Origin of the sequence: Pseudomonas corrugata, assembly GCF_001269905.1 — a bacterium.
Classification (GTDB): domain Bacteria; phylum Pseudomonadota; class Gammaproteobacteria; order Pseudomonadales; family Pseudomonadaceae; genus Aquipseudomonas; species Aquipseudomonas corrugata.
Map to the genome: position 1 here is coordinate 511,521 of NZ_LHVK01000009.1, position 55,608 is coordinate 567,128.

The following is a 55,608-nucleotide window of genomic DNA, read 5'->3' on the forward strand; positions in this document are numbered from 1 at the left end:
GCCTGGCGCCGGGGGAGCGGGCGCACCTGAGTCTGCAGGCGCGGGTGGGGGCATAGTCCAAAGCGTTGGGTGCGGCAACTGGCCCTATCGTCGGATCGCTGCCCGGAGCAGGCTCGCTCCCACACTGGATCTGCTTCGAACACAATTATTGTGTCCAGTGAAGATCCATTGTGGGAGCGAGCCTGCTCGCGATGACGATCTGTCAGGCAATAAAGCACTGGAGCCCTATCAGTTGAACTCATCCCCCACCGGATACCGGCTGGCATTCAGGCTTTCCTTGATCTTGCGCAGGTGAGGCTGGAAATCCACGCCCCGACGCAGGGTCATCCCGGTGGCGAGCACATCCAGCACTGTGAGCTGGATGATCCGCGAGGTCATCGGCATGTAGATGTCGGTGTCTTCGGGGAGCGGAATATTCAGGCTCAGGGTGCTGGCCTTGGCCAGGGGGGAGTTTTCAGCGGTGAGGCCCAGTACCGAAGCGCCGTTTTCCCGGGCAATACGGGCCACCTCAACCAGTTCGCGGGTGCGGCCGGTGTAGGAAATGATCACGAACAGCTCACCGGTGTGGGCTACCGACGCGATCATGCGCTGCATCAGCACGTCTGCATGGGCGGTCACTGCCAGGTTGAAGCGGAAAAACTTGTGCTGGGCATCCAGCGCCACCGGGGCCGAGGCGCCAAGGCCGAAGAAGTGGATCTGTCGGGCCTGGATCAGCAGGTCCACGGCGCGACTGATCAAATTTGGATCAAGTGCCTGGCAGGCGCTGTCCAACGAAGCAATGGCACTGCCAAAGATTTTCTGGGTGTAGGCTTCGGGGTTGTCGTCGGCCTCTACCGCGCGGCTGACATAAGCGGCGCCGCTGGCCAGGCTCTGGGCCAGTTGCAGCTTGAGCTCCGGGTAGCCGCTGACGCCGAACGACCGGCAGAAGCGGTTGACCGTAGGTTCGCTGACCGACGCAGCCTGGGCGAGGGCGGCGATGCTGAAGCGGGTGGCCTGTTGTGGGTTGAGCAGGATCACCTCGGCCACCTTGCGTTCTGCCTTGTTCAGGTCTTCAAGGCGACTCTGGATCTGCTCCAGTAAATTTCGCACGCGGTCCATAGAGAATTCCTAGAAAGACGGGTCTTTGATACGACCCTTTGCGGTGACCTATCCTACTGATGGCTCCGACGGACCACCACTCGGAATCGGTATTTTTGGAAAATGTTGTGGTTATTACTACATTTTTCCTTGAGTGATGCCTTAAAAAAAGGTATTTGTAGCCTAACTTGATAAAAGAACAAACATCATGCCTTCGATAACGGTTGAACCGTGCACCTTTGCCTTGTTCGGCGCGCTGGGCGATCTGGCCCTGCGCAAGCTGTTTCCTGCCCTTTATCAACTTGACGGCGCCGGCCTGCTGCATGAGGACACGCGAATCATCGCGCTGGCCCGGGAGCCCGGCAGCGAGCAGCAGCACCTGGCGTTCATCGCCACGGAACTGCGCCGCTACGTAGGCGACAAGGACCTGAACGAAACCGTCGTCGAGCGCTTCATGGCGCGGCTGACTTACCTGCATGTGGACTTCCTCAAGGCCGACGACTATGTCGCCCTGGCCGAACAGATTGGTGCTGCCCAGCAGGTCATTGCCTATTTTGCCACGCCAGCGGCGGTGTACGGATCGATCTGCGAGAACCTGGCGAAGGTCGGCCTGAGCGAAAATACCCGTGTGGTGCTGGAGAAACCCATCGGCTCGGACCTGGAATCCTCGCGCAAGGTCAACGACGCCGTGGCGCAGTTCTTCCCGGAGAACCGCACTTATCGTATCGACCACTACCTGGGCAAAGAGACGGTTCAGAACCTGATCGCACTGCGGTTCGCCAACAGCCTGTTCGAAACCCAGTGGAACCAGCATTACATTTCCCACGTGGAAATCACCGTGGCCGAGAAGGTCGGCATCGAAGGCCGCTGGGGCTATTTCGACAAGGCCGGACAGCTGCGGGACATGATCCAGAACCACCTGTTGCAGCTGCTCTGCCTGATCGCCATGGACCCACCGGCGGAACTGTCCGCCGACAGCATCCGTGACGAGAAGGTCAAGGTGCTCAAGGCATTGGCTCCGATCAGTCCGGAAGGCCTGACCACCCAAGTGGTGCGCGGCCAGTACATCGCCGGCCACAGCGAGGGCAAGGCGGTTCCGGGTTACCTGGAAGAGCCCAATTCCAACACCCAGAGCGATACCGAGACCTTTGTCGCCCTGCGCGCCGACATTCGCAACTGGCGCTGGGCCGGGGTTCCGTTCTACCTGCGTACCGGCAAGCGCATGCCGCAGAAGCTGTCGCAGATCGTCATTCACTTCAAGGAACCGTCCCACTACATCTTCGCCCCCGAGCAGCGCCTGCAGATCAGCAACAAACTGATCATCCGCCTGCAACCGGACGAAGGGATTTCCCTGCGGGTGATGACCAAGGAGCAAGGTCTGGACAAGGGCATGCAGTTGCGTAGCGGTCCTTTGCAACTCAACTTTTCCGACACCTGGCGTAGCGCGCGGATTCCCGATGCCTACGAGCGGTTGTTGCTGGAAGTCATGAACGGCAATCAGAACCTGTTTGTCCGTAAAGATGAAATCGAAGCCGCGTGGACGTGGTGTGACCAGTTGATCGCCGGATGGAAAAAGTCCGGTGATGCGCCCAAGCCGTACGCGGCCGGGTCCTGGGGGCCGATGAGCTCCATCGCACTGATCACGCGGGACGGGAGGTCATGGTATGGCGATATCTGAAATGAAACTGCCCGAGGGCGTCAGCGCCCTGGCGTTCAAGAACCCGGTGCTGTTGGCTGAAGGCCTGGCATTGAAAGTGGCCGAGCAACTGCGTGAGGCGATCGACGCGCGTGGCACGGCGGTCCTGGTGGTGTCCGGCGGTCGCAGTCCGGTGGCATTTTTCCAGAGCCTGGCCAAGCAGGCGCTGGATTGGTCGAAGGTGGTGGTGAGCCTGGCGGACGAACGCTGGGTACCGGTTGAACATGCCGACAGCAATGCCGGTCTGCTCAAGCGTTATCTCTTGCAAGGCGCGGCAGCCAAGGCCCAGTTCCTCAGCCTCTACAGCGCCAGCGCCAACCTGGAGGCTGCCGCCGAGCAAGCGGATCGCCTGCTGGCCGAGCTGCCGCCCATCGATGTGCTGATATTGGGCATGGGCGATGACGGGCACACCGCCTCGCTGTTCCCCGACAGCCCGAACCTGGCCGCAGCCTTGGACATCCAGGGGGCTCGTCGGTGCTGGCCAATGCTGGCGCCGACCGTGCCGCACCAGCGCTTGACCATGAGCCGTGCCTTGCTGGCCTCGGCGAAGCACAAAGTGCTGTCGATTTCCGGTCAATCGAAATTGACCACCCTGAACGCTGCGGTGGCCGGTGACAACGTCGCCGAAATGCCGATCCGCGCGTTTCTGCAACCTACGTTAGAGATTTACTGGTGCCCATGAACCAAGGATCAGCCGCTATGACAACTCTACCCCCGACCGTTTCCATGGCGGACAAAGTTACCCTGATCGATGACCTGTGCGCCAAGGCGCGGATCCTGCCGGTCATCACCATCGCTCGTGAACAGGACATCCTGCCGCTGGCTGATGCCCTGGCGGCCGGTGGCCTGACGGCGCTGGAAGTGACCTTGCGTTCCCAGTTCGGCCTCAAGGCCATTCAGGTGTTGCGCGAGCAACGTCCAGAGCTGGTGACCGGTGCCGGTACGGTACTCGACCGCCAGATGCTGGCGGCTGCCGAGGCGGCCGGTTCGCAATTCATCGTGACCCCAGGCATCACCCGTGACCTGCTCGAAGCCAGTGTCGACAGCCCGATCCCGTTGCTACCGGGCATCAGCAACGCGTCCGGCATCATGGAAGGCTACGGCCTGGGCTATCGCCGCTTCAAATTGTTCCCGGCGGAAGTCAGTGGCGGTGTCGCCGCCATCAAGGCCCTGGGCGGCCCGTTCGGCGAAGTGAAATTCTGCCCGACCGGCGGCGTCGGCCCGGCCAATATCAAGAGCTACATGGCGTTGAAAAACGTGATGTGCGTGGGCGGTAGCTGGATGCTCGATCCGGAGTGGATCAAGAACGGCGACTGGGCCCGCATCCAGGAATGCACCGCCGAGGCACTGGCGCTGCTGGACTGATTGTTTTTCCGAACTTCGTTGGGTGTTCTACGGCTTTACGGTGCGCTTGGTCGGCGCGCCGTTTTTTTTTGCCTGGTTTTTGGCCGAACACTGATTGGTGTTGGGAGCACTCTGTGGCGAGGGGATTCATCCCCGTTGGGTCGCGCAGCGGCCCCATTTTTTTCGGGGGGCTGTTGCACAGCCCTGCGGGGCGGTGCGACGTTTCGCTAAATCCCCTCGCCACAGGGGGCTGTGCAGGCTATGTGCAGCTCAGCTCGATCAAGGCCCGGGTAAGCCGCTCGATATCACTCGCCAGAGTGATCAGTCCCGGCGTGATACGGATACAGGGCCCTGCACTGGTGTCGCGCACCACGGTGAAAATCCCATAGTCGTTGAGCAATCGATCCGCCATCGCCTGCTGATCCGCCTGGGTGGTAAAGCGCATAGAGGTAATGCCGCAGTAGAGTCGCCGATCATCCGGGGTCATGACTTCGATACCCGGTAGATCGCGCACCGCGCTGACCCACAGGTCGCGCAAGTAGCAGAGACGCGCCCCTTTGGCGAGGGCGCCGCCCAGGGCGCGGTGTTCTTCGAACACCAGGGGCAGGGTCAGCAGGGCCGGAATATTCGGCGTGCTGTGGGGCGTGCGCGAGCGGATGTCGTTCGCCGGGTAATGGCTGTCGTCCATGTCCGGATCGATATCGGCCAGGCGTTCTGGGGCGATGTACAGGAAGCCCAGGGCCAGGGGGCCGCCGATCCATTTCTGCAGATTGAATCCGGCGAACGGGATACCCATTTTTGCCAGGTCGAAATCGATCTGGCCCAGGGCGTGGGCGCCGTCGAGGATGATGTCGACATCGAACTCCCGAGCCGCTTCGGCAATGGCCTGTACCGGCATCACCAGCCCGGTGAGGTGGTTGACGTAGGTCAGCGCCATCAGTTTCAAGCGCGGGTAGCGAATGAACGCTTCCCGGTAGGTCCCCAACAGACTCTCGAAACTGGCCGGGTGCTGGTGAACCAGTTCGATCAGTTCCACGCCACGCTGGCGGGCCAGCCAGCGCATTGCGTTCTTGACCGACTGATATTCCAGGTCACAGATCAACACCTGGTCGCCAGGCTTCAGGCCGTTGTAATTGCGAATCAACGATTGCAGGGCGTCCACGGCACTTCGGGTCAACACCACGGTTTGCGCGGGCGCCTTGATCAACTCCGCCACTTGGCGGCGAATCGCCTCGCCCTGTTCTCGGTCGAAATGCTGGCGCACATACACCGAGTTGCTGCGGTTGATGAAATCGATGTTGCGCTGGTACTCCTCGACCACGGTCCGCGACATGCGCCCGAAGTAGCCATTCTCCAGGTTCAGAGGTCCATCAGGGGGGGCGTCGTAGCGGTCGACAAAGGTCTGCCAGAAAGCTTCATCGTGGGCGCGCAGGGTATTCTCGGGCATGGGAGGGCTCAATCAGGGGCGGGGCTTGGGTTTACCGTGCTTGACGCGCAGGGGGTCGAGCAGGTCTGACAGACCGTTGTGGTCGATTTCCTGCATCAATGCCAGCAAACCGCCCAACTCGCCGTGGGGAAAACCTTCGCGGGCGAACCAGTTCAGGTATTGACCCGGGAGATCGGCCAGGATTCTGCCTTTGTATTTACCGAAGGGCATCTGGCGCGTGACCAGCAGTTCGAGGGTTTCCGGGTTCATGGCAAATGTCTTGAATCAAACAGGTTTGAAAATACAGGCATTCTGCATGCAGGCCAAATGACAGATCATGCAAATAACGCGGATACAGATTTTGCCATTATGGTTAACTTATTGATTTTTAAAGTTAATCTTAATCGGTTGGTGCTGGCATGGCCGATGCAATAGTCCTTGCAGGTTTTTTATTCACCAGCAAAGGAATTGAAAAATGACTGATATGAACAAAGAAGCCATCGCCGTTCTGAACGACCTGATCCAGACCAGCAAGGACGGTCAGGAAGGGTTCAAGACCTGCGCCGAAGACATCAAGCATCCACAACTCAAATCCCTGTTCGTGCAACGTTCCGCCGATTGTGCCACGGCTGCGTCCGAGCTGCAGGCAGCCGTTCGCTCGTTGGGTGGTGATCCGGAAACCTCCACCAGTGTCTCCGGTGACCTGCATCGCCGCTGGGTGGATGTGAAGTCGATGTTCACTGGCAAGGATGAGGAAGCGGTGCTCAATGAAGCCGAGCGCGGCGAAGATCACGCCAAGAAGGCTTACCAGGAAGCCATGGAGAAAATCACCAAGCACAATCTGGTCGGCATCCGTGACCTGGTTGAACGCCAGTACCATGGCGTGCAACGCAACCATGATCAGGTCAAGGCGCTGCGTAACCAGGCACGCGCCAGCTGATACACGCGCTTGATCGAAAAACGCCAGCCTTGTCTGGCGTTTTTTTGTGCGATTTATCGGCAAGCACATTTGTGGCAAGGGGATTGATCGGTGCTGACTGATACCCGGGCCAACTATGCGGTTTCAGCGACTTTCGGAAAAAGTGTCTTGTCAGATCCACGGGTAATCAGCTCTGGACTCAAATAGGTAGCTAGCTAATAATTGCGCCTGCCCCGTCACCCATCATTGCAACTATCGTTACTGCAACCCCTGAAAGAGTTTCTTGCGTGCCCATTACTTTCCAGGCCTTGTTCGCCCCCGACCGCCTCGCTGTGCAGTTCGCCATCAAGACCGTACTCGGTGGCGGACTGGCACTATGGCTGGCGTTGCGTTGGGGGCTGGAGCAGCCGTCGTGGGCGTTGATGACCGCGTTCATCGTGGCGCAGCCGCTGTCCGGGATGGTCGTGCAAAAAGGGCTGGCGAGGTTGCTTGGTACGTTGGTCGGTACCGTCATGTCGGTGGTCTTCATGAGCCTGTTCGCTCAGACGCCGTGGTTGTTCCTGTTGGCGCTGGCGTTGTGGCTGGGTCTGTGCACGGCTTGTTCGACGTTGCTGCGAAGTGCCTGGTCCTATTCGTTCGTGTTGGCCGGCTACACAGTGGCGATCATCGCCTTGCCGGCCATTACCCATCCACTGGCGGTGTTCGATCAGGCGGTGGCACGCTGCACCGAGATCAGCCTGGGCATTGTCTGCGCCACGGCCGCGAGTGCCTTGCTCTGGCCGTTGCGGGTCGAGCGACAGTTGGCGGGCCAGGCCCATGCCGCCTGGCAGAGCGGCATGCAGGCGGCCCGTGCCACCTTGGCCGGTGACGCCCAGGCGCGCAAGGGCTTGCTGGAGATCCTCGGCCGGATCGTCGTGGTGGATGCCCAGCGCGAACATGCCTGGTTCGAAGGCAGTCTGGGTCGACAGCGCGCCCGGGCCATCAGCGGCTTGAGCCAGAAATTACTCATGCTGCTGCGCATTGCCCGCTCGGTGCGCCGGCAATGGAAGCAACTCGAACCTGCGGAATCCGAGGCCCTCGCCCCCTGGATGAACGAGGTTCAACGAGCCCTCGATGCTGACAGTGCAACGCTGCAAGCCTTGCGACCACGAGTACTGGACGCCTCTCACGATCCCTTGATCAGCTCGGCGCAAAGTTACTGCCTGGCGCGGTTCGCCTTGTTGCTCGACACCGCCCTGGCCGCCTGCGCGGCGCTGGCGGCAGTGCGGGAGGGTAGGGAGAGTGCGGATCCGCCACGCACCTTGACGCCCCATCGCGACTTGTCCCTGGCCATGGTATTCGGTGCCCGTAGCGCCTTGGCATTCCTGGCGGTTTCCTGCTTCTGGCTGGCAACGGCCTGGCCCGCCGCCGGCGGCGCGTTGGTGTTGACGTGTGTCGTGTGCAGCCTGTTTGCCAGTCGCGAAAACGGTGCGCAGATCGGCATGAGTTTCCTGCGGGGCATTCTCTTGGCCGTGCCGACGGCGTTCGTGGTCGGCGAGATCCTGCTGCCGCAGTGGAGCAGCTTCGCCATGCTGTGCATGGCCATGGGCGTGCCGTTGTTCTTCGGTGCGCTAGGCATGGCCAAGCCGCCGATCTTTGCCACGGCCACGTCGTTCTGCTTGCATTTTGTGGTGCTGATATCACCGCTCAACGCCATGAAGTACGACGTGGCGGCATTCTTCAACAACGCTCAGGCGATGATGATCGGCGTGGGGGCGGCGGTATTGGCATTCAATCTGCTGATTCTGCGCGATCCGGCCTGGCACGGCCGTCGCCTGCTGGCTGCGACCCTGGATGACCTGGTGCGCCTGACCCGGCGCAACCTCAGTGGCGCCGAGAGCTGGTTCGGCGGACGCATGGCCGATCGGCTGTTACAACTGGCGCGGCATTACCCCGAGCTGCCGGTCCCGTCGCGCAGCCGTTGGGATGATGGATTGCTCGGCCTGGATATCGGCGATGAACTGTTGCACCTGCGTCTGAGTCTGGCCGTCGCCCGGGTGTCCGAAAGCCGGGCGCAACGCCGCTATTTCGAAGCGCTGGAGCAGGTTCTCGAACGCGGCCCGTCCGGTGAGCAGGCCGATGCTTTGGCCCCGGCCAGCGCCGAGTTCCTGAAGGTGTTATCGACAGAGCCCCCCGGTGATGCGCTGAAGTTGGCCCAGGGCGCGGTGGTGCAATTGCAGAACAGCTGGCGCGCCTGGTGCCGCCAGCACGAACCTGAACGACGGGAGCACAGCCATGGGCTTGCGTGAGTGGTCGATTGGCGGGGTGTTGCTCAGCCCGTTCCTGATTTATGTGGTACTGGCCTTGCTGGTGACCGGTGCATTGCGCCTGTTGCTCAGCCTGGTGCCGGCCGGGCGTTGGATCTGGCATGAAGCCTTGTTCGACTGTGCCCTGTATGTCTGTGTCCTGACAGTGATTACCCTGGTCCTCGGGCCGTTATAAGGAGTTGAACATGCGTACCTCCGTACGTGTCGCCATTACGCTGGCCGTGGTGGTATTGGCGATTTTCGCCGGGTTTCACCTGTGGCAGTACTACATGCTCACGCCCTGGACCCGTGATGCGCGGATTCGTGCCGATGTGGTGGTGATCGCTCCCGACGTGTCGGGCTGGGTGCGCGAGCTCAAGGCAGTGGATAACCAGCAGGTCAAGGCCGGCGATCTATTGCTGAGCATTGACCGCGAGCGCTTCGAAGCCGCGGTGGAGAAGGCCAGGGCGGTGGTCCAGACCCGCCAGCAGCAACTGAGCCTGCGCGAGCACGAAGCCAGTCGCCGCGCCGCGCTGGGGCCCCAGGCCATCAGTGCCGAGCTGCGGGAGAATGCCCAGATCAACGCCGGCATCGCCCGGGGCGAACTGCGTGAGGCCCAGGCCGAGGCCAAGGTTGCCGAACTCAACCTCGCCCGCAGTCAAGTCCTGGCACCTCGTAGTGGTCACATCACCAACCTGCGGCTGGCCGAAGGCAATTATGTCAACGCCGGGCAGCCGGTCATGGCGCTGATCGACGATTCGACATTCTATGTACAGGCCTATTTCGAAGAAACCAAGCTGCCGAGAATCCGCGTGGGCGATCGGGTCAAGGTCTGGCTGATGAGCGCCGGTCATGCCCTGGAAGGCCACGTCGAAAGCGTCAGCCGCGGCATTACCGACCGCAACACCAACCCGGACGCCCAGTTGCTGGCGGAGGTGGAGCCGACCTTCAACTGGGTGCGCCTGGCCCAGCGGATTCCGGTGCGGATCAAGCTGGACAAGGTGCCGGAAGGGGTGAATCTGAGTGCGGGGATGACGGCGAGTGTGCAGGTGCAGGAGCACGATCAATAACTTGTCGCAGGACCTGTGGGGGCAAGGCTTGCCCGCGATGAAGTGAATGCGGTCTACCTTGAAATCGAGGTGCCCTGATCGCGGGCAAGCCTTGCTCCCACAGAAGGGATGAATTCCCTTGCGATAATCAGCCGATGCTGATCGCCGGCAGCGTCGGCAAGGTCACTGTCTGCTGTTTGCGCGGCGCGAGGATCTCGGCCTCGCCATCCACCACCAGTTCATCGCGCTGGTTGAACACGCGAGTGGCGATGCGTACGCGAAACTTCGGCAGTTTTTCCAGGATCTCCAGGCGTACGGTCAGGGTGTCGCCGATTTTGACCGGTTTCTGGAAGCTCATCTGCTGGCCGATATAGATGGTGCCAGGCCCTGGCAACTCGCACGCCACCGCCGCGCTGATCAGCGCGCCACTGAACATGCCATGGGCGATGCGCTCCTTGAACATGCTCGCTGCGGCGAATTCCGGGTCCAGGTGCACGGGGTTGTGATCGCCCGACATGGCGGCGAACAGCTGGATGTCACGCTCTTCGACGGCTTTGCTGTAGCTGGCGGTCTGGCCGACTTCGAGGGCTTCGTAAGGGGTGTTGGTAACCTGGGTCATCTGTTTCGGATCCTGTGGCGGGTAATGGAAAAAATGCTGTAAAACTATTCGCTGCGTGGCGGGCGCTTGTGGTTCAGGGCCTGGGCAATCCAGGCCAGCACGTCGGCCGTCACTTCATCGCGGTTGGTTTCGTTGAACAATTCGTGCCGAGCCTGGGGGTAAATCGTCAACTGCAGGTGCTGGCTGCCGGCATCGCGCAGGGCGTCGGCCAGATTCCTCAGACGCTTGTTTTCGCTCACCGGATCACATTCGCCGCCGATGACCAGCAGCGGCAGGTCCGGATCGATCTGGGCGAGATTGGACGCTTTGCTGATTTGCTGCAAGCCGCCGAGCAGGTCGACCCATAGCTGATTACTGCAACGAAAGCCGCACAGTGGATCGTGGATGTACTTGTCCACTTCGGCCGGGTCGCGACTGAGCCAGTCGAAAGGTGTGCGTGTCGGCTTGAACTTCTGATTGAAACTGCCGAACGACAGCCATTCGATCAAGGCACTACGCCCGGTGGCGCCTTGGCGCCAGCGTTCGAAGCGTGCGATCAGGCGTGCGGCGCGATACAACGCCACCGGCTGGAAGTTGGAGCCGCTGAGAATCGCCCCATGCAGGCTCGCGCTGTGATGCAGCAAATACGCTTGGGCGATGTAGCTGCCCATGCTGTGGCCCAGCAGTACGATTGGCGTGTCGGGATGTTGCTGGCCGATGTGCTGGTTGAGGCTGGCCAGGTCGCCGACCACCTTGGCCCAGCCACCCTTGTCGGCATAGTGGCCGAGGATTGCCCCTTCACCGGTCTTGCCATGGCCGCGCAGGTCCAGCGCGTAGACACCGTAGCCCTCATCGCACAGGGCCTGGGCCAGGCGTCCATAGCGACCGCTGTGTTCGGCCATGCCGTGGGCCAGCATGATCACCGCCCTGGGCGCGGTGTCGGGCAACCACCGGTTGACGAACAGACGACTGTGATCGGTTGCGGTCAGCCAGAACGTTTGGTGAATCATGACGATCCTTTACATGTGAGCATGCGCACTGTTGATGCATTGTATAGCGCATCCGTTGCGTCTCGCCTGATCAGGCCACACGTAGGCGGCAAGATTCACACAATCTATGACACAAATTGGCATATTTGCCTGATTGACCAGAGCTGCTAGTGTCCCAAGAGCTCCGCTTCCGCGAGCAATCGGAAGCGGCCCCGGGATAGGTTCAGGTAAAGAGGACAAAAACAATGCAGCCTGATTTCTGGAATGACAAACGCCCGGCCGGCGTGCCCTCGGACATCGACCTGGGGGCCTACAAATCGGTCATCGAGGTGTTCGAGCGTTCCTGCAAGAAATTCGCCGACCGTCCGGCGTTCAGCAACATGGGCGTGACCCTCACCTATGCCGAACTCGAGCGCTGCAGCGCGGCGTTCGCCGGTTACCTGCAAACCCATACCGATCTGGTTCCCGGTGACCGTATCGCGGTGCAGATGCCCAATGTCCTGCAATACCCGATTGCCGTGTTCGGTGCCCTGCGCGCCGGGCTGATCGTGGTCAACACCAATCCGCTGTACACCCCGCGGGAAATGCGCCACCAGTTCAAGGATTCCGGCGCCCGGGCGCTGGTGTACATGAATCTGTTCGGAAGCAAGGTCCAGGAGGTGATGCCCGACACGGACCTGCAATACCTGATCGAAGCGAAGATGGGCGACCTGATGCCCACCGCCAGGGGCTGGCTGGTCAACACCGTGGTCAACAAGGTCAAGAAGATGGTTCCGGCTTATTTGCTGCCCCAGGCCATTTCGTTCAAGAGCGCCTTGCGCCTGGGGCGTGGCCAGGCCATCAAGCCACTGAACGTCTGTCTCGACGACATCGCCGTGCTGCAATACACCGGCGGCACCACCGGGCTGGCGAAGGGCGCGATGCTGACCCATGGCAACCTGGTGGCGAACATGCAACAGGCCAGGGCATGCCTTGGGCAGTTCGGCGACGACGGCCAGCCCCTGCTGCGCGAGGGCCAGGAAGTGATGATCGCGCCGTTGCCGCTTTATCACATCTACGCATTCACGGCGAACTGCATGTGCATGATGGTCACCGGCAACCACAACGTGCTGATCACCAACCCCAGGGACATCGGCGGCTTCATCAAGGAACTGAAGAACTGGCGTTTTTCGGCCCTGTTGGGACTCAACACATTGTTTGTGGCGCTGATGGACCATCCGGATTTCAAGACCCTGGATTTCTCCAGCCTCAAGCTCACCAACTCCGGCGGCACCGCGCTGGTCAAGGCCACGGCCGACCGTTGGGAGCAGCTCACGGGTTGCCGTATCACCGAAGGCTATGGCCTGACCGAAACCTCCCCCGTGGCCTGCACCAACCCTTACGGCAAGAGGTCGCGACTAGGCACGGTGGGGCTGCCGGTGCCAGGCACGCTCATGAAGGTGATCAGCGACGACGGCATCGAACAGGCCTTGGGCGAGCGAGGCGAACTGTGCATCAAGGGACCACAGATCATGAAAGGCTACTGGAATAAACCTGAAGCCACTACCGAGGTTCTGGACAGCGAGGGTTGGTTCAAGTCCGGTGACATCGCGGTGATCGACCCGGACGGTTTCGTGCGGATCGTCGACCGCAAGAAAGACATGATCATCGTCTCGGGTTTCAACGTGTACCCCAATGAAATCGAAGACGTGGTGATGGCCCATCCGAAGGTCGCCAATTGCGCGGTGATCGGCGTGCCGGACGAACGTTCAGGGGAGGCGGTGAAACTGTTCGTGGTGCCGCGGGAGACGGGCGTCAGCCTCGAAGAACTCAAGGCCTACTGCAAGGAGAACTTCACCGGCTACAAGATACCCAAGCACATCGTATTGCGAGAGTCGCTGCCGATGACACCGGTGGGCAAGATCCTGCGCCGGGAGCTGCGTGATATCGCTTGATGTAGACCTAGCGCAAACCCTTGTGGGAGCGAGCCTGCTCGCGAAAGCGGTGGATCGGTCATGGGAATATTGGCTGACACACCGCTATCGCGAGCGGGCTCGCTCCCACATGGGCTTCAGGGGTTTAAACAAAAAAGAAAGCCGAATTCAGAACGTTCCTACAAGTTCGTAGAATTTTTACTCTAAAAATGACCATTGAATATTCTTGAGTCTTGCGAGTGACCATGTCGGCCACTTTTGGCTCTAGTCGACCCTTGGCAAAGCTGCTACTCTCGGCGCGCTTTTGTGACTTCTCGGCCTTCATCCAAGCCAGATTCACCAACAAACACACCAATAATAATCGCATCAAATGCGGTGAGAATTCGCGTTGCTGAGGAGTGGGCTTCCATGTTCGAAGACTTTTGGAAGGATAAGTACCCAGCTGGGATTGCTGCCGACATCAATCCAGACGAGTATCCGAATATTCAGGCGGTGTTGAAGCAGTCCTGCCAACGCTTCGCCGACAAGCCGGCATTCAGCAATCTTGGCAAGACGATCACCTACGGTGAGCTGTACGAATTGTCCGGGGCCTTTGCCGCGTATCTGCAACAGCATACCGATTTGCAGCCGGGCGATCGAATCGCCGTGCAATTGCCTAACGTCCTGCAATACCCGGTGGCGGTGTTCGGAGCGATTCGCGCCGGCCTCATCGTGGTTAATACCAACCCGCTGTATACCGCGCGGGAGATGGAGCACCAGTTCAACGACTCCGGCGCCAAGGCGCTGGTGTGCCTGGCAAACATGGCACACCTGGCCGAGACCGTAGTGCCGAAGACCGGCGTCAAGCACGTCATCGTCACCGAGGTTGCCGACCTGTTGCCGCCGCTCAAGCGACTGCTGATCAACAGCGTTATCAAGTACGTGAAGAAGATGGTCCCGGCGTATCACCTGCCCAAGGCTGTCAAGTTCAACGACGTGCTGAGCAAGGGCCATGGCCGGCCAGTCACCGAAGCCAACCCGGGCAGCGACGAGGTGGCCGTGTTGCAGTACACCGGTGGCACCACCGGCGTGGCCAAGGGCGCGATGCTGAGTCACCGCAACCTGGTGGCGAACATGCTGCAGTGCAAGGCGCTGATGGGCTCCAACCTCAATGAAGGTTGCGAAGTGCTGATCACGCCGCTACCGCTGTACCACATCTATGCCTTCACCTTCCATTGCATGGCGATGATGCTGATCGGCAACCACAACATCCTGATCAGCAACCCGCGCGACCTTCCGGCGATGGTCAAGGAACTGTCCAAGTGGAAGTTCAGCGGTTTCGTCGGCCTCAATACCCTGTTCGTGGCGCTGTGCAACAATGAAGGCTTCCGCAAGCTGGATTTCTCCGCGCTGAAAGTTACCTTGTCCGGGGGCATGGCCCTGCAACTGGCCGCTGCCGAGCGCTGGAAAGCGGTCACCGGCTGCCCGATCTGCGAAGGTTATGGCATGACCGAAACCAGTCCGGTGGCCACGGTCAATCCAATCCAGAACATCCAGATCGGCACCATCGGCATTCCGGTGCCGTCGACGCTGTGCAAGGTCATCAATGATGCGGGCGTCGAACTGCCTCTGGGCGAAGTCGGCGAGTTGTGTGTGAAAGGTCCGCAGGTGATGAAGGGCTACTGGCAGCGGCAGGAAGCCACCGACGAAATCCTCGACAGCGAGGGCTGGCTCAGGACCGGTGACATCGCAGTGATCCAGCCGGATGGCTACATGCGCATCGTCGATCGCAAGAAAGACATGATCCTGATCTCCGGTTTCAACGTGTACCCCAACGAGCTGGAAGATGTGCTGGCGACCTTGCCGGGCGTACTGCAATGCGCCGCCATCGGTGTACCGGACGAGAAATCCGGCGAGGCGATCAAGATTTTCATCGTCGTCCGGCCAGGCGCCACGTTGACCAAGGAGCAGGTGATGGAGCATATGCGTGCCAACGTTACCGGCTACAAGGTGCCCAAGGCCGTCGAGTTCCGCGATGCGTTGCCGACCACCAATGTGGGCAAGATCCTGCGACGTGAGCTGCGGGATGAAGAGCTCAGGAAGTTGGGTGTGAAGAAGTGAATTGCGTGTAAACAAAAAGCCCCGCCGAAGCGGGGCTTTTTGTTAGGGCGACTACTTGAAGCAAGGCCGTGTGGGAGTGAGCTGTGGGAGCAAGGCTTGCCTGCGATGAAGTTGATTCGGTCTGCTTAGCGTCGTGGTGCCTTCATCGCGGGCAAGCCTTGCTCCCACATAATCCCCCAGCTACATACGTCGGCGGCCGGTGTCACAACCTGAACTGCGCAAAATCCAGGTTGGTGCCCCCCGGTCGCAGGTCTTGCAGGTACGAATCCCTGTCGGCGCTCAGTTCCAGGCTCAGGGCTGCCTTGCGCTTGCCCTGGTTGCGCACTTCCAGGCCTTCCATTTTTTCCCGCAGGAATACGGTCGGCACTTTCAGGTGCAGCAATTCGTCGCTGGCCGGGGTGTGCAGGAGCAGATGAATCCATTCGTACTGGCCGACCGCCAGGCGGGTCACCGGGATGTTGAACCAGAAGATGTTGCGGTTGCGGTTCAATTCGCTGAAGTGGCAGTTGTTGACACCCAGGACGGCACCGCCCAGTTCCTGGTTCCTGCGGGCGATGGCCTGCTTCTTATCGAGTTTCATAACGTTCCTACGGGATTAAAGCTTCGGGCCGCAGCCTGAATACGTGGAGCATTCTCGACGGTTGCCGGACAAACATAAAGCCCCGCCGGTGCGAAGAATGAAACTTGCGTTATGCGGCATGGGTCAATTCTGCGTCGGGATGAGATTGTCCCAAAGTCGCCAAACAGGCTACTTTGAGGTAAAAAACGCCCCTTGAGTCGCCATGCGACCCCTTTTTTGCGGCGAAAGGAGACGCTCATGATATTTCCGGACATGAAAGGCTTGCCTCTGCATCGTGTGATGATGCGTACGGTGACCGAGTTTCTCGACGACGAGATGTCTACCTATGCCTCGGCACTGGCCTACCAGATGCTGTTTTCCCTGTTTCCCTTCATTCTCTTCCTGATAGCGCTGATCGGTTTCCTGCATCTGCCGGATTTCTTCTCGTGGCTGCGCCTGCAGTCTGAACTGGTGTTGCCGCCCCAGGCGCTGGAGCAGGTCAACCCGGTGATCGACCAGCTCCAGCAATCCAAGGGCGGGTTGCTGTCGGTGGGTATCGTGGTCGCCTTGTGGACGGCCTCGGCGGGGGTGCGGCTGATGATGAGCGCCATGAATGCCGCCTACGATGTGGTCGAGGGACGCCCCGCCTGGAAGCGCTTTCCGCTGTCGATTTTCTACACGGTCGGTATCGCTGGCATGCTGCTCGTCGCGGCGGCGCTGATGGTCCTCGGGCCACAGGTGATGGAGTGGATTGCGGCCCAGGTCGGGCTGGAGGAATTCATTGTCACGCTCTGGACGATCGTGCGCTGGCCGGTGATCGTGATCCTGTTGATGGTAGCCGTAGCATTGATCTATTACGTGATGCCTGACGTCAAGCAGGAGTTTCGCTTCATCACCCCAGGCTCTGTGCTGGCGGTGGTGGTCTGGATCATTGCCTCCCTGGGCTTCGCTTTTTACGTCAAGACCTTTGCCAACTACAACGCCATGTATGGCAGTATCGGCGCGATCATCGTGTTGTTGCTGTATTTCTATATCTCGGCGGCGGTGTTGCTGTTGGGGGCGGAGATGAACGCGGTGATCGAACACATGTCCGCCGAAGGCAAGGACCCCGGTGAGAAGGTTCCAGACGAGCACTGGAAGCACCATGTATCAGGGCTGGGGCGCGACCACTCCATCAAACCGGACACTGATCCGAACGCAGGTGAAGCCCGACCATGATTCGAGAAATCCTCAAGATGGGCGATGCGCGCTTGCTGCGTATTGCTCCGCCGGTTCCGCCGCAGATGTTCGACACCCCAGAGCTGTGGCAATTGATCGACGACATGTTCCAGACGATGGAAAGCGTCGGAGGTGTCGGTCTGGCGGCGCCGCAGATCGGTGTGGACCTGCAATTGGTGATTTTCGGCTTCGAACACAGCGAGCGTTACCCCGATGCGGAGGCCGTGCCCCAGACCATCCTGATCAACCCGCTGATCACGCCGCTGAGCCCGCTGATGGAAGAAGGCTTCGAAGGCTGCCTGTCGGTACCCGGCCTGCGAGGAGCGGTCGATCGCTATCAGCATATCCGCTACGAAGGCTTCGATCCCAAGGGCGAGCCGATCGTGCGGACAGCCTTGGGCTTTCATGCGCGGGTGGTACAGCATGAGTGCGACCACCTGATCGGGCGCTTGTACCCGTCGCGTATCACCGACTTCAGCAAGTTCGGGTTTACCGAGGTCATGTTTCCGGATCTGGATCCGACAGCCGACGACTGAACCTTCACCTCAATCACCTGTGGGAGCGAGCCCGCTCGCGATAGCGGTGGGTCAGCTGCATCGTTGTGGAATGTCCCGCCGCCTTCGCGAGCAGGCTCGCTCCCACAGAGATTGGGGGGCATCAGGACCGGCTTCCCGGCTCCAGCCCCATCGCAATCATCGGCTTGCTGCGAGCATACCGGCTCAGGCGCTCGGCCATCGCATAGGGCAGGGCGGGATCGAAAGTGAAGCCGTGCCGCTCATAGAACCCACGCAGCTCCGGGTGGCAGAACAGCCACACCGGTGCCTCCACGGCTTTCACCGCTTCGCTGATCAACCCCGCCGCGATACCTTTGCCGCGGTATGCCTGGTCGACGAACAGCCCCGTCAACCAGTGTCCACCCGACACCGATCGCAGGCACAGGGCGGCGACGATGTCATCCTGCCTCGCCACCCATAGCTGCGCGTCACGCACGGCTTTCATCGAGGACTGATGGGCGCGGTAGAACTTGTTCATCAGCGGCCACAGCGGTTCATCGAGCAGCGCAAAGCGGATTTCGGACATGGCAACGTCGTGGAGGGGAAGGAGGGCAGATTATAAAGGAACACGTTTCGATAAACCTGTGGGAGCAAAGCTTGCTCGCGATTGCGGTAAGTCAATCACCAGCAATGCTGACGGGTCTGTCGCTATCGCGAGCAAGCTTTGCTCCCACAGGTTTTGCGTCGTTTGATCCTTAACTGACTGGTATTAGGGCTAACCCCGGCGCCTCATCTGCTGGCCGCCGGCAGGCTCAGAGGGACGTGAGGAGCATCGCCGCGGCCGGATCCTTATCGCCCGTGTCGCGGCGTTCCTGGGCCTTTTCCACCTGCGCCATTGCGGACTTGTCCTGCATGCGCTGGGCAATTTCCTGGCCGACCGCCAGTTGCTTCTCGGGTGGCATCGCCTCGTATTCTTCTTCGCTGATGCCCATCTCCGCGAGCACGGCCTCACGCAGGCGCTCTTCGGGCGTTTTGCTCATGTAGTCCTTGAAGTCCTTCAGCGCCGAACTGTCGGTCGCGCGCGCCGTGGCATCCTGGGACGCCACGGTCTGCAACTGCACGCGGGTCTTGGCGAACGCCTCATCGACGTTGTCGCTGATGGCGGTGGTTGCATTGACCTGTTGCGTGGCCTGCTGGATGACGGACTCCCGGACCTGGGCATCACCCTGGCTGGCCTGGGCCTGGACGTTATCGCGCAACGCTTGCAATGCGGCGCTTTGCAGGCCGCTGGCTGCGTCGGCGGTCGGGTCCTCGCCCGGACGTTTGAGCGGCAGAATCATTGCTTGCTGTTTGGCACTGACCAACATGATGGACACCTGCAGGTAATGGCTGATCGATGGGCAGGAGCAATTCCCATGCCGACACCGGGCACCTCAGGTTTCAAGGGCAGCGGGGATACGGGGCGAGACGAAGCGGCCAGGCCTTGCCGTTGACCGGCAGGGATCGACCGCATCAAGGACTCAGGTGCTCTCGCGAATCTTGAGCTCGAAGCCCATGTCCACCACGGGTTGGGCGATGCGATTGCCGGCCATCAACGTCAGCATCTGTTCGGCGGCACGACGGCCGATGGCCTCCCGTGGTGTGCTGATGCTGCTCAGGCGCGGCACCATGTGGGCCGAGGCGGGCAGGTCATTGAAACCGAGAACCGAGATCTGTTCGGGAATCCTGATGCCACAGCGCAAGGCTTCGAACAGGGCGCCATGGGCGAGGTCGTCGTTGCCAAAGAAGATCGCATCGACATCCGGGTGGCTGGCCAGCAGTTGCAGGAACAGTTCGCCACCCAGGCCCACCGATGACGGGCGCGGTGTCAGTAGTTCCAGATCCGGGTCGTACAGCCCGGCCTGCTGCAGGGCCCGGCGGAAGCCTTCGCCACGCAATAAAGTGCGCTGGTCCAGTTGTGCGCCGATGTAGGCCAGGCGCCTGCGACCACGGGAGATCAGGTGCTCGGCGGCCGTCTCGCCGGCTTTGAGCTGGGAAAAGCCGACGCAGTTGAGCCCCGCCCCAGAGTCCAGTTCCATCATGTAGACACACGGAATGTTGCTGGCCTCGATCATGCGACGGGCGCTCTCGGTGCGATCGAAACCGGTCAGCAGCAGGCCTCGGGGCTGATAGGCCATGTAGTTGCGCAGCAGGTCTTCTTCTTCGTCCCGGGAGTAGTGATAGTTGCCGATCACCACTTCGAAGCCCTTGGGCCTCAAGACACGATGAATGGCTTCCAGGGTGTCGATGAACAGCAGGTTGGACAGCGACGGCACCAACACCACCACCGAATGGCTCTGGGCCGAAGCCAGGGCGCGGGCGGCGGGGTTGACGACATAGTTGAGTTCCTGGGCCGCCTGTCGGACTTTTTCCACCAGGTCAATGGCCACGGTACTGACGCCGCGCAGGGCTCGGGAGGCGGTGATAGGGCTGACACCGGCCAGGCGTGCGACTTCGTTGAGCGTAGGGCGACCGGTGGTGCGGGTATTCTTATCGTTCTTGTGGACGGTCATCAGGTGGCTTGCCAAACAAAAATCAAGGCACTAAGGTAGCGCTGTCTCGACGCGGCTGCAAATGCGCGAGTGGGGTTTGCCTGAATCCCATCCGTTGGTGTCGCGGACGAAAAATGCTGCAACCACAAAAATGACAAGAAGGCGTCGGCAACTTCTGCTTTTGCTGCGGTGTCATAACTGGCAAAGGTAGCGCTGTCTGCGCGCTGAGGTGTTACATGAACAATCCCATCACCGCCCTGGTCATCATGGGCGTTGCCGGTTGCGGCAAGACTTGCGTCAGCCAGGCCCTGTGCCAACTGAGCGGCGCCACCGCCATCGAAGGCGACACGTTCCACCCCGCGGCCAACATCCAGAAGATGAGCGCCGGTATTCCCCTGAACGACGACGACCGTGCCGGCTGGCTCGACAGCCTGTGCGACGAGTTGCGCCGTGTCGACGCCAAGGGCGAGCGCCCGGTGTTGACTTGTTCGGCCCTCAAGCACAGTTATCGCGAACGTCTGCGCAGCGCCTTGCCTGGCCTGGGCTTCGTCTTCCTGGAGCTGACACCCGAGGTGGCGGCTGACCGGGTTTCCCACCGCCCCGGCCATTTCATGCCCTCGACCCTGATCGACAGTCAGTTCGCCACCCTTGAATCTCCCGTCGGCGAGCCGTTGACCCTGGCCCTGGATGCGTCCAGCCATGACGTCGATGAGCTGGCTCGCCAGGCTTACACCTGGTGGGTGGAACATGGTCTGAAGCTGGCCAGTTGAATACCAAGCATTTTGCGTCAGAAAGATAGCGCTGTCCCGGCGGCGTACAAATAACTGCTTCAATAACAACAACAAATCAGGAGACACCTCCCATGTTTGGCATGTCCCACGAGACGTTCCTACTGCTCGATGCAGTAGTCACGGTGATTGGACTCATCCTCCTCATCACCCAGTTCAAATTCCACCCCTTCATTGCCCTGACCATCGCTGCCGCGTTTCTCGGCCTGACGTCGGGCATGCCAATCGGCACCATCATCAAGGCCTTCCAGGACGGTTTTGGCGGCGTGCTGGGCTTCGTCGGAATTATCCTGGCCCTGGGCACCATGCTTGGCAAGATGATGGCCGAATCGGGCGGGGCCGATCAGATCGCCCAGACTCTGATCCGTGCCTTCGGCAAGGACAAGGTGCAGTGGGCCATGATGTTCGCCGCGTTCCTGGTGGGTATCCCGCTGTTCTTCGAAATCGGTTTCGTGCTGCTGATCCCGCTGGTGTTCATCGTGGCTCGTCGTACCGGTGTGTCGATCATCAAGATCGGCATCCCGCTGCTCGCCGGCCTGTCCGCAGTGCACGGCCTGGTGCCGCCGCATCCAGGACCGCTGCTGGCCATCGGCGTGTTCGGTGCCGACATCGGCAAGACCATTCTCTATGGTCTGATCGTCGCGTTGCCGACCGCCATCATTGCCGGTCCGATTTTCGGTACGTTCATCGCCAAGCACATCCCCGGCCACGCCAATCAGGAACTGCTCGATCAATTGGCCCGTGAGCCCGAGGCCAAGGAGCTTCCGAGCTTCGGCATTACCCTGGTCACCGTGCTGCTGCCGGTGTTCCTGATGCTGCTCAAGACCTTTGCCGATGTGGTGCTGCCGGACGGCAACATCTTCCGCACCTTCATGGACCTGATCGGCCACCCGATCTCGGCACTGTTGCTGGCCTTGCTGCTGTCGCTGTACACCTTCGGCCATCGCCAGGGCATCGGTTCCAACCAGATTCTGAAGTTGCTCGACGCGAGCCTGGCGCCGACTGCCGCGATCATCCTGATCATCGGTGCCGGTGGTGGTTTCAAGCAGATGCTGGTGACCAGTGGCGTGGGTGACGTGATCGGCCATATGGCCGTGAGCGCGCAGATTTCACCGATCCTGCTGGCCTGGCTGGTCGCGGCGGTGATTCGTATCGCCACCGGCTCGGCCACCGTCGCAACCATTACCGGTGCGGGCATCGTGGTACCCGTGGTAGGGATGATTCCGGGCGTAAACCGTGAACTGCTGGTGCTGGCGACCGGTGCCGGTTCGTTGATTCTGTCTCATGTCAACGACGCGGGCTTCTGGCTGGTCAAGCAGTACTTCAACATGACCGTGGCCGAAACCTTCAAGACCTGGACGGCAATGGAAACCATCCTGTCGGTGGTGGGGTTGGTCTTTATCCTGTTGCTGTCGCTGGTAGTCTAAAGGTCCGGCATAAACGACTGTGGGAGCGAGCCTGCTCGCGATGACGGTATGTCAGTCAGCATCAATGCAACTGACCCACCGCTATCGCGAGCAGGCTCGCTCCCACATTGGGTTTTGTATCAGGCGTTGGTCTTGCCGACCAACCCATCCGCCCGGAACATCGCCCGGATCCCACGTACAGCCTGGCGGATCCGGTCCTGGTTCTCGATCAGCGCAAAGCGCACATGATCATCCCCGTACTCCCCGAACCCTACTCCCGGCGAGACGCAGACCTTGGCTTCGGCCAACAGCTTCTTGGCAAACTCCAGTGAGCCCAGGTGGGCATAGGCCTCGGGAATCTTCGCCCAGGCGTACATCGACGCCTTGGGGTTTTCCACCATCCAGCCCAGTTCATGCAGGCCCTTGACCAGCACATTGCGACGCTGGCGGTACTGCTCGGCGATGTCGCGCACGCATTGCTGATCGCCTTCCAATGCGGCGATAGCGGCCACCTGCAATGGGGTGAAAGTGCCATAGTCGTGGTAGCTTTTGATCCGCGCCAGGGCGCTGACCAATTCCGGGTTACCGACCATGAAACCGATGCGCCAGCCAGCCATGTTGTAGCTCTTGGACAGGGTGAAGAACTCCACCGCAATGTCTTTCGCGCCGGGTACCTGCATGATCGATGGTGCTTTCCAGCCGTCATAGACGATGTCGGCATAGGCCAGGTCGTGGATCACCAGCACGTCGTACTGCTTGGCCAGGGCAATGACCCGCTCGAAGAAGTCCAGCTCCACGCACTGGGCGGTGGGGTTGGACGGGAAGCCCAGGATCATCATCTTCGGCTTGGGAATCGAACCGCGAATGGCTCGCTCCAGCTCGTCGAAGAAATCCACCCCCGGTATCAGCGGCACCGAGCGCACCTGGGCGCCGGCGATCACTGCGCCGTAGATGTGGATCGGGTAGCTGGGGTTGGGCACCAATACTGTGTCGCCCTGGTCCAGGGTCGCCAGCATCAGGTGTGCCAGGCCTTCCTTGGAGCCGATGGTGACAATGGCTTCGCTTTCAGGATCGATGTCCACCTCGTAGCGGTCCTTGTACCAGCGCGAAATGGCGCGGCGCAGGCGCGGGATGCCTTTGGAGGTGGAGTATCCATGGGTGTCTTCACGCTGGGCGACGGTGACCAGTTTTTCCACGATGTGTGGGGGCGTGGCGCCGTCGGGGTTACCCATGCTCAAGTCGATGATGTCTTCGCCGCGCCGACGCGCAGCCATCTTCAGCTCGGCAGTGATATTGAATACGTAAGGGGGGAGTCGATCGATGCGCGCAAAGCGGCGCGGCGAACCTTGTTCGGCCATTGTTGCCTCGAGATACGTGAGCGCCCGGAACCGTCCGAGCGACGTTGGCCACTGCGGTGGCCTGCGGCGCAAGATAATGGCCGCCATGGCCGCTTGTCCAGTGGCGGCCCACAACTATTTTCGACGACACTGTCGACCCGTCCGTGGAATGCGTGCGGACTGCTCAATTCGCCATACCCAACCCGAACGGAATGATGATGGAATTTTCCAGCGGTTTTTTGCTGAGTCTCTCCCTGTGCCTGGACATCGGCATCGCCAATATTGCGATGATCACGCTCGCCATGCAGCGTGGCTATTTCCAGGGTTTCGCCTTGGGGCTGGGGACCTGTGTGGGGGACCTGGTCTACGCAGTGCTGGCCTTGGCCGGCATGACGGTGTTGCTGCAATACGAAACGGTGCGCTGGGTGCTGTGGATTGGCGGTTCCGTCCTGTTGCTGTACTTCGCGGCGAAAATGGTTCATTCAGCGATTTACCACGGCGCAGTGCTGGAGCAGACGGGCGAGGTACAGGGCAACTCCTCTGGCCAGGAATTCCTGCGCGGGATCTTCCTGGCCATGTCATCCCCCAGCGCCATCCTCTGGTTCGCGGCCGTGGGCGGTACGCTTATCGCCCGCTCCGGGGGTGGCACCGTGCTCAGCTCGGTACTTTTCCTCGGTGGTTTCCTCAGCGCCGGACTGTTGTGGAGTGCCGGCCTGTGCCTGGCGGCGACCCAGGGTGGAAAATTATTGGGGGATAAATTGCTGCGTTATTCCTATTGGGCATCCGCTGCGATCTTCTGTTATTTCGCTGTTTACGTGATCGTTTCTGGCTATAACGAGTTTGTAGGGGCTTCTGGAGCGACGCTGGTTCCTGGGGCCTGATAAGTGAAACGGCCCTGGCAATCATGGTTTGGCTTCTATACTGCCAGACCCGACCTCATGATTTGCGGAGTGTTGACGCATGGAAAAGCCCCAACGCGATTACACAGCCGAGCCACGCTTCGAACACGGAAACTTTCACCTTATCGCCGGTTTTGGCGGTCGTTTCACTCAGGTGACCGCCCAGGAGATTCCCCTGCTCTGGGAAAAGTTCCTGCCCTGGCTCGGCAACGTGCCAGGGCAGAAAAGCGAAGTCACCTACGGTGTGTGTTGCAACCCGGACGGCCAGGGCGGGTTCGAATACATCGCCGGGGTGGAGATCAGTCGACTCGATGATCTGCCGGAACAATACCGCTGGATCGAAATCCAGCCCGCTCACTATGCGGTGTTCGAACACCGTGGGCCATTGAAAACCCTGCCGGACACCTTTCACTACATCTGGAATGTCTGGTTGCCTCAATCGGGTCACGAGGCCGCGGACGCTCCTGAGTTCGAACGCTACAGCGAAGATTTCAACCCCAGGACCAGCGAGGGCACGCTGGAGATCTGGATACCGCTCAAACGTCGGTAGAGCCCGGGAGCATCAAGCCCATCCGCCGCTCATAACCGATGCGGCCCTTATAGGCCTCGCCACAGTCAACCCAGCCCATTTGGGTATACAGGCCGATGGCCGATTCGTTACCGGCATCGACCGAGAGCTCCAACCCCCTGATTTCCGGCCAGGCCGCACGTGCCACGGCGGGCAGTGCCTGCAGGCAGGCCCTGCCGTGGCCCTTGCCCTGGGCCCGGTGATCGACCTGCAGGGCATGCAGGGTCGCGCTGTGTTCATCGGCCCAGGCGGGTAGCACGGGCGGACGTTTGAGCAACAGGAACGCCACCGGCGCGCCTTCGACCAGCAACGCAAAACCCTTGACTCCCGGGCAGGGCCGGGACAGCAGCATGTGCAGTGCACCATGGATATCTCCGGCGAACCGTACCTGTTCGGGAAGGATCTCGATGGCCTCCACCTGTTGGCGCTGGACAGCGTTCAGATGTTCGTAGGCGACAAGTTGAGCAGTCAAAGTAACGTCCGTTGTCCGCCGGCAGGATGAGGGCTGGATTCTAGCGAACTTTCTTTCTTGAATTATTTTTATCCGGGATGTCGATTCGTTGTTCCCCGGGACGACAAAGGGGGTCTTCAACAAGAAACTGTGGAGAATCACCATGAATACCCAAGCCACCGAAACCGAAATCCAGGCCCTGATCGACACCTATCGCCAGGCCGTAATGGCCAAGGACGTTGAGAAAGTCATGGCGCTCTATGCCGACGACATCGTCTCGTTCGATGCCATCCAGGCCTTGCAATTCAAAGGCAAGGTTGCCTATCGCGCCCATTGGCAGGCCTGTATGGAAATGTGCCCCGGCCCGCACAAGTTCGACTTCCATCAGGTCAAAATCAACGTGGCGGACAGCATTGCCTTCGCTCATTGGCTAGCCTATTGCGGCGGCACCAACGACAAGGGCGAAGAACAGGCGTGCTGGATGCGCGTGACGGCCTGCTATCAACGTGTGGCGGGACAGTGGAAGATCGTCCATGAACACTGGTCGGCACCGTTCGATCCGATGGCGGGCACGGCGATCTTCGATCTTCAGCCCTGATCGTCGTTTTTCGCCACCTCGTCCTTCTGCCGTCATAGTTGACGCGTTCGATCCCGGAGTTTTCCATGAAGTACTTATGCCTGGTGTATAGCAACGAACAAACGCTGCACAACTCGCCCGACAGTCCGGAGGACGCCGAGTGCATGGCCTACGCTGAGTCGATCCAGGGCAGCGGGCGAATGATCGCCGCCGAGGCCCTGGAGTCGGTGCAGACCGCGACCACCGTGCGCATGCGCGGCGGCAAGCTGTCGATCACCGACGGGCCGTTCGCCGAAACCAAGGAGCAACTGGCGGGCTTCTACCTGATCGACGCCAAGGACTTGAACGAGGCCATTCAGGTCGCCGGCAACATTCCGGCGGCCCGGGTCGGTTGTGTCGAAGTCCGACCAGTGCGCCAATTGAACCCCTGAACAACAATCACAAACAGGATTCGATTCATGAACTTCACACCTGCTGCTTTCGAGTTGTCCATCAGCCGGCTGATCGATGCCCCGCGCCAGAAGATCTTCCGTGCCTGGACCGAGCCGGCCCTGCTGGTCCAGTGGTGGGGCCCCCATGGCATGACCACGCCGGAATGCGAAATGGACCTGTGGGTCGGCGGTCAGTTTCGCACTCTGATGCGTGCGCCTGACGGCAGTGAGTACCCGACCATGGGGGTGTTCCTGGAAATTGTCGCCCCCCGGCGGCTGGTATTCACCGACGCGTTCATGCCCGGCTGGGTGCCCTCCGGCAAGGCCTTCATGACCGCTGAAGTGGTGCTTGAAGAGGAGGGCGGCAAAACCCGCTACACCGCTCGTGCCCTGCACTGGAACGAAGAGGATCGGCAGGCCCACGAGGCCATGGGTTTTCATGACGGCTGGGGGCAGAGCCTGGATCGGCTCGAAGCGCTGGTCACCCAAGGCATGCCTGACTGATGTCGGCCGATGCGGTCAAGGCGCGGGTCGAGCAGGTCTATCGGCAAGACTCGCGACGGATCCTGGCGACGCTGATTCGCTTGCTGGGGGATTTCGACCTGGCGGAAGAAGCCCTGCACGAAGCCTTTTTCATTGCGGTTGAGCGTTGGCAGCGTGACGGCGTACCGGACAACCCGAGGGCCTGGCTGGTGTCCGCCGGACGCTTCAAGGCAATTGACAGTTTGCGCAGGCGAGCGCGCTTCGCGGCGTCCCAGCCAATGCTGATCGCCCAACTCGAGGCCCTTGAGCAGGCTGACTGGAGCGACGAAGACGTGGAAGACGATCGTCTGCGGTTGATTTTCACCTGTTGCCACCCGGCCCTGGCGGCGGATGCCCAGGTGCCGCTGACGCTGCGGGAAGTCTGCGACCTGACCACCGAGGAAATCGCCCGTGCCTTCCTCGCTGCACCCGCGGCCATCGCCCAACGTATCGTGCGGGCCAAGGCGAAGATTCGCGACGCGAAAATTCCCTACCAGGTCCCGTCCCGTGGGGAACTGCCCGAGCGGTTGGACAGTGTGCTGCGAGTAATCTACCTGGTGTTCAACGAGGGTTACTCGGCTTCGATGGGCGCCGCGTTGACCCGAGAAGACCTGACCCGTGAAGCCATCCGCCTTGCACGCCTGTTGATGGAGTTGTTGCCTGAAGCCGAGGTCATGGGGTTGTTGGCGCTGATGCTGCTGCACGAATCCCGGCGGACGGCGCGCACGTCGGATACCGGTGAGTTGGTGTTGCTGGAAGAACAGGACCGTTCCTTGTGGGATGCACAACTGATTGCCGAAGGTTGTGCGTTGGTGGAAGCCGCGTTGAATACTCGCCGGTTCGGGCCTTATTGCCTGCAAGCGGCGATTGCCGCCGTGCACGCCGAAGCGCCCACCGCGCAGGAGACCGACTGGCCGCAAATCGTCGGGCTTTATGATGTGTTGCTGCGGGTGATGCCGTCACCGGTGATCGAACTCAATCGCGCCGTCGCCCTGGCCAAGCGCGACGGACCGCGGGCAGGGCTGCAATTGATCGAGGCGCTCCTGGGGCGTGGCGAGTTGCTCGATTATCATCTGGCCCACTCGGCACGGGCAGAATTCTGCCGGCAGTTGGGGCGAGTGGAAGAGGCGAGATCGGCTTATCGACGTGCGCTTGAATTGACACAGCAACTGCCGGAGCGACGGTTTCTCGAGGGGCGATTGGCGGCGTTGGCGTGATGTGATCTCAAAGACCCGCGGCGAGGTAATCTATCTGTGGCGAGGGGATTTATCCCCGTTGGATTGCGAAGCAATCCCACGCTTTGTGCAGCAGGCGCAGTCTGTTGACGAGCGCTTCGCACTCGAACGGGGATAAATCCCCTCGCCACAAGACAGTGTTCGGCTTTCGGTGGCGGCCATGAAAAAGGCGACCCGGAGGTCGCCTTTTTCATTCAGCCAGCGTTGATCAGAACTCGTGATCAGCGTTGTCCGGGTTCAGGTCGCTGATGCCCAGTTTGCCGGCAGCCTGTTCGATCGAACCGGTCTGCTTGACCAGGGCGGCGATGGCGTCGCGGACGATCTGGTTGCCGGCGGTGTTGCCGGCAGCGATCAACTGGTCGTAGTGCTCACCCTTGTTGGCGTGATCGACCATGACCTGGATCTTGGCTTCGGTATCGGCCAGGTCGGCCTTGAGCGCGGTATCCGCGGCCGGGTCGGCCTTGGCCACCAGGGACGACAGGCTGGCGCCGGTCATCTTGGTGCCGTCGACGCGGGTGTATTCGCCCAGGTACACGTTACGCACGCCCTTGGCATCGTAGAAGTGCGAGTTGTGGGTGTTGTCGCTGAAGCAGTCCTGCTCGTCTTCTGGCGAGTTGGCTTCCAGGGATACCTTCATGCGCTCGCCCGCCAGTTCACCAAGGGACAGGCTGCCCATGCCAAACAGCATCTTGCGCAGGCCGCTTTCGGCAGGTTCTGCTTCCAGGGTGGCGCGGTAGTTGTCGGCCACATTCGGTTTCCAATTACCGACCATTTCTTCCAGGTCGCTGACCAGCAACTGGGTCACGGATTTGAGGTAGGCACGACGACGGTCGTTGTGGCCGCCAGTGGCACCGGCGCCTTCCAGGTAATCGGAAGCCGGGCGGTTGCCGGCACCTGGGCCGGTACCGTTGAGGTCCTGGCCCCACAGCAGGAATTCGATAGCGTGGTAGCCGCTGGCGACGTTGGCCTCGGAACCACCCAGCTCATTCAGGCTGGCGAGTTTTTCCGGGGTGATGTCTTTCACATCGACCTTGTCTTCACCCACCTGGACTTCGGTGTTGGCGATGATGTTGGCGGTGGCGCCGGGGTTACCCAGCGCGTGCTCGTAGGATTTATCGACGTAGTCGATCAGGCCTTCGTCCAGGGGCCAGGCGTTCACTTGGCCTTCCCAGTCGTCGATGATGGTGTTGCCGAAGCGGAACACTTCACTCTGCAGGTAAGGCACGCGTGCGGCAACCCAGGCAGCCCGGGCGGCTTTCAGTGTGTCGGCGTTCGGCTTGGCGAGGAACGCGTCGACGGCGGTCTGCAGGGTTTTTGCGGTGGATTCGGCATCGCTGTAGACGGCATAGACCATCTCGGCGTAGTGCGCGACGACGGCCTTGGCGGCGGCTTCGTCAAGTTTGCCGGCGGCAGCGGGGGCGGCCGGTGCCGCGGTGCTGGCGGCAGGCGTTGGCGCTTGCGGCGCGGCAGCCTTGTCCTTGCCTTCGCCGCAGCCGGCGAGGGAAATGGCGATGGCCAGCAGACTGGCGGTAGCCAGGGGCATACGAATCATGGCAAACATCCTGCTTCGAAAATGGATGGGACTGGCGCGAGGGCGCAAAAGCTGCAACATAATGCGAAAGATTTGCATTATGTGTAAAGGGTTGCACCTGTAAATATTTCTTATTTAATGCACGCGGACGGGTAGGAGCTGCCGAGCGAAGCGAGGCTGCGATCTTTTCCCAGGCACTTGAATCCCAAGCGGAATCAAAAGATCGTCCGAACGCGGCCCGACCCTTCGCCAGCTTCTGCGGCCAAGCCTGCGATCTTGAAAGCGTCAGAGAATGGAGGCCTTGCTGCGCTGCGCCTGTTTCAGATAAGCGCCCAGCTCCCGTGCTGGCAGGGGTTTGCTGTAGTAGTAACCCTGCCCTTCATGGCAGCCCTCGGCGATGATGTAGGCTTCCTGCTCGACCGTCTCGACGCCTTCGGCGATCACCTGCATGCCGAGGCTTTTACCCAGCTGGATGATGGCGCGCACGATGGTCGCATCGTCTTCGTCATCGAGCAGGTCCTGAACGAAGCTCTTGTCGATCTTGATCTTGTCCAGCGGCAGGCTCTTGAGGTAACTCAGGGATGAATAGCCCGTCCCGAAGTCATCGATGGCAATCAACGCGCCGGAGCGGCGCAGGCTCAGCAAGTGCTGGGCAGCGGTGGTGATGTCTTCCATCAGGCCGGTTTCGGTGACTTCGAGCTCCAGGCTGCGAGGCGGCAACCGGTACATCTGCAGGAGGTTGTTCACCACCCTGGGCAGTTCGGCATGGTGCAGCTGCACCGTGGACAGGTTGACCGCCATGCGCAGATCGACGAACCCCTGGTCGTGCCATTCGCGCAACTGCTTGCAGGCCTGGTCCAGCACCCATTCGCCGATGGCAATGATGGTGCCGTTTTGCTCGGCCAGTGGAATGAACAGATCCGGCGGCACGAAGCCATGTTCGGGATGGTGCCAGCGAATCAGGGCTTCGGTGCCCACCACTCGCAAGTCGCGGTAGCTGATCTGCGGCTGGTAGACCAGGGTGAACTGTTCGCGAACCAGCGCCTCGCGCAAATCTTTCTCCAGCTCGCGACGGCGGCGCATTTCGCTGTCGACACTGGCGATGTAGAACTGGTAACGGTTGCGCGAGCGGGTCTTGGCCAGGGTCATGGTCTGCTCGGCTTTCTGCAACAGCTTCTCGGTGCTGTCGCCGTCCTCGGGGAACAGCGTGATGCCAATGGTGGCGCGCAGGCGGATTTCCTGGTCGTCGAGGGCGAAGGCTGCCTCCAGGTCGTCGAGAATGCTTTGCGACAGCTCGGCGGCCTCGTAAGGCTGCTCGATGTCGGCCTGGACCAGGGCGAACTGGTCGCCCCCCAGCCGTGCCAGCGCACCCAGGCGTCCGCTGTGGGCCCGCAGCCGGTCGGCCAGGGCCAGCAGCAGTTGGTCTCCGGTCTGGTAGCTGAACTGTTCGTTGATACTCTTGAAGTCGTCCAGTCCCACACACAGCACCGCCACCCGGCGTTGCAGGCGGCCGGCATCGACGAGGATCTTGTCCAGTTGCTGCTGTAGCTGTTGGCGGTTGGGCAGGCCGGTGAGGAAGTCGTACTGGGCCATCCGCAGCAGGCTGTTTTCCGCTTCGTGGCGCAGGTGTGTATTGCGCTCGATGGAGGCGAGCAACTGGTTGGCGGTGTTGATCCACAACCCCAGCTCGTTCTGTTCGTGGCCACGAAGCTGTGGAATCTTGTGGGCGCTGGGGCGATCGGGATTGATTTCCGTCAGGTGCTCGATGATCCGCGACAGCGGCTTGGTCAGCAGCCAGTGATAGACAAGGTACAACACCAGGCCCATTGCCAGGGCCCGCAACATGCCGGAGATGAAAATGATCACGGAGTTGATGATGAAACTCTGGCCGTAGGTGGAGGTGTCCAGGGTGATGCTCAGGTCGCCGTAATACTCGCTGTAGGGGCCGCGGCCAACCAACTGCGTGGTGAAGGTGCGTTCCTTGCCCAGGATCAGGTCGGTCAGCCAGCGGCTTTCGGAGTGCTGCAAAGGCCGGGTCTTTTCGGCAAGCATGGTTTCGTGAGGGTGACCGATGGAGGCCATGCGGACGGCCTCGTCCTGGAATAGCCCTTCGATCACTTGCATGCCCATTTCCCGGTCGAGGCTATAGACGGCCTGGGTCGAGGGATCGCGAAACATATCGAGAATGCGCTGGGCATCGTTGGCGACGGCCCGGTTGGTTTTATAGGCATCGAAAACGATCTGGGCACAGCTCAAAATCAGGCCAACGATCAATGCCGAGAGGAGCACGACCCGGAGCAACTTCACAGACAAGCTGTTCTTGAGTTCCAGCTTCAAAGAGGGATTCCTTGTACCGTGCGGGTAGCGTCAAGTTGCCATGAGTATTGGCAATCCTGTGATGTCAGTCAAAGGGACAATCAAACACAAGGGATTTTGCCTGGGACATGGCCAATATGCGGTTTTTCCAGAGTGATTGCTCTACAGTCATTGTGTCGGTTGCAGAGGCTCGCAACTTGAGGCCCCGAAGGAATTTTTGTTCGGATTCAGACGTGAGGTCATCCACTCGAAAGCGGAGTGCAATGTGTGCCGGGCAAAAAAAACCCGGCAAGGTGCCGGGTTCTTTTGTCGGGCATCGGATCGAAGCTTAGGCGGTGAAAGCCTTGCCTTCGAACTGCTCGGCCACGAATTTCCAGTTGACCAGGTTCCAGAACGCTTCGACGTATTTCGGGCGAAGGTTACGGTAGTCAATGTAGTAGGCGTGTTCCCAGACGTCGCAGGTCAGCAGCGGGGTGTCGCCGCTGGTCAGCGGGTTGCCGGCGCCGATGGTGCTGGCCAGGGCCAGGGAGCCGTCGGCCTTTTTCACCAGCCAGCCCCAGCCGGAACCGAAGGTGCCGATCGAGGTCTTGCTGAACTCTTCCTTGAACTTGTCGAACGAACCGAAGGCCTTGTTGATGGCTTCGGCCAGTGCGCCGGTAGGTTGACCGCCGGCGTTAGGCGCCAGGCAGTTCCAGTAGAAGGTGTGGTTCCAGACCTGAGCGGCGTTGTTGAAGATGCCGCCCGAGGAAGTCTTGACGATTTCTTCCAGGGTCTTGCCTTCGAACTCGGTGCCAGGCACCAGGTTGTTCAGGTTCACGACGTAGGTGTTGTGGTGCTTGTCGTGGTGAAATTCCAGAGTCTCTTTGGAGATGTGCGGCTGCAGTGCATCGTGTGCGTAGGGCAGCGGCGGCAATTCGAAAGCCATGGTGATTCTCCTAATCAGGTCAGTTGCGGTGAGCGCAAGGCCGATCACGGGCGGCCGGACTAGCGCCGGGGAGTTTGTACTCTTTGCGGCGCAGGGTCGGATCATAGCACCGGGGGTGCGGCATAACCACGCAACAACTGTGTGGGATAGAGGTTCCAGAGCGGTTTTGAATAATCAGCCCATGACGATCAACTGCACCGCCACGGTGAACATCATCACCGCCACCAGCAGGTCGAGGATCCGCCAGGTGCTCGGACGAGCCAGCCAGGGAGCCAGCCACGCAGCACCGAAGGCCAGGGTGAAGAACCACAACAGCGAGGCGCTGGCGGCGCCCACGACATAGGCCCCGGGCACGCTCTGCTGGGCACCGAGGGAGCCGATCAGCAGCACGGTGTCGAGGTAGACGTGAGGGTTGAGCAGCGTGACTGCCAGCGCACTGAGCAATACCGCCCGCAGTGAGCGCACGGCCTGTTTTTCACCCTGTTTCAGGCTCTGCTTCGAACAGGCCCGGCGCAAGGCGAGGCTGCCATACCAGAACAGGAACGCCGCCCCTCCCCAGCGGGCAATCGAGAGCAACAACGGGCTCTGGGCCAACAGCGTAGCCAGCCCGAATACTCCGGCCATGACCAGCAGCGCATCGCAGGTAACGCACAGCGCAGCCACGGGCAAATGATGCTCGCGGCGAAGACTCTGGGCCAGCACAAACGCGTTCTGGGCGCCGATAGCCATGATCAGCCCAAGGGCCACCAGCAGCCCGTTCACATAACTCTGCCACATGATCATCACTCCCCGTTCGCGGCCAGTTGTTCGAGCACAGCCATGGCCTGTTCCGCATCGTCCCGGCCGACGAACAAGTGGTCGTGGTAGAAACCTGCGATCACGTTGCAACTGATACCGGCATCTCCCAATGCCGTGGCGAACGCGGCGGTCAGGCCAACGGCCTGCAAGGCCGAATGCACCTCAAGGGTGATCCAGGCGGCGATATAGTCGAAGTCCAGCTCGGCCTTTTGCGCCTGGGATTTTTCCAGGATCACCGTCAGTCCCTCTCGTTCGAGAAAGCTGCCGACGATTGCGATGTCCGCCGGTATCCGGCCGTCGGGCAGGCTACAGAACACGTATTCGCCCTGGTTGAGCTGTGGGCTCATGCTGCGCAGCAGAGTGTTCAATGATGTTTCGCCAGACATGGCTCGCTCCTTGAAGTGAATGCTGGCCATTCTCCGGTCGCAAGCTGTATAAGAAAAACAAATATTGCTGATTGCTCATTAGGAACACTGATGTTCGATTACAAATTGCTGGCTGCGCTGGCTGCCGTGGTGGAGCAGGCCGGCTTTGAGCGCGCCGCCCAAGTACTGGGTTTATCCCAATCGGCCATTTCCCAGCGGATCAAACTGTTGGAGGCGCGCGTCGGCCAACCTGTACTGGTACGCGCCACACCGCCGGCTCCCACCGAGATCGGTCGCCGTTTGCTCAACCATGTGCAGCAGGTACGCTTGCTGGAGCGTGATCTGCAAAGCCTGGTGCCGGCGCTGGATGAAGAGGGGCTGCCCGAACGTCTGCGCATCGCCCTGAATGCCGACAGCCTGGCGACCTGGTGGGCGGCAGCCGTGGGCGATTTCTGCGCTGAACATCACCTGTTGATGGACTTGGTGGTCGAGGACCAGAACGTTGGCCTCAAGCGCATGCGCGCCGGTGAAGTGGCGGCGTGTGTCTGTGCAAGCGAACGCCCGGTGGCTGGGGCCCGCAGCGTCTTGCTGGGAGCCATGCGCTACCGGGCGGTGGCGAGTCCGGACTTCATCGCCCGGCACTTCCCTGACGGCGTACGCGCCGATCAATTGGCTCGCACGCCGGCCCTGGTGTTCGGCCCGGATGATTTCCTGCAGCACCGCTACCTTGCTTCCCTCGGCGTCGAAGGTGGTTTCGAGCACCATCTATGTCCGTCCTCCGAAGGTTTCCTGCGCCTGGCCGAAGCGGGGCTTGGCTGGGGGTTGGTCCCGGAACTGCAGATGCGCGAACAACTGGCGCGTGGTGTGCTGGTGGAGTTGCTGGCAGATAAACCGATCGATGTGCCGTTGTACTGGCATCATTGGCGTAATGGTGGGCAGTTGCTCGGGGTGTTGACCGATCAATTGATTCACTGCTCGAAGCGCTGGCTGGTGCCTTGGGGACCGCAATGAGCGTCAAGCCGCAAGCGGCGTACAGATTAATTGGCCGTGGCGGCTCGATGCCCGCCACTGCACGGGTTGGGAGCATTCATGAAAATTCTGGTTACCGGCGCAAGCGGCTTCATCGGCGGGCGCTTTGCGCGTTTCGCCCTGGAGCAGGGCCTGGATGTACGGGTCAACGGACGCCGGGCCGAGAGTGTGGAGCACCTGGTGCGTCGCGGTGCGCAATTCGTCCCGGGGGATCTGAGTGATCCGCTGTTGGCCCGTGATCTGTGCCTGGACGTCGACGCCGTGGTGCACTGCGCCGGTTCCGTGGGGTTGTGGGGCCGCTATCAGGATTTTCACCAGGGTAATGTCCAGCTCACGGAAAACGTTGTCGAGGCCTGCCTCAAGCAAAAGGTCCGGCGCCTGGTGCATCTGTCGTCACCCTCGATCTATTTTGATGGCCGCGACCACATCGGACTGACCGAAGAGCAGGTACCCAAGCGCTTCAGGCATCCCTATGCCGCCACCAAATACCTGGCTGAGCAGAAAGTCTTCGGCGCCCAGGAGTTTGGCCTTGAAGTGCTGGCCCTGCGGCCTCGCTTCGTGACCGGGGCCGGCGACATGAGCATCTTCCCGCGGTTGTTGAACATGCAGCGCAAGGGGCGGTTGGCGATTGTTGGCAATGGTTTGAACAAGGTGGATTTTACCAGCGTGCACAACCTCAACGAGGCGCTGCTCAGCAGTCTGTTGGCCACCGGTTCAGCCTTGGGCAAGGCCTACAACATCAGCAACGGGGCGCCGGTTCCGCTGTGGGACGTGGTCAACTATGTAATGCGGCAGATGGACGTCCCACAGGTCAGGCGTTACCGTTCCTACGGGTTGGCCTACAGCATTGCAGCGCTGAACGAAGGGGCCTGCAAATTGTGGCCGGGCCGTCCCGAGCCGACGCTGTCGCGCCTGGGCATGCAGGTCATGAACAAAAATTTCACCCTCGACATCAGCCGGGCCCGGCATTATCTCGGTTACGATCCGCAGGTCAGCCTGTGGGCCGCCCTCGATGAATTCTGCACCTGGTGGAAAGCCCGCTGATCGGTCCGTCATGAACCGAGTGCCGGGTTCGGGGTCAATCGGTGCGGCGGGCGAGGGGGTTATACTCGCCGCATCAAGCCATTACTGGTTTTTCAAAGGTTGAATCCATGCCCACGCGTAATGATGAACACGACGACTTCGACGATGTACCGAGCCTGCGGATGCGTGCCGACGTCCCCGATGACGATGACTTCCTGCCCAACCGTCAGGCTCATGTGCAAGCGCGTCCGACACCCGTGATGGCCGCAAAGGTCAAGGGGCCCAGCACCGGGCCGCTATGGGCGCTGGTCGGCGCGTTGCTGTGTGCGTTCGGTTTCCTGGCCTGGTGGAGCTTCCAGCAGATTTCCCTGATGGAGCAGCAGTTGGTGGCGACCCAGGAGAGCTTCGCGCGGATCAGTGAGGACGCGGCGGGACGGTTGCAGGACATTTCCGGCAAGGTGGTAGCCGGTCAGTCCAATGTCATGAGCGACAGTGAAGCCTTGAAGCTGCAGGTCAAGCAGTTGGACAACAAGCTGCAAGACCAGGCTCGGCTTTTCGAAAGCAAGCTGCAAGAGCAATACAAGCAACAGCAGGCCACGTTCGGTCCATCCGCCGACCTGGACAAGGAGCTGGCCCAACTCATTGCCCAGGCCACTGAGCAGCAGAATACCAGCACTCAGTTGCAAGCTTCCAACAAGGAGCTTCAGGCCCAGGTCAAGGCACTGGCGGCGGAAGTGACCACCCTGAAGAACCAGGGTGAAGACGGCGTGCTCGATGCGCAGCTCAAGAGCATCGGTGCCGATATCACCGCCCTGAAAAGGAATAACCAGAACCCTGCCATCGAGCGCCTGGAGCAGGAGATGATGGTGCTCAAGAGCCAGCAGGATAATCGCTCGGGCGGCGGTACGGCCGAGTTCGATGCCTTCCGCGGCCAGGTCACCCGCAATATCAATACGCTGCAAGCGCAGATTCGCAACCTGCAACAGCAACTCAGCGCTCAGGGGCAGTGACGGGTTTTTTGGTGCTTGCTGTTCGGCGCAGTTCCCGCGGGATAAGCAGCATTTGTATACGCCGCAATCCCTGTGCGAGCGAGCCTGCTCCCACAGCGTTTCGGGGATGTTTGTGAAAGGTGTGCTCGGCGCACAAAAAAAGGCCCGCATCGCTGCGTAATGCCAGTCAGTTAAGCCACAAACCCGTGGGAGCAAAGCTTGCTCGCGATTGCGGTAGGTCAGTCAGCAACAATGTTGACGGGTCCATCGCTATCGCGAGCAAGCTTTACTCCCACAGGCGTTGCGCCGTTTGATCCTTAACTGACTGGCATTACGCAGCGCTGCGGGCCTTTTTTTGTGTTGCCAGGGCTGATCAGCCCGCCACCAACACCCGGATCGCTTCCAGGCGCAGCGCAGCCTTTTCCAGCATCGCCAGGCCTTGTTCGCGCTGTTTGCGCAGGGCCACCAGCTCGCTGTCGCGCACGGTCGGATTGACGGCTTGCAGGGCGGTCAGACGGGCCAGCTCTTCGTCAGTATCGGCGGCCAGGCGACGTTGTGCCTCGGCCACGCGCTCGGCGTGCCGTGGGGCAATCTTCTCTTCACCGGCATTGATGCGCGGCGTGAGTTGGTCACGCTGGGCCTGGATGAACTTGTTGGCGCTGGCGCGAGGCACGCTTTCGAGCTGGTCGTTCAATGTCTCGAACGAAACCCGGGCCGCCAGGTCGTTACCGTTGCTGTCCAGCAGGCAGCGCAGGGCGGCCGGTGGCAGGTAGCGGCCCAGTTGCAGCGAGCGTGGGGCCACCACTTCACTGACGTAAAGCAGTTCCAGCAGCACGGTGCCGGGCTTGAGGGCCTTGTTCTTGATCAGCGCCACGGCCGTATTGCCCATGGAGCCGGACAGCACCAGGTCCATGCCGCCTTGCACCATCGGGTGTTCCCAGGTGATGAACTGCATGTCCTCGCGCGATAGCGCCTGGTTACGGTCGTAGGTGATGGTCACGCCTTCGTCGTCGCCAAGCGGGAAGCTGGCATCGAGCATTTTTTCGCTCGGCTTGAGAATCAGCGCGTTGTCCGAATGGTCCTCGCTGTCGATGCCGAACGCGTCGAACAGGGTTTCCATGTAGATTGGCAGGGCGAACTGGTCGTCTTGCTCAAGAATGGCTTCCACCAGTGCGTCACCTTCACCGGCGCCGCCCGAGTTGAGTTCCAGCAAACGGTCGCGACCGGTGTGCAGCTCGGTCTCCAGACGCTCGCGTTCGGCGCGTGCCTCGTCGATCAGCGCTTGCCACTGGCCATCGTCTGCCTCTTCCAGCAAGGGCAGCAGGCGCGGGCCGAATTGATGCTGCAAGGCGTTGCCGGTCGGGCAGGTGTTGAGGAATGCGTTCAGCGCCTCGTGGTACCACTGGTACAGCCGCTCTTGCGGGCTGGTTTCCAGGTACGGCACGTGCAACTCGATGGTGTGCTTCTGGCCGATCCGGTCCAGCCGGCCGATTCGCTGTTCCAGCAGGTCCGGGTGAGAAGGCAGGTCGAACAGCACCAGGTGATGAGCGAACTGGAAGTTGCGTCCTTCACTGCCGATTTCCGAGCAGATCAGCACTTGCGCGCCAAACTCTTCGTCGGCGAAGTACGCGGCGGCACGGTCGCGCTCGAGGATGTTCATGCCTTCGTGGAATACCGTGGCCGGGATGCCGGAGCGCACGCGCAAGGCATCTTCCAGGTCCATGGCGGTTTCGGCATGGGCACAGATCACCAGTACCTTGGTGCGCTTGAGCATTTTCAGTTGGTCGATCAGCCACTCGACGCGTGGGTCGAATTTCCACCAGCGTTCTTCTTCGCTGGCATCCGGTTGGGCCTGGAAGCTGACTTCCGGGTACAGCTCGGCGTGATCGCCCAGCGGCAGCTCGAGGTATTCGTCCGGGCACGGCAGCGGATAAGCGTGCAGTTTACGCTCCGGGAAGCCCTGTACGGCGGCCCGGGTATTGCGAAACAGCACACGGCCGGTGCCGTGACGGTCCAGCAATTCGCGGACCAGGCGGGCGCTGGCTTCGACGTCGCCATCGTTGACGGCGGTCAGCAGCGCTTCGCCTTCGTTGCCCAGGAAACCGTGGATGGTCTTGTGGGCTTCGGGCGAGAGGCGGCCCTTGTCCAGCAGCTCTTGCACAGCCTCGGCCACGGGGCGGTAATTTTCGCTTTCGGCGCGGAAGGCCTTGAGGTCATGGAAGCGGTTCGGGTCCAGCAGGCGCAGGCGGGCGAAGTGGCTGTCCTGGCCCAACTGTTCCGGCGTCGCGGTCAGCAGCAATACGCCGGGGATCGTCTCGGCAAGCTGTTCGACCAGCGCGTATTGCGGACTGACCTGATCCTCGTGCCACACCAGGTGATGGGCTTCGTCGACCACCATCAGGTCCCAGCCGGCGGCGAACAGCGCGTCCTGGGCCTTCTCGTCGTCCACCAGCCATTCCAGCGCCACCAGCGCCAGTTGCGTATCTTCGAACGGGTTGCTCGCATCGCTTTCGATGAAGCGTTCCTCATCGAACAGGGCGACTTGCAGGTTGAAGCGCCGGCGCATTTCCACCAGCCACTGGTGCTGAAGGTTTTCCGGGACCAGTATCAGTACGCGGCTGGCGCGCCCGGACAGCAGCTGGCGATGAATGACCAGACCGGCCTCGATGGTCTTGCCCAACCCCACTTCGTCCGCCAGCAATACCCTGGGTGCAATGCGGTCGGCCACTTCCCGGGCGATGTGCAACTGGTGGGCGATGGGCTGGGCCCGAACGCCACCCAGGCCCCAGAGCGGGGACTGCAATTGGCGGCTGGTGTGTTCCAGGGTGTGATAGCGCAGGGAGAACCAGGCCAGCGGGTCGATCTGGCCGGCGAACAGACGGTCGCTGGCCAGGCGGAACTGGATGAAGTTCGACAGCTGGGTTTCCGGCAGGGTGACGACTTCGTTCTGTCCGTTAAGGCCGTGATAGACCAGCAGCCCGTCGACATCATCGACTTCGCGCACGGTCATTTTCCAACCTTCGAAGTGAGTGATCACGTCGCCCGGCGAAAACCGTACACGTGTAAGAGGCGCATTCCGTAGCGCGTACTGGCGAGTATCGCCAGTGGCCGGGTAGAGCACGGTCAACAAGCGGCCGTCCTGTGCCAGAACGGTGCCTAAACCCAGCTCGGCTTCGCTGTCACTGATCCAGCGTTGCCCCGGTTGATACTGCTGCGCCATGCTGCCTGACTCCCGCCTTGAAAAAGCCGATTATCTTAACGGAATGATCCTCCAGACCAAAGAAATTACGCACGCAACGGGCTGTTATGGCGGCTGATCCTTCGACTGGTCTGATGGAACTTCAGCGGGTTTGGCGATCAAACAGGCTTGTACCTGCCGTGCGTAATGCCAACCGGGTCACAAGTTTCGGACCAGCGGTTCAAGCCGCCTGCGCCGCAGCCGATAGCCTGATGACAGGAGATTTCTATGTTGCTACCCACGCTCCCTTTGAGCGCCGTCCCCATCACTGCACAACAGGATCCAGTCCGCCAGCGACCGGACATCCCGCCCGTGGCCCCGGTACAGCAGACCTCCAGTGAAAGCACCATTGACCTGCAAAAGCGCGATCCTGAAGAGGCTGCGCTGTTGCTGCGCGAGGAGCAGCGTCGCCAGCAGGAGCGTGAAAGGCGCCGTCGCGAGGCCGATGAGGACCCCGAGGAACACCTGGCCATACCGGGAACCGAGCTCAACGCCGATAACACCGTGCCGGTGAAACCTCTGATAGACGATGAGGCGCGCCAGGGCCTGTGGGTCGATATCCAGATCTGATTTTCGGTATTTGTCTACGCGCGCAGGCTGGTCAACGCTGCCAACAGCCCCCATCATGAGCACATTCGCACTCACTGCATGATGCCGACACGCCATGAGCCAAGACGACAAACTGATTGACCTGAATACTGAGCGCGCCAAGCGTGTTCACGACCTCAACGAAAAGCGCCTCAATGAAGTCCGCCAGGCGTTCGAGCAGGCGATGCCTCTGGGCAAAGCCAAAAAAAAGCCGAAGAGCAAACCGAAAAAGCGTTGATGCACCCCCCGATCCATTGATGTAGATCAGTTATTTCCCTTCCTTTTCGCTCGGTCCCGAGCGTTATTGACCCCGGTCAATGTTCATCCCTGCTCGAATGGTTAACTTGGCTCCAACACAACAGGGGCAGGACCAGGAGGCCAATCATGTTTTTCGACAATGTGGTGTTTGCTGGAATGTTGACGGTCGGCTTCATGTTGGTATTTTTCGCCGTTTTTGGATTATTCATCTGGAGAGACGCACACAAGCGCAAAAAACCGTAGGTCTTTCCGGCTGTAACGAGCACGCAAGGCATTTTGGGCGACTTCGGTCGCCCTTTTTTTGTGCCAGATTCTTGCCCACACACCAAAGCCCTGTTCGAGCCTGTGGGAGCAAAGCTTGCTCCCACAGGGGCTGGTATTCCGGGCATAAAAAAAGGTGCGATCCGCAAGGATCGCACCTTTTTTGTGAGCCGCTGGAATCAGCTGCCCAAGGCCTTGGAAGCCAGCCAGAACAACCCGGCCGACAGCGCCACCGTCGCCGGCAGGGTCAGCACCCAGGCCAGCAGGATGTTACGGACTGTGCCGCCTTGCAAGCCGCTCTTGCTGGCGATCATGGTACCGGCCACGCCGGAAGACAGCACGTGGGTGGTGGATACCGGCAGGCTGAAGACGTTGGCCAGGCCGATCATGCTCGCGGTAGTGATCTGCGCCGACATGCCTTGGGCGTAGGTCATGCCCTGCTTGCCGATTTTCTCGCCGATGGTCAGTACCACACGCTTCCAGCCCACCATGGTACCCAGGCCCAGTGCCAGGGCGACGGCCAGGATCACCCAGAACGGAGCGTACTCGGTGGTGGCGGTCAGATCCTTGCGGAGTTTGTTCAGATCGTCTTTTTCGCGGGCTGACAGGTTTGGCAACTTGCCGACCTTTTTGGCCGTGTCGTCCAGGCAGAGCAGGTAGCGACGAATCTCGATGCGGCTTTCCGACGGCAGCGAGTGATAGTCGGCAACACCTTTAAGGGTATCGAGCAGCGCATTGATGGTGGGTTCGGTCTGCTGCGGGTTGCAACGGAATTTCTCCGGCAGGTCGCCTGGCACGCTTTTGCCCAGCGCCAGGTATTCGCCCAGGGATTCGCTGTTGCGCTGGTAGAACTGGCTCAGGTGCAGGGTCGCATCACGGGTGCGCTCGATCTGGTAGGTGGTGCTGCTCAGGTCGAGTACGAATTGCGCAGGCACAATGCCGATCAGCACCAGCATGATGAGGCCGATACCTTTCTGACCATCGTTGGAGCCGTGGACGAAGCTGACGGCCATGGCCGAAATCACCAGCACCAGGCGGTTCCAGAACGGAGGATGCTTCTTGTCGTCGACTTTGCGACGTTGTTCCGGTGTCTTGTGCATCTTCGACAGCGGACGCCACCATTTCAGGCCAATCAGCACAACGGCCGCAACCAGGAAGCCGGCCATGGGCGAGAACACCAGAGAGGCGCCGATATCGATCGCCTTCTGCCAGTTGACTCCGTCGCCCAACGGGATGTCGTTGATCAACGCGTTGGCCAGGCCCACGCCGAGGATCGAACCAATCAAGGTATGGGAGCTGGATGCCGGGATACCGAAGTACCAGGTGCCCAGGTTCCAGGTGATGGCCGCTGCAAGCAGCGAAAACACCATCGCCAGCCCGTGTCCGGTGTTCACGTTGATCAGCAGTTCCACCGGCAACAGGTGAACGATGGCATACGCCACGCCCACGCCGCCCAGTAGCACGCCGAGGAAGTTGAACACACCGGAAAAGAACACCGCCAGGTGCGGCGGCATTGCTTTGGTGTAGATAACAGTGGCAACCGCGTTAGCGGTGTCATGAAAGCCGTTGATGAACTCGAACGCGAGGACAAAAGCCAGGGCGAGCAAGAGGCTCACGAGCACCCAAGCATCCAGTCCGCTGAATAAATCGATCATGAAGGTTTTCTGACCCGGTCATAAGGGGGCGCGATTATGCCAGAAAACCTCGTTGATCGATGCATTGCCTGCTCATCGGTAACATTCTTCAATGAAATATTTTGTAGGAGCCCACCTGGAAGCAGCTATCCCAAGGGGCGCGCAACCCATTGATTCCGGGGGTTAAAGCCAGAAGGCAAGGGGCGTCTCGCAGCTGAGCAGGAGCCCTGGCAGTAGTATGAAATATCCGAAAAGAAGGGGGATCAGGGTTTCCTCCACCGTTTGGTGGAAGGAGAGGGGGCCCGCTCATGACGGGCGTCCAGCTACGGCGTCCGGCCTGGGTGATGACCGGATACCGTTTTCAAGGATGCAAGTGTGTCATCGCTCTTCAGGCCTGAGTTCCTTTTCCATTTTCTGAAGTTCCTGGGAAAAGGCCTGGTCCTGAACAGTGGCGCGTTTACGCCAGGGTTTGCGTTCCGGTTCAGGTTGTGCGGCGTAGGTGGTGACTTCCCCGCCGTAAACTTCCTTGTAACGTTGTTCCTGGCGCTCAAGTTCCGCGCGCAGTTCGTCTTTCGTCACAGTATTACCTAGCAAAGTGAAATTGAATCTGGTGATACGCACTGCATGTATCCACGCAGACGGCCACGGCACCAGAGCTGACAGCTGACGTAGCATCAGGGCTTCGTGTTGTTGCCAATACAGGGGAAGCGGCCATGGGGGCTTCAGGCACCTGAGGACGGAAGAGACCGATAGGCCGTACCGTCACTGCATTGCATTATAGCGGTCCACCCGAGGAACACTATCGGGAAATATTAAAAGGGCGGATTGTTGTGTGTACCCATGTTTGCATGTGCAACTTGTGGCAATTACGTTTCAAGCAATACCACTGGTGCCGATACCCTCGCGCCGTTCAAGGCGACAAGTTCAATATTGCAACTTCGTTGTTCAAAGTCAAATGCGCCTGACGCTGCTCTTCAAACATGTTTCGGATTTTTCGAGCGGTCGGACGACGCCCGGAGACGGTTTGGTCGATTGCGATTATCGGCCGAGGGTTCGATAATCGAACGGTCTTGAAGGGGCCGCTCTTGTTGTTCCTCAGGCCTCCGTTTGTAATAACCGTCACCGTCGGGGAAGCACCAGACATGAACGACCAATTGCGCAACGCCTTCTCTTCAGTCGCGCCACCGATTGTCGCCTCACCGGCCAAGCGGATCCAGGCCTTGACTGGCGATCCGGACTTCATGACGTCCCTGGCCCGCGGACTGGCCGTGGTCCAGGCCTTTCAGGAGCGCAAGCGACACCTGACCATTGCGCAGATCAGCCATCGCACCGAGATTCCTCGTGCCGCTGTCAGGCGGTGCCTGCATACGTTGATCAAACTTGGCTACGCCACCACCGACGGGCGTACTTATTCGCTGTTGCCCAAAGTATTGACTCTCGGTCACGCCTACCTGTCGTCGACGCCGCTGGCGGTTTCTGCCCAGCCATACCTGGATCGCATGAGCGAGCAGTTGCACGAGGCCTGCAACATGGCGACGCTTGAAGGCGACGACATTCTCTATATTGCCCGCTCGGCCACCACCCAGCGGCTGATTTCCGTGGACCTCTCCGTCGGTGGGCGCCTGCCGGCCTATTGCACCTCTATGGGCAGGATTCTCCTGGCGGCCCTGGATGACGCTTCGCTGCGTGACTACCTCGACCATGCCGATCTTCAAGCCAAGACCAGCCGGACGCTGCACACCCCCGAGGCGCTGCTCGAGTGCCTGCAGCAGGTGCGACTTCAGGGTTGGTGCATCGTCGACCAGGAGCTGGAGCAGGGCCTGCGGGCCATTGCCGTTCCGGTCTACGATGCTTCCGGCCAGGTAGTGGCGGCGCTGAATGTCAGTACCCATGCCGGGCGTGTCAGTCGCAGTGAGCTGGAGCAGCGCTTTCTGCCCAGTCTGTTGGGGGCCAGCAGGGACCTGAGCGCGCAGCTGTTTGCTTAAGCTGTTCGATAAACGCACAGAGACGTCTCGGGTGAATTGACGGTATTTATCCGGCCTCATTAATGTCGCGGCAGCGTCATCCGGCGCGATCGGGCCCGATCCGGTGATCGAGGAGCCCGGCACAATAATAATGAGAGATACGATGAACCAGCCCCAGACCTCCGTAGGCCATTGCCTCGACGTGCAGTCCTTCATCAATGCGCAACCCATTTCGCGCTATCAGTGGCGGGTGGTGATCCTCTGTTTTCTGATCGTCTTCCTCGATGGCCTCGACACAGCGGCCATGGGCTTCATTGCCCCGGCCCTGTCCCAGGATTGGGGAATCGACCGCGCCAGCCTCGGCCCGGTCATGAGCGCCGCGCTGATCGGCATGGTCTTCGGCGCGCTGGGCTCAGGGCCACTGGCTGACCGCTTCGGGCGCAAAGTCGTCCTGGTGGGCGCGGTCTTGCTGTTCGGTGCATTCAGCCTCGCGTCGGCCTACAGCGCCAATGTCGAACAATTGCTGGTGCTGCGCTTCCTGACGGGGCTGGGCTTGGGGGCGGGGATGCCGAACGCCACCACCTTGCTGTCGGAGTACACCCCGGAGCGCAAGAAATCCCTGCTGGTGACCAGCATGTTTTGCGGGTTCAACCTGGGGATGGCCGGCGGCGGCTTCATCTCTGCCAAATTGATACCGGCGTTCGGCTGGCACAGCTTGCTGCTGATCGGCGGGATCCTGCCACTGGTGTTGGCGGTGGTGCTGCTGTTCTGGCTGCCGGAGTCGGCGCGCTACCTGCTTGTGCGCAATCGTGGCGCCGACAAAGTACGCAAAGCCCTGGCGCCAATCGACCCGGCCACCATCGCCCAGGCGGCCAGCTTCAGTGTGCCCGAGCAGAAAACCGTGAAGGCTCGAAACGTGCTCGCGGTGATTTTCTCCGGCACCTACAGCGCCGGTACGGTGCTGCTGTGGCTGACCTATTTCATGGGCCTGGTGATCGTTTACCTGTTGACCAGTTGGCTGCCGACGCTGATGCGTGACAGTGGGGCGAGCATGGAGCAGGCCGCGTTCATCGGCGCACTGTTCCAGTTGGGTGGCGTCTTGAGCGCAGTGGGCGTGGGCTGGGCGATGGACCGGTTCAATCCCCACAAGGTCATCGGTTTTTTCTACCTGATGGCCGGGGTATTTGCCTACGCCGTAGGGCAGAGCCTGGGCAGCATCACCCTGCTTGCCACCCTGGTGCTGGTGGCCGGGATGTGTGTCAACGGCGCGCAATCGGCAATGCCCTCCCTGGCGGCACGCTTCTACCCGACCCAGGGGCGTGCCACGGGGGTGTCGTGGATGTTGGGTATCGGCCGGTTCGGCGCCATTCTCGGGGCCTGGATGGGCGCGACCCTGTTGGGCCTGGGCTGGAACTTCGAACAGGTACTGACCGCGCTGGTCATTCCCGCAGCGCTGGCGACCGCGGCGGTGGTGATCAAGGGCATGGTCAGTCATGCGGATGCGACCTGACTCGTAACCCGAGCACCTCACCCCGGTGGGAGCGAGCCTGCTCGCGATGGCGGTCTATCAGTAGCGAGCTTATTGCCTGCTACACCGCCATCGCGAGCAGGCTCGATACCCCCCGGAATTCGTTTGCCAAGTAAATCGATAGCCAAACAACAATCTGTTCGATAAACGAACACTCAGTCGATTATCGGATTGTTTGGTCTTTCCCCGCAGCTTAATCTTCAGTCACTCCGGCGCTGAACCTCGCGCCTTTTTCTTCATGTCGGTCCACTGGAAAACGGGAGCCTGCCCATGGCTGAAATCCTTTCGCTGCACGACGCGGTGAAGCAGTTCGTCAACGACGGCGATACCGTCGCCCTCGAAGGCTTCACCCACTTGATCCCGACGGCGGCGGGTCATGAAATCATCCGCCAGGGCAAAAAAGACCTGACCCTGGTGCGGATGACCCCGGATCTGATCTACGACCAGTTGATTGGCGCCGGCTGTGCTCGCAAATTGATTTTCTCCTGGGGCGGCAATCCGGGCGTGGGCTCGCTGCACCGCCTGCGCGATGCCGTGGAAAAGCAGTGGCCGCAGCCCTTGGAGATCGAGGAGCACAGCCACGCCGACCTGGCCAACGCCTACGTCGCCGGCGCCTCCGGCCTGCCATTCGCGGTGCTGCGGGCCTACGCCGGCTCCGATCTGCCGAAGGTCAACCCGCTGATCAAAAGCGTGACCTGCCCCTTTACCGGTGAAGTGCTGGCCGCGGTGCCTTCAGTGCGTCCCGACATCACCGTGATCCACGCCCAGAAGGCCGACCGCAAGGGCAACGTGCTGTTGTGGGGCATCCTCGGTGTGCAGAAAGAAGCCGCCCTGGCCGCCAAGCGTTGCATCGTCACCGTCGAAGAAATCGTCGACGACCTGAACGCGCCAATGAATGCTTGCGTCCTGCCGACCTGGGCCCTGAGTGCGGTCTGCCATGTGCCCGGTGGTGCTCATCCGTCTTACGCCCACGGTTACACCGAGCGTGACAATCGTTTCTACCAAACGTGGGACGCCATCGCCCGGGACCGTGAGGCCTTTACTGCGTGGATCAACGAATACATCCATGGCACTCGCGATTTCAGTGAATTGCAGACCAAACTGGCAGCCGCTTCGGAGGCGAAACAATGACGTACTCCACCAACGAAATGATGACCGTTGCCGCGGCCCGTCGGTTGAAGAACAACGCCGTGTGCTTCGTCGGCATCGGTCTGCCTTCGAAAGCGGCCAATCTGGCGCGGCTTACATCGTCGCCGGATGTCGTGTTGATCTACGAATCCGGCCCGATCGGTGCCAAGCCCAGCGTGTTGCCGCTGTCCATTGGCGACGGTGAACTGGCTGAAACCGCCGATACCGTGGTGCCGACCGGTGAGATTTTCCGCTACTGGCTGCAGGGCGGGCGTATCGACGTCGGATTCCTCGGTGCGGCCCAGGTCGACCGTTTCGGCAACATCAATACCACCGTGGTGGGCAATTACCATCAGCCAAAAGTCCGTCTGCCGGGCGCCGGCGGTGCACCGGAAATCGCCGGTTCGGCCAAGAGCGTGTTAATCATCCTCAGGCAGTCGGCGCGTTCCTTCGTCGATAAGCTGGACTTCATCACTTCGGTCGGTCACGGCGAGGGCGGCGATTCGCGCAAGCGCCTGGGCCTGCCGGGTGCTGGGCCGGTGGGTATCATCACCGACCTGTGCATCATGGAACCGGAAGCCGGTACCCATGAATTCGTGGTCACTGCGCTGCACCCCGGCGTGACCCGCGAACAGGTCACTGCCGCGACCGGGTGGGCGATCCGTTTCGCCGACCAGGTTCAAACCACCGCCGAGCCGACCGACGTAGAGCTGCGCGCATTGCGCGATCTTGAAGCTCGCACGGCAGCGGCCCACGGCCAGGCACCGGGAGAAGCCTGATGCGCGACGTTTATATCTGTGATGCGATTCGTACTCCCATCGGCCGCTTCGGCGGTGGTTTGGCCGCGGTGCGCGCCGATGACTTGGCGGCCATACCGATCAAGGCGTTGATGGAGCGCAGCCCGTCAGTGGACTGGAGCGCAGTGGACGAGGTGTTCCTCGGTTGCGCCAACCAGGCCGGCGAAGACAACCGCAACGTGGCGCGCATGGCACTGTTGCTGGCAGGGTTGCCGGAGAGCATTCCCGGCGTGACCCTCAACCGTCTCTGCGCTTCGGGCATGGACGCCATCGGCACGGCGTTCCGCGCCATCGCCAGTGGCGAAATGGAGCTTGCCATCGCCGGCGGCGTGGAATCGATGTCCCGCGCACCGTTCGTGATGGGCAAGGCCGATGCGGCGTTTTCCCGCAACATGAAGCTGGAAGACACCACGATTGGCTGGCGCTTCATCAATCCGTTGATGAAGGCTCAGTACGGCGTGGACGCGATGCCACAGACCGCCGACAACGTGGCGGATGATTATGGGGTGTCTCGCGCCGACCAGGATGCGTTTGCACTGCGCAGCCAGCAGCGCACAGCGGCGGCCCAGGCTGCAGGATTTTTCGCCGAAGAAATCGTACCGGTACGCATTGCCCACAAGAAAGGCGAAACGGTGGTCGAGCAGGACGAACATCCTCGCGCCGACACCACGCTGGAGGCCTTGAGCAAACTCAAGCCGGTCAACGGTCCGGACAAGACCGTCACCGCCGGCAACGCCTCGGGTGTGAACGATGGCGCGGCTGCGTTGATCCTGGCCTCGGCCGACGCGGTGAAGAAACACGGTCTGACGCCTCGTGGCAAGGTACTGGGCATGGCCAGTGCCGGCGTGGCGCCACGGGTGATGGGCATCGGCCCGGTGCCGGCGGTGCGCAAGTTGATTGAGCGCCTGGGCCTGGCGGTCGCCGATTTCGATGTGATCGAACTCAATGAAGCGTTTGCCAGCCAGGGCCTGGCGGTGCAGCGCGAACTGGGGCTGGCGGACGATGCGCCGCAGGTCAACCCGAACGGCGGCGCCATTGCGCTCGGCCATCCGCTGGGCATGAGCGGGGCGCGACTGGTGCTGACGGCGCTGCATCATCTGGAAAAGACCGGCGGCAAGAAAGGCTTGGCGACCATGTGTGTCGGCGTCGGCCAGGGCCTGGCATTGGCTATCGAACGCGCCTGACGCGTCGAACTACTCATAAGAAACCGAGGAATGCTTCATGACTGACAAGCCTGGTTACCGTCGCCCCCAAGCGGGCACCCAGCCGGAATATCTGCATCCGCCGTATCAGTCCACCAATCTGCGCTCGCCCTCCAAGCCGCTGGTGTTCCTGCCCCACTCGCTGTCGGAAATCACCGGCCCGACCATCGGTGCCGACCGTGTGCAGGAGAAGGACAATGACCTGACCGCCCAGCATGGCGGCGAACCGCTGGGGGAGCGGATCATCATTCACGGGCGTGTCCTGGATGAGAACGGCCATCCTGTGCCGGGCATTCTGGTAGAGATCTGGCAGGCCAACGCCGCCGGTCGCTATCACCATGATCGCGACAAACACGATGCACCACTGGACCCGAATTTCACCGGTACCGGTCGGGCCATCACCGATGCCGACGGCTGGTATCAGTTCCAGACCATCAAGCCCGGCGCGTACCCGTGGGGCAATCACCACAACGCCTGGCGCCCGGCGCATATCCACTTCTCGCTGTTCGGGCCAAGCATCCTGACGCGCCTGGTGACGCAGATGTATTTCCCCGGCGACCCGCTGCTGGCCTACGATCCGATCTACAACTGTGTATCGGACACCAGCGCCAAGGAACGTCTGATCGCCAGCTTCGATCTGGAAAAAACCATCCCTCACTACGCCCTCGGTTATCGCTGGGACATCGTCTTGCGCGGCCGCGATGCCACGCCGATGGAGAAATAAGATGACGCTTACCGCCACCACGTCCCATACCGTTGGCCCTTACTACCACATCGGCCTGACCTGGCTGAATCGCGAAGACATGACGGTCGCCGAAACCCTCGGCCAGCGCGTGGCGATCACCGGGCAGGTGATCGACGGTAACGGCGAGTTCGTCAATGACGCGATGCTGGAAGTCTGGCAGGCCAACGCTGCCGGCAAATACGCGCATCCCGAGGACGATCAGGACAAACCCCTGGACCCGAACTTCGAAGGTTTCGGCCGCGTGCCGGTGGACGCCGAGGGCCGCTTCCGGTTCACCACCATCAAGCCGGGCACCGTGCCGGGCCTGGATGGCACGACTCAGGCACCGCATTTGGTGGTACTGGTATTCGCCCGTGGGTTGGTCAAGCACCTGCTGACGCGTATCTACTTCGATGGCGAACAGGCCAACGAAGCCGATCCGTTGCTGGCCTGCGTTCCTGAGGAGCGTCGCGCCACCATCGTGAGCAAACCCGATGCGTCGGGTGTGTACCAGTGGAATGTGATCCTGCAAGGGACGGATGCCGAGACGGTGTTCTTCGACTACTGAGTGAGTGCTTGAGATTGCATCGCGAGCAAGCTTTGCTCCCACAGGGTTGTCCCTTGTTCTGGGGAGTACACCTCTGTGGGAGCCAGGCTTGCCCGCGATGGCGCCAGTACAGGCACAGCAAAACTGTGGAACGGGGCTGTTACGAAGTGTGTCTAGTCTTTTGAGTCCCTGAGAGTGAATAGCCCATGACCACCTTAACCAGCCATTACACCGGTGAAGAACGCAACAAGCGCATCTTCGCCATCGTCGGTGCCTCCTCTGGCAACCTGGTCGAATGGTTCGACTTCTACGTCTACGCGTTCTGCGCGATCTATTTTGCGCCGGCGTTCTTCCCGTCCGACAACCCCACGGTGCAACTGGTCAATACCGCCGGTGTCTTCGCCGCCGGGTTCCTGATGCGGCCTATCGGCGGCTGGATTTTCGGCCGGGTGGCGGACCGTCACGGGCGCAAGAACTCGATGATGATTTCGGTGCTGATGATGTGCTTCGGCTCGTTGCTCATCGCGTGCCTGCCCGCCTATAAGGACATCGGTGTCTGGGCACCGGTATTGCTGTTGCTCGCCCGCCTGCTGCAAGGCTTGTCGGTGGGTGGCGAATACGGCACCACCGCCACCTACATGAGCGAAGTCGCGCTCAAGGGCCAGCGCGGCTTCTTCGCGTCGTTCCAGTACGTGACGTTGATCGGCGGGCAACTGCTGGCGGTGTCGCTGGTGGTGATCCTGCAACAGTTCCTCAACGAAGACGAACTGCGCGCCTATGGCTGGCGAATCCCTTTCGTAGTCGGCGCCGTGGCCGCGTTGATTTCCCTGTTCCTGCGCCGTTCCCTGAAAGAAACCAGCAGCAAGGAAATGCGCGAGAACAAGGACGCCGGCAGCGTTGCCGCGCTGTTTCGTGACCACAAGGCCGCGTTCATCACCGTGCTGGGATACACCGCCGGCGGTTCGCTGATTTTCTACACCTTCACCACCTACATGCAGAAATACCTGGTGAACACCGCTGGCCTGCATGCCAAGACCGCCAGTTACATCATGACCGGCGCACTGTTTCTCTATATGTGCATGCAACCGTTGTTCGGCATGCTGGCGGACAAGATCGGTCGCCGTCACTCCATGCTTTGGTTCGGCGCGTTGGGGACACTGTGCACGGTGCCGATCCTGCTGACCCTCAAAAGCATCAGCAGCCCGTTCCTGGCGTTCGTCCTGATTACCCTGGCACTGGCCATCGTCAGCTTCTACACCTCCATCAGCGGTCTGGTGAAAGCTGAAATGTTTCCACCCGAAGTGCGGGCGCTGGGGGTAGGGTTGGCCTACGCGGTGGCGAACGCGATTTTTGGTGGTTCGGCGGAGTACGTTGCCTTGAGCCTGAAAGCCCAGGGCATGGAAAACGTCTTTTACTGGTATGTCACGGTCATGATGGTAGTGGCGTTCCTGTTCAGCCTGCGCCTGCCGAAGCAACCGACGTATTTGCACCATGATCTTTGAGCCACTCCTTTGATCCAGCCGCGACCGGCCGTGAGGCCGGCGCACCCAAGGACTGTTTATGAGCGAACGACCGGGCAATCAGCTGTTCGATGCCTACTTCACCGCCCGCGACATGCGCGAGGTGTTCTGCGATGCGGGCCGGCTGCAGGCCATGCTCGACGTCGAGGCAGCACTGGCCCGGGCCGAGGCTCGGGTAGGGCTGATCCCCAATGATGCGGTGGCCCCCATCGAGGCTGCCTGTCGTGCCCAGCTGTACGATTTTTCGGCATTGAGCGAAGCGATTGCCAGCGCCGGCAACTCCGCAATCCCGCTGGTCAAGGCACTGGGCAAGCGCATTGCCAGCGAGCATGCCGAGGCCGAACGTTACGTGCACCTGGGCGCCACCAGCCAGGACGTGATGGACAGCGGCCTGGTCCTGCAACTGCGCCAGGCGCTGCAACTGATCGAGAGTGAGCTGGCGCAACTGGCTGTTATCCTGGCCCGCCAAGCCGAGCGCTACGCCGCCACACCGTTGGCCGGGCGCACTTGGCTGCAACATGCGACACCGGTGACCCTGGGTATGAAAATCGCCGGTTGGCTGGGGGCGATCACCCGCAGCCGCCAACGTCTGCTGGAACTCAAGCCCCGCTTGTTGGTGCTGCAGTTTGGCGGTGCTTCAGGAACGCTCGCCGCATTGGGTGAACATGCGCTGCCTGTTGCCGAAGCCTTGGCCGCCGAGTTGCAATTGAGCCTGCCGGAGCAACCCTGGCACACCCAGCGCGATCGGCTGGTGGAGTTCGGCTCAGTGCTGGGCCTGATTGCCGGTAGCTTGGGCAAGCTCGGCCGCGACATCAGCTTGTTGATGCAGACCGAGGCCGGCGAAGCATTCGAGCCGTCGGCACCGGGCAAGGGCGGTTCGTCGACCATGCCCCACAAGCGCAACCCGGTGGGCGCGGCGGTGCTGATCGGTGCGGCGACACGGGTGCCTGGGTTGTTGTCGACGCTGTTCAGCGCAATGCCCCAGGAACATGAGCGCAGCCTGGGGCTGTGGCATGCCGAATGGGAAACCTTGCCGGAGATTTGCTGCCTGGTGTCCGGTGCCCTGCAGCAGGCGCGATTGCTGGCTGAAGGGCTGGAGGTTGACGCGGCGCGTATGGCCCGCAATCTCGAACTGACCCAGGGACTGGTACTGGCTGAAGCGGTGAGCATCGTCCTGGCCCAGCGCGTCGGACGGGACACTGCGCATCATCTGCTGGAGCAGTGCTGCAAGCGTGCCGTGACCGAACAACGTCATCTGCGGGACGTGCTGGGGGACGATCCCCAGGTTTGCGCACAGTTGTCCGCTGCCGAACTCGATCATTTGCTCAACCCCGCCCATTACCTCGGCCAGGCCCAGACCTGGGTCGCCCGGGCAGTGGCTGAACACCTTGCCTTGAAGGCCTGAAAGGAGATTGTTGTGGGACTCGTCAAACTCGCCGATGGCGAACTGAACTATTGCTTCGACGGGCAGCAAGACGCGCCGGTGCTGGTGTTGTCCAACTCCCTGGGCACCGACCTGCAGATGTGGGACGAGCAGGTCGCGGCGTTCAGCGAACACTTTCGCGTACTGCGTTTCGACACCCGTGGTCACGGTCGGTCGCTGGTCACCGAGGGCCCTTACAGCATCGAGCAACTGGGCCGCGATGTGCTGGCGATGCTCGACGCGCTGGATATCGACAAGGTCCACTTCTGCGGTTTGTCCATGGGCGGTCTGATCGGCCAGTGGCTGGGCATCAATGCCGGCGAGCGACTGCACAAGCTGGTGGTGTGCAACACCGCTGCCAAGATCGGTGATCCGTCGATGTGGAACCCACGCATCGAAACCGTGCTGCGTGACGGCAAGGCGGCCATGGTGGCGCTGCGCGATGCCTCGATTGCCCGCTGGTTCACTCCGGACTTCGCCCAGGCCAACCCGGATACGGCGAGGAAAATCACCGACATGCTCGCCGCCACCTCGCCCCAGGGCTATGCAGCCAACTGCGCCGCAGTGCGCGATGCCGATTTTCGTGATCAACTGTCCTCGATCCTTGTGCCACTGCTGGTGGTGGTCGGCAGCGAAGATGCCGTGACGCCGCCGTCGGGGGGGCGTTTTATCCAGGAGCGGGTCAGCGGGGCGCAGTACGTTGAGTTCCATGCCGCGCATTTGTCCAACGTCCAGGCCGGCGCTGCGTTCAGCGAGCGGGTATTGGATTTCCTGCTTGATTCCAGCCGCGCCTGAGGAGCTTTTTGTGGACGAGAAACAACGTTATGACGAAGGCATGCAAGTCCGCCGCGCGGTATTGGGCGATGCCCACGTGGACCGCAGCCTCAATGCGCTGACCGAGTTCAACAGCGAGTTCCAGGAGATGATCACCCGTCACGCCTGGGGCGATATCTGGACCCGTCCGGGCCTGCCGCGCCACACCCGCAGCCTGATCACCATCGCCATGCTGATCGGCATGAACCGCAACGAAGAGCTCAAGCTGCACCTGCGCGCCGCGGCCAACAATGGCGTGAGCCGTGGCGAGATCAAGGAAGTGATCATGCAGAGCGCCATCTACTGCGGCATTCCTGCCGCCAATGCCACGTTCCACCTGGCCGAGTCGGTGTGGGACGAGTTGGGTGTCGAATCGCGGAAGTAGGCTCACCGTAATCCCGGTGGGGCAGTCGATGAAGATGTTGAATGTGCCACCGCTATCGCGAGCAGGCTCGCTCCCACAGTGGTTCAGTGCAATATGCAGATTCTGCGTACACCGCAAATCCCCTGTGGGAGCCTGCTCGCGAAAGCGGTGGGTCAGCTCGCATAGAAGTTGGATGTACCGCCGCCATCGCGAGCAAGCTCGGCTCCCACA

The 55,608-nt window shown here is 60.9% G+C and carries 56 protein-coding genes (1 of these 56 cut by a window edge); 37 read left to right on the forward strand and 19 right to left on the reverse strand.

The annotated features are described in order from the left end of the window. Positions 1-56, forward strand: the 3' end of a protein-coding gene (locus AD665_RS16410) for a D-hexose-6-phosphate mutarotase (RefSeq protein WP_024781178.1). 799 nt of this gene lie to the left of the window's left edge; 56 of the gene's 855 nt are visible here — the last part of the coding sequence; the start codon falls outside the window, past its left edge; the stop codon is at positions 54-56. 172 nt (positions 57-228) lie between these two features. On the opposite strand, the gene AD665_RS16415 is transcribed toward AD665_RS16410, so the two are convergent. Further along, positions 229-1,089 carry a MurR/RpiR family transcriptional regulator gene (locus AD665_RS16415; protein WP_171057240.1) on the reverse strand — a complete coding sequence of 287 codons (861 nt, stop codon included), beginning with the start codon at positions 1,087-1,089 and terminating at the stop codon, positions 229-231. 196 nt (positions 1,090-1,285) lie between these two features. Here AD665_RS16415 and zwf point away from each other — a divergent pair, with 196 nt between their 5' ends. From zwf to AD665_RS16430, 3 genes are read left to right on the forward strand one after another with little or no spacing between them, the layout of a single operon-like run. Beyond that, positions 1,286-2,755: a glucose-6-phosphate dehydrogenase gene (gene zwf / locus AD665_RS16420; RefSeq protein ID WP_024781179.1), complete on the forward strand. Its 1,470-nt coding sequence runs from the start codon at positions 1,286-1,288 to the stop codon at positions 2,753-2,755. Continuing rightward, positions 2,742-3,455: a 6-phosphogluconolactonase gene (gene pgl, locus AD665_RS16425; protein ID WP_024781180.1), complete on the forward strand. Its 714-nt coding sequence runs from the start codon at positions 2,742-2,744 to the stop codon at positions 3,453-3,455. Before zwf ends, pgl begins: the two co-directional genes overlap by 14 nt. Before the next feature lie 17 nt (positions 3,456-3,472). Continuing rightward, positions 3,473-4,138: a bifunctional 4-hydroxy-2-oxoglutarate aldolase/2-dehydro-3-deoxy-phosphogluconate aldolase gene (locus AD665_RS16430; protein ID WP_024781181.1), complete on the forward strand. Its 666-nt coding sequence runs from the start codon at positions 3,473-3,475 to the stop codon at positions 4,136-4,138. A gap of 238 nt (positions 4,139-4,376) precedes the next feature. On the opposite strand, the gene AD665_RS16435 is transcribed toward AD665_RS16430, so the two are convergent. Together AD665_RS16435 and AD665_RS16440 are read right to left on the reverse strand one after the other, a co-directional pair. Next, positions 4,377-5,564, reverse strand: coding sequence for an aminotransferase class V-fold PLP-dependent enzyme (locus AD665_RS16435; protein ID WP_024781182.1), 1,188 nt, complete (start codon positions 5,562-5,564; stop codon positions 4,377-4,379). A 12-nt stretch (positions 5,565-5,576) separates the two neighbouring features. Further along, positions 5,577-5,813, reverse strand: coding sequence for a DUF3820 family protein (locus AD665_RS16440; protein ID WP_024781183.1), 237 nt, complete (start codon positions 5,811-5,813; stop codon positions 5,577-5,579). A 205-nt stretch (positions 5,814-6,018) separates the two neighbouring features. Here AD665_RS16440 and AD665_RS16445 point away from each other — a divergent pair, with 205 nt between their 5' ends. From AD665_RS16445 to AD665_RS16460, 4 genes are all read left to right on the forward strand, one after another. Further along, entirely contained in the window at positions 6,019-6,483 is a 465-nt protein-coding gene (locus tag AD665_RS16445; protein ID WP_053192833.1) for a ferritin-like domain-containing protein, read from the forward strand. Between the two features lie 266 nt (positions 6,484-6,749). Continuing rightward, positions 6,750-8,750, forward strand: a complete 2,001-nt coding sequence (locus AD665_RS16450) for an FUSC family protein (protein ID WP_053192835.1) — start codon at positions 6,750-6,752, stop codon at positions 8,748-8,750. Then, positions 8,737-8,943, forward strand: a complete 207-nt coding sequence (locus tag AD665_RS16455) for a DUF1656 domain-containing protein (protein ID WP_024781186.1) — start codon at positions 8,737-8,739, stop codon at positions 8,941-8,943. The genes AD665_RS16450 and AD665_RS16455 overlap by 14 nt, the downstream gene beginning before the upstream one ends. A 10-nt stretch (positions 8,944-8,953) precedes the next feature. Then, positions 8,954-9,817, forward strand: a complete 864-nt coding sequence (locus AD665_RS16460; RefSeq protein WP_024781187.1) for an efflux RND transporter periplasmic adaptor subunit — start codon at positions 8,954-8,956, stop codon at positions 9,815-9,817. A 127-nt stretch (positions 9,818-9,944) separates the two neighbouring features. Here AD665_RS16460 and AD665_RS16465 read toward each other — a convergent pair whose 3' ends face one another. Both AD665_RS16465 and AD665_RS16470 read right to left on the reverse strand, forming a co-directional pair. Further along, positions 9,945-10,415, reverse strand: coding sequence for a MaoC family dehydratase (locus AD665_RS16465; RefSeq protein WP_024781188.1), 471 nt, complete (start codon positions 10,413-10,415; stop codon positions 9,945-9,947). A 44-nt stretch (positions 10,416-10,459) separates the two neighbouring features. Beyond that, positions 10,460-11,404 (reverse strand): alpha/beta hydrolase, encoded by a 945-nt coding sequence (locus AD665_RS16470; RefSeq protein ID WP_024781189.1) that lies wholly within the window; start codon positions 11,402-11,404, stop codon positions 10,460-10,462. 224 nt (positions 11,405-11,628) lie between these two features. On the opposite strand from AD665_RS16470, the gene fadD2 reads away from it, so the two are divergent. Both fadD2 and fadD1 read left to right on the forward strand, forming a co-directional pair. Next, the gene (gene fadD2, locus AD665_RS16475; protein WP_053192837.1) at positions 11,629-13,317 is read left to right on the forward strand and encodes a long-chain-fatty-acid--CoA ligase FadD2; all 1,689 of its coding nucleotides are present in this window, start codon (positions 11,629-11,631) and stop codon (positions 13,315-13,317) included. 387 nt (positions 13,318-13,704) lie between these two features. Beyond that, positions 13,705-15,396, forward strand: a complete 1,692-nt coding sequence (gene fadD1, locus AD665_RS16480; protein WP_024781191.1) for a long-chain-fatty-acid--CoA ligase FadD1 — start codon at positions 13,705-13,707, stop codon at positions 15,394-15,396. Positions 15,397-15,598: 202 nt separating this feature from the next. On the opposite strand, the gene AD665_RS16485 is transcribed toward fadD1, so the two are convergent. Next, on the reverse strand, positions 15,599-15,976 hold the full coding sequence (locus AD665_RS16485) for a hypothetical protein (protein ID WP_024781192.1): 378 nt from the start codon (positions 15,974-15,976) through the stop codon (positions 15,599-15,601). Positions 15,977-16,213: 237 nt separating this feature from the next. Between AD665_RS16485 and AD665_RS16490 the strand changes: the two genes are divergently transcribed. Next, positions 16,214-17,173, forward strand: coding sequence for a YihY/virulence factor BrkB family protein (locus AD665_RS16490; protein WP_024781193.1), 960 nt, complete (start codon positions 16,214-16,216; stop codon positions 17,171-17,173). Beyond that, positions 17,170-17,709, forward strand: coding sequence for a peptide deformylase (gene def / locus AD665_RS16495; RefSeq protein WP_053192839.1), 540 nt, complete (start codon positions 17,170-17,172; stop codon positions 17,707-17,709). The genes AD665_RS16490 and def overlap by 4 nt, the downstream gene beginning before the upstream one ends. A gap of 121 nt (positions 17,710-17,830) precedes the next feature. Here the strand turns inward: def and AD665_RS16500 are convergent, their stop codons facing one another. The 3 genes from AD665_RS16500 to gntR form a co-directional block, all read right to left on the reverse strand. Further along, positions 17,831-18,253, reverse strand: coding sequence for a GNAT family N-acetyltransferase (locus AD665_RS16500; RefSeq protein WP_024781195.1), 423 nt, complete (start codon positions 18,251-18,253; stop codon positions 17,831-17,833). Between the two features lie 226 nt (positions 18,254-18,479). After that, entirely contained in the window at positions 18,480-19,034 is a 555-nt protein-coding gene (locus tag AD665_RS16505; protein ID WP_053192842.1) for a hypothetical protein, read from the reverse strand. A 153-nt stretch (positions 19,035-19,187) separates the two neighbouring features. After that, positions 19,188-20,219, reverse strand: coding sequence for an HTH-type transcriptional regulator GntR (gene gntR, locus AD665_RS16510; protein WP_024781197.1), 1,032 nt, complete (start codon positions 20,217-20,219; stop codon positions 19,188-19,190). Between the two features lie 215 nt (positions 20,220-20,434). Here gntR and AD665_RS16515 point away from each other — a divergent pair, with 215 nt between their 5' ends. Further along, entirely contained in the window at positions 20,435-20,968 is a 534-nt protein-coding gene (locus AD665_RS16515) for a gluconokinase (RefSeq protein ID WP_024781198.1), read from the forward strand. A gap of 92 nt (positions 20,969-21,060) precedes the next feature. Further along, entirely contained in the window at positions 21,061-22,413 is a 1,353-nt protein-coding gene (locus AD665_RS16520) for a GntP family permease (protein ID WP_024781199.1), read from the forward strand. 119 nt (positions 22,414-22,532) lie between these two features. On the opposite strand, the gene alaC is transcribed toward AD665_RS16520, so the two are convergent. Then, positions 22,533-23,750 (reverse strand): alanine transaminase, encoded by a 1,218-nt coding sequence (gene alaC, locus AD665_RS16525; RefSeq protein WP_053192844.1) that lies wholly within the window; start codon positions 23,748-23,750, stop codon positions 22,533-22,535. A gap of 197 nt (positions 23,751-23,947) precedes the next feature. Between alaC and AD665_RS16530 the strand changes: the two genes are divergently transcribed. Both AD665_RS16530 and AD665_RS16535 read left to right on the forward strand, forming a co-directional pair. After that, entirely contained in the window at positions 23,948-24,610 is a 663-nt protein-coding gene (locus AD665_RS16530) for a LysE family translocator (protein ID WP_024781201.1), read from the forward strand. A 79-nt stretch (positions 24,611-24,689) separates the two neighbouring features. After that, positions 24,690-25,178 (forward strand): GyrI-like domain-containing protein, encoded by a 489-nt coding sequence (locus AD665_RS16535; RefSeq protein WP_053192846.1) that lies wholly within the window; start codon positions 24,690-24,692, stop codon positions 25,176-25,178. On the opposite strand, the gene AD665_RS16540 is transcribed toward AD665_RS16535, so the two are convergent. After that, positions 25,165-25,668 carry a GNAT family N-acetyltransferase gene (locus tag AD665_RS16540; RefSeq protein ID WP_024781203.1) on the reverse strand — a complete coding sequence of 168 codons (504 nt, stop codon included), beginning with the start codon at positions 25,666-25,668 and terminating at the stop codon, positions 25,165-25,167. The genes AD665_RS16535 and AD665_RS16540 overlap by 14 nt on opposite strands. Positions 25,669-25,810: 142 nt before the next feature. Here AD665_RS16540 and AD665_RS16545 point away from each other — a divergent pair, with 142 nt between their 5' ends. From AD665_RS16545 to AD665_RS16560, 4 genes are all read left to right on the forward strand, one after another. Further along, entirely contained in the window at positions 25,811-26,245 is a 435-nt protein-coding gene (locus AD665_RS16545; RefSeq protein ID WP_024781204.1) for a YybH family protein, read from the forward strand. Between the two features lie 65 nt (positions 26,246-26,310). Next, positions 26,311-26,655 carry a YciI family protein gene (locus AD665_RS16550; protein ID WP_024781205.1) on the forward strand — a complete coding sequence of 115 codons (345 nt, stop codon included), beginning with the start codon at positions 26,311-26,313 and terminating at the stop codon, positions 26,653-26,655. A 27-nt stretch (positions 26,656-26,682) separates the two neighbouring features. Continuing rightward, positions 26,683-27,159, forward strand: coding sequence for an SRPBCC family protein (locus AD665_RS16555; protein WP_024781206.1), 477 nt, complete (start codon positions 26,683-26,685; stop codon positions 27,157-27,159). Beyond that, on the forward strand, positions 27,159-28,394 hold the full coding sequence (locus tag AD665_RS16560; RefSeq protein ID WP_024781207.1) for an RNA polymerase sigma factor: 1,236 nt from the start codon (positions 27,159-27,161) through the stop codon (positions 28,392-28,394). The genes AD665_RS16555 and AD665_RS16560 overlap by 1 nt, the downstream gene beginning before the upstream one ends. A 226-nt stretch (positions 28,395-28,620) precedes the next feature. On the opposite strand, the gene AD665_RS16565 is transcribed toward AD665_RS16560, so the two are convergent. The 5 genes from AD665_RS16565 to AD665_RS16585 form a co-directional block, all read right to left on the reverse strand. Next, entirely contained in the window at positions 28,621-29,964 is a 1,344-nt protein-coding gene (locus tag AD665_RS16565) for an imelysin family protein (protein WP_024781208.1), read from the reverse strand. A 264-nt stretch (positions 29,965-30,228) separates the two neighbouring features. Then, entirely contained in the window at positions 30,229-32,280 is a 2,052-nt protein-coding gene (locus AD665_RS16570; protein WP_024781209.1) for a putative bifunctional diguanylate cyclase/phosphodiesterase, read from the reverse strand. Positions 32,281-32,587: 307 nt separating this feature from the next. Next, on the reverse strand, positions 32,588-33,184 hold the full coding sequence (locus AD665_RS16575) for a superoxide dismutase (RefSeq protein WP_024781210.1): 597 nt from the start codon (positions 33,182-33,184) through the stop codon (positions 32,588-32,590). Positions 33,185-33,358: 174 nt separating this feature from the next. After that, positions 33,359-33,961: a LysE/ArgO family amino acid transporter gene (locus AD665_RS16580; RefSeq protein ID WP_053192871.1), complete on the reverse strand. Its 603-nt coding sequence runs from the start codon at positions 33,959-33,961 to the stop codon at positions 33,359-33,361. Between the two features lie 5 nt (positions 33,962-33,966). After that, positions 33,967-34,368, reverse strand: a complete 402-nt coding sequence (locus tag AD665_RS16585) for an ACT domain-containing protein (RefSeq protein WP_024781212.1) — start codon at positions 34,366-34,368, stop codon at positions 33,967-33,969. A 90-nt stretch (positions 34,369-34,458) separates the two neighbouring features. Between AD665_RS16585 and AD665_RS16590 the strand changes: the two genes are divergently transcribed. The 3 genes from AD665_RS16590 (at position 34,459) to AD665_RS16600 (ending at position 37,409) form a co-directional block, all read left to right on the forward strand. Then, positions 34,459-35,358: a LysR family transcriptional regulator ArgP gene (locus AD665_RS16590; RefSeq protein ID WP_024781213.1), complete on the forward strand. Its 900-nt coding sequence runs from the start codon at positions 34,459-34,461 to the stop codon at positions 35,356-35,358. Between the two features lie 78 nt (positions 35,359-35,436). Next, positions 35,437-36,420 (forward strand): NAD-dependent epimerase/dehydratase family protein, encoded by a 984-nt coding sequence (locus AD665_RS16595; RefSeq protein ID WP_033035242.1) that lies wholly within the window; start codon positions 35,437-35,439, stop codon positions 36,418-36,420. Between the two features lie 107 nt (positions 36,421-36,527). Beyond that, the gene (locus AD665_RS16600; RefSeq protein ID WP_024781214.1) at positions 36,528-37,409 is read left to right on the forward strand and encodes a coiled-coil domain-containing protein; all 882 of its coding nucleotides are present in this window, start codon (positions 36,528-36,530) and stop codon (positions 37,407-37,409) included. Between the two features lie 352 nt (positions 37,410-37,761). Here the strand turns inward: AD665_RS16600 and rapA are convergent, their stop codons facing one another. Next, positions 37,762-40,608, reverse strand: coding sequence for an RNA polymerase-associated protein RapA (rapA, locus tag AD665_RS16605; RefSeq protein ID WP_024780239.1), 2,847 nt, complete (start codon positions 40,606-40,608; stop codon positions 37,762-37,764). 246 nt (positions 40,609-40,854) lie between these two features. On the opposite strand from rapA, the gene AD665_RS16610 reads away from it, so the two are divergent. From AD665_RS16610 to ccoM, 3 genes are all read left to right on the forward strand, one after another. Continuing rightward, on the forward strand, positions 40,855-41,196 hold the full coding sequence (locus tag AD665_RS16610) for a hypothetical protein (RefSeq protein WP_024780240.1): 342 nt from the start codon (positions 40,855-40,857) through the stop codon (positions 41,194-41,196). Positions 41,197-41,290: 94 nt separating this feature from the next. Continuing rightward, the gene (locus AD665_RS27610; protein ID WP_167355728.1) at positions 41,291-41,452 is read left to right on the forward strand and encodes a hypothetical protein; all 162 of its coding nucleotides are present in this window, start codon (positions 41,291-41,293) and stop codon (positions 41,450-41,452) included. Between the two features lie 146 nt (positions 41,453-41,598). Next, positions 41,599-41,715 (forward strand): cytochrome c oxidase subunit CcoM, encoded by a 117-nt coding sequence (gene ccoM / locus AD665_RS28020; protein ID WP_024780241.1) that lies wholly within the window; start codon positions 41,599-41,601, stop codon positions 41,713-41,715. A 197-nt stretch (positions 41,716-41,912) separates the two neighbouring features. Here ccoM and AD665_RS16620 read toward each other — a convergent pair whose 3' ends face one another. Continuing rightward, positions 41,913-43,388: an inorganic phosphate transporter gene (locus AD665_RS16620; RefSeq protein ID WP_024780242.1), complete on the reverse strand. Its 1,476-nt coding sequence runs from the start codon at positions 43,386-43,388 to the stop codon at positions 41,913-41,915. 357 nt (positions 43,389-43,745) lie between these two features. Further along, positions 43,746-43,946, reverse strand: coding sequence for a hypothetical protein (locus AD665_RS26980; protein ID WP_080686273.1), 201 nt, complete (start codon positions 43,944-43,946; stop codon positions 43,746-43,748). A 563-nt stretch (positions 43,947-44,509) separates the two neighbouring features. On the opposite strand from AD665_RS26980, the gene pcaR reads away from it, so the two are divergent. From pcaR to pcaC, 11 genes are all read left to right on the forward strand, one after another. Further along, complete coding sequence (gene pcaR / locus AD665_RS16630; protein WP_024780244.1) at positions 44,510-45,352, forward strand: pca regulon transcriptional regulator PcaR; 843 nt, start codon at positions 44,510-44,512, stop codon at positions 45,350-45,352. 142 nt (positions 45,353-45,494) lie between these two features. After that, positions 45,495-46,841 carry a 4-hydroxybenzoate transporter PcaK gene (gene pcaK, locus AD665_RS16635; protein ID WP_053192848.1) on the forward strand — a complete coding sequence of 449 codons (1,347 nt, stop codon included), beginning with the start codon at positions 45,495-45,497 and terminating at the stop codon, positions 46,839-46,841. A 288-nt stretch (positions 46,842-47,129) separates the two neighbouring features. Continuing rightward, complete coding sequence (locus AD665_RS16640; RefSeq protein ID WP_024780246.1) at positions 47,130-47,990, forward strand: CoA transferase subunit A; 861 nt, start codon at positions 47,130-47,132, stop codon at positions 47,988-47,990. Continuing rightward, the gene (locus AD665_RS16645; protein WP_053192850.1) at positions 47,987-48,766 is read left to right on the forward strand and encodes a CoA-transferase subunit beta; all 780 of its coding nucleotides are present in this window, start codon (positions 47,987-47,989) and stop codon (positions 48,764-48,766) included. Before AD665_RS16640 ends, AD665_RS16645 begins: the two co-directional genes overlap by 4 nt. After that, positions 48,763-49,968: a 3-oxoadipyl-CoA thiolase gene (pcaF, locus tag AD665_RS16650; protein WP_173668669.1), complete on the forward strand. Its 1,206-nt coding sequence runs from the start codon at positions 48,763-48,765 to the stop codon at positions 49,966-49,968. The genes AD665_RS16645 and pcaF overlap by 4 nt, the downstream gene beginning before the upstream one ends. Positions 49,969-50,005: 37 nt before the next feature. Further along, on the forward strand, positions 50,006-50,710 hold the full coding sequence (gene pcaH / locus AD665_RS16655) for a protocatechuate 3,4-dioxygenase subunit beta (protein ID WP_024780249.1): 705 nt from the start codon (positions 50,006-50,008) through the stop codon (positions 50,708-50,710). Position 50,711: 1 nt separating this feature from the next. Then, positions 50,712-51,278, forward strand: a complete 567-nt coding sequence (gene pcaG, locus AD665_RS16660) for a protocatechuate 3,4-dioxygenase subunit alpha (protein ID WP_053192855.1) — start codon at positions 50,712-50,714, stop codon at positions 51,276-51,278. Positions 51,279-51,463: 185 nt separating this feature from the next. Next, the gene (locus AD665_RS16665; RefSeq protein WP_053192857.1) at positions 51,464-52,759 is read left to right on the forward strand and encodes an MFS family transporter; all 1,296 of its coding nucleotides are present in this window, start codon (positions 51,464-51,466) and stop codon (positions 52,757-52,759) included. 58 nt (positions 52,760-52,817) lie between these two features. Then, entirely contained in the window at positions 52,818-54,182 is a 1,365-nt protein-coding gene (locus AD665_RS16670; RefSeq protein WP_053192859.1) for a 3-carboxy-cis,cis-muconate cycloisomerase, read from the forward strand. A 12-nt stretch (positions 54,183-54,194) separates the two neighbouring features. Beyond that, entirely contained in the window at positions 54,195-54,995 is an 801-nt protein-coding gene (gene pcaD, locus AD665_RS16675) for a 3-oxoadipate enol-lactonase (RefSeq protein WP_053192861.1), read from the forward strand. 10 nt (positions 54,996-55,005) lie between these two features. After that, a complete protein-coding gene (gene pcaC / locus AD665_RS16680) occupies positions 55,006-55,398 on the forward strand; it encodes a 4-carboxymuconolactone decarboxylase (protein WP_024780254.1) in 393 nt (130 codons plus the stop codon). The last annotated feature ends 210 nt before the right edge of the window (positions 55,399-55,608 follow it).

Excerpts from the sequence above, each read along its gene's own strand:
- AD665_RS16430 (WP_024781181.1), top strand. The coding sequence starts at position 3,473 with ATGACAACTCTACCCCCGACCGTTTCCATGGCGGACAAAGTTACCCTG.
- AD665_RS16440 (WP_024781183.1), bottom strand. The coding sequence starts at position 5,813 with ATGAACCCGGAAACCCTCGAACTGCTGGTCACGCGCCAGATGCCCTTC.
- AD665_RS16535 (WP_053192846.1), top strand. The coding sequence starts at position 24,690 with ATGGAAAAGCCCCAACGCGATTACACAGCCGAGCCACGCTTCGAACAC.
- gntR (WP_024781197.1), bottom strand. The coding sequence starts at position 20,219 with ATGACCGTCCACAAGAACGATAAGAATACCCGCACCACCGGTCGCCCT.
- ccoM (WP_024780241.1), top strand. The coding sequence starts at position 41,599 with ATGTTTTTCGACAATGTGGTGTTTGCTGGAATGTTGACGGTCGGCTTC.
- AD665_RS16515 (WP_024781198.1), top strand. The coding sequence starts at position 20,435 with ATGAACAATCCCATCACCGCCCTGGTCATCATGGGCGTTGCCGGTTGC.
- AD665_RS16490 (WP_024781193.1), top strand. The coding sequence starts at position 16,214 with ATGATATTTCCGGACATGAAAGGCTTGCCTCTGCATCGTGTGATGATG.
- pcaH (WP_024780249.1), top strand. The coding sequence starts at position 50,006 with ATGACTGACAAGCCTGGTTACCGTCGCCCCCAAGCGGGCACCCAGCCG.
- AD665_RS16530 (WP_024781201.1), top strand. The coding sequence starts at position 23,948 with ATGGAATTTTCCAGCGGTTTTTTGCTGAGTCTCTCCCTGTGCCTGGAC.
- fadD1 (WP_024781191.1), top strand. The coding sequence starts at position 13,705 with ATGTTCGAAGACTTTTGGAAGGATAAGTACCCAGCTGGGATTGCTGCC.
- AD665_RS16555 (WP_024781206.1), top strand. The coding sequence starts at position 26,683 with ATGAACTTCACACCTGCTGCTTTCGAGTTGTCCATCAGCCGGCTGATC.
- pgl (WP_024781180.1), top strand. The coding sequence starts at position 2,742 with ATGGCGATATCTGAAATGAAACTGCCCGAGGGCGTCAGCGCCCTGGCG.
- AD665_RS27610 (WP_167355728.1), top strand. The coding sequence starts at position 41,291 with ATGAGCCAAGACGACAAACTGATTGACCTGAATACTGAGCGCGCCAAG.
- AD665_RS16500 (WP_024781195.1), bottom strand. The coding sequence starts at position 18,253 with ATGTCCGAAATCCGCTTTGCGCTGCTCGATGAACCGCTGTGGCCGCTG.
- pcaK (WP_053192848.1), top strand. The coding sequence starts at position 45,495 with ATGAACCAGCCCCAGACCTCCGTAGGCCATTGCCTCGACGTGCAGTCC.
- AD665_RS16565 (WP_024781208.1), bottom strand. The coding sequence starts at position 29,964 with ATGATTCGTATGCCCCTGGCTACCGCCAGTCTGCTGGCCATCGCCATT.
- AD665_RS16520 (WP_024781199.1), top strand. The coding sequence starts at position 21,061 with ATGTTTGGCATGTCCCACGAGACGTTCCTACTGCTCGATGCAGTAGTC.
- AD665_RS16670 (WP_053192859.1), top strand. The coding sequence starts at position 52,818 with ATGAGCGAACGACCGGGCAATCAGCTGTTCGATGCCTACTTCACCGCC.
- AD665_RS16470 (WP_024781189.1), bottom strand. The coding sequence starts at position 11,404 with ATGATTCACCAAACGTTCTGGCTGACCGCAACCGATCACAGTCGTCTG.
- AD665_RS16620 (WP_024780242.1), bottom strand. The coding sequence starts at position 43,388 with ATGATCGATTTATTCAGCGGACTGGATGCTTGGGTGCTCGTGAGCCTC.
- AD665_RS16665 (WP_053192857.1), top strand. The coding sequence starts at position 51,464 with ATGACCACCTTAACCAGCCATTACACCGGTGAAGAACGCAACAAGCGC.
- AD665_RS16465 (WP_024781188.1), bottom strand. The coding sequence starts at position 10,415 with ATGACCCAGGTTACCAACACCCCTTACGAAGCCCTCGAAGTCGGCCAG.
- AD665_RS16460 (WP_024781187.1), top strand. The coding sequence starts at position 8,954 with ATGCGTACCTCCGTACGTGTCGCCATTACGCTGGCCGTGGTGGTATTG.
- AD665_RS16485 (WP_024781192.1), bottom strand. The coding sequence starts at position 15,976 with ATGAAACTCGATAAGAAGCAGGCCATCGCCCGCAGGAACCAGGAACTG.
- AD665_RS16590 (WP_024781213.1), top strand. The coding sequence starts at position 34,459 with ATGTTCGATTACAAATTGCTGGCTGCGCTGGCTGCCGTGGTGGAGCAG.
- AD665_RS16580 (WP_053192871.1), bottom strand. The coding sequence starts at position 33,961 with ATGTGGCAGAGTTATGTGAACGGGCTGCTGGTGGCCCTTGGGCTGATC.
- fadD2 (WP_053192837.1), top strand. The coding sequence starts at position 11,629 with ATGCAGCCTGATTTCTGGAATGACAAACGCCCGGCCGGCGTGCCCTCG.
- AD665_RS16435 (WP_024781182.1), bottom strand. The coding sequence starts at position 5,564 with ATGCCCGAGAATACCCTGCGCGCCCACGATGAAGCTTTCTGGCAGACC.
- pcaG (WP_053192855.1), top strand. The coding sequence starts at position 50,712 with ATGACGCTTACCGCCACCACGTCCCATACCGTTGGCCCTTACTACCAC.
- AD665_RS16610 (WP_024780240.1), top strand. The coding sequence starts at position 40,855 with ATGTTGCTACCCACGCTCCCTTTGAGCGCCGTCCCCATCACTGCACAA.
- AD665_RS16585 (WP_024781212.1), bottom strand. The coding sequence starts at position 34,368 with ATGTCTGGCGAAACATCATTGAACACTCTGCTGCGCAGCATGAGCCCA.
- AD665_RS16600 (WP_024781214.1), top strand. The coding sequence starts at position 36,528 with ATGCCCACGCGTAATGATGAACACGACGACTTCGACGATGTACCGAGC.
- pcaR (WP_024780244.1), top strand. The coding sequence starts at position 44,510 with ATGAACGACCAATTGCGCAACGCCTTCTCTTCAGTCGCGCCACCGATT.
- alaC (WP_053192844.1), bottom strand. The coding sequence starts at position 23,750 with ATGGCCGAACAAGGTTCGCCGCGCCGCTTTGCGCGCATCGATCGACTC.
- zwf (WP_024781179.1), top strand. The coding sequence starts at position 1,286 with ATGCCTTCGATAACGGTTGAACCGTGCACCTTTGCCTTGTTCGGCGCG.
- AD665_RS16545 (WP_024781204.1), top strand. The coding sequence starts at position 25,811 with ATGAATACCCAAGCCACCGAAACCGAAATCCAGGCCCTGATCGACACC.
- AD665_RS16595 (WP_033035242.1), top strand. The coding sequence starts at position 35,437 with ATGAAAATTCTGGTTACCGGCGCAAGCGGCTTCATCGGCGGGCGCTTT.
- AD665_RS16560 (WP_024781207.1), top strand. The coding sequence starts at position 27,159 with ATGTCGGCCGATGCGGTCAAGGCGCGGGTCGAGCAGGTCTATCGGCAA.
- AD665_RS16445 (WP_053192833.1), top strand. The coding sequence starts at position 6,019 with ATGACTGATATGAACAAAGAAGCCATCGCCGTTCTGAACGACCTGATC.
- def (WP_053192839.1), top strand. The coding sequence starts at position 17,170 with ATGATTCGAGAAATCCTCAAGATGGGCGATGCGCGCTTGCTGCGTATT.
- AD665_RS16455 (WP_024781186.1), top strand. The coding sequence starts at position 8,737 with ATGGGCTTGCGTGAGTGGTCGATTGGCGGGGTGTTGCTCAGCCCGTTC.
- AD665_RS16645 (WP_053192850.1), top strand. The coding sequence starts at position 47,987 with ATGACGTACTCCACCAACGAAATGATGACCGTTGCCGCGGCCCGTCGG.
- AD665_RS16550 (WP_024781205.1), top strand. The coding sequence starts at position 26,311 with ATGAAGTACTTATGCCTGGTGTATAGCAACGAACAAACGCTGCACAAC.
- AD665_RS16505 (WP_053192842.1), bottom strand. The coding sequence starts at position 19,034 with ATGTTGGTCAGTGCCAAACAGCAAGCAATGATTCTGCCGCTCAAACGT.
- AD665_RS16640 (WP_024780246.1), top strand. The coding sequence starts at position 47,130 with ATGGCTGAAATCCTTTCGCTGCACGACGCGGTGAAGCAGTTCGTCAAC.
- AD665_RS16575 (WP_024781210.1), bottom strand. The coding sequence starts at position 33,184 with ATGGCTTTCGAATTGCCGCCGCTGCCCTACGCACACGATGCACTGCAG.
- rapA (WP_024780239.1), bottom strand. The coding sequence starts at position 40,608 with ATGGCGCAGCAGTATCAACCGGGGCAACGCTGGATCAGTGACAGCGAA.